Raw genomic sequence first — 51,555 nt, 5'->3', positions numbered from 1 at the left:
CTTCTATGCGCCAAATTTAGCAGGAAGCATTGCTGGAGAAAGCTTTAAAGGATGCACGGCATTAAATGAATTTACAGTCGGTCCGATTGCAAGCATAGGTGTCAGCTGTTTTTCAGGCTGTTCTTCTTTGACTTCGTTAATCCTTAATGATGTAATATCAATCGGAGCAAATTCTTTTTATAATTGCACCAGTATCAACAACATAAATCTTAGAGCTTTAACTATATGTGGCGATACTACAGCAAGCAACAATGTATTTTGGGGAATCAAATTAGGTTGTAATATCATTGTACCTGTCTCTTTACAAACTGCAAACGCAGGAGCACCAGATGGTGATTTGGTTTATGCTCAAAATTCTAGAAATGCAATTATAAATTACACATAAAAACAGACTATTCTAATTTGATGAAGAATAAATCTAATTTAGATTGTTATTCTAATTTCTGTAAAGACAAAAAATCAAAAATATTTTTCAAATGTATAAAATGATGGGTTTGAACTTACACAATCTGAAGTTCAAAAATAGGAAAAACATTTTATGAAGAACAATACGATTTGAAACTCGCTTAAAAAACAAAACCCTCCAAATTCAATTTGAATTTGGAGGGTTTATTATTTACTATTTAAAGTTCTTAATCCCGCTTTGTAGCCAATTAAAGTACTCCTCAATATTCGGATTATATGCAGACGGCTCAGTCAAATTCGTGTTGCTATGATCTACAATGACATAAAATGGCTGTGCGTTTGCTTTGTAAGTTTTAATCTGTAAATCGCTCCATTTGTTGCCGATGGTTTTAATCTTTTTTCCTGTTGTTTCAGAAACATATTGTTCGTTTTCTGGAAGTTCTTTTTTATCGTCTACATAAAGTGAAATCAAAACCACATCATTGTTCAGAACTCCAAGAACTTTAGGATCTGACCAAACCAGTTCTTCCATTTTTCGGCAGTTTACGCAGGCATACCCTGTAAAGTCTAACAAAACCGGTTTTCCGACTTTTTTAGCATATTCCATTCCTTTATCATAATCATGGAAAGTGATGATATTTTGCGGACCATGCTCTGCTCCTTCTGGCAACGAACCTGTTATTTTTAACTCGGAATTGCCCGAAACTCCCAATCCGTTTGGAGATTCGCTGTATTGCATTGGAGGCGGGAATCCGCTAATTAATTTCAAGGGCGCTCCCCAAAGTCCAGGAATGAGATAAATAGTGAAACTTAAAACGATTAATCCGAAACCTAATCGTCCAACAGAAATATGGTTTAAAGGAGAATCATGCGGAAGCGTAATTTTTCCAAACAAATAAAAAGCCAGCATCCCAAAAACGGCAATCCAAATCGCTAAGAAAACTTCTCTTTCCAGCCAATGCAATTGCAGAACCAAATCGGCATTTGATAAAAATTTAAAAGCCAAAGCCAGTTCCAGAAATCCTAAAACTACTTTTACCGTATTCAGCCAGCCACCCGATTTTGGCAATGCATTTAACCAGCCTGGAAAAGCTGCAAATAATGAAAACGGTAATGCGATTGCAATCGAAAATCCTAACATTCCAACAATTGGAGCGATGCCGCCTTTTGAAGCTGCTTCGACCAATAAAGTTCCTACGATTGGACCTGTGCAAGAAAATGAAACAATGGCCAAAGCCAAAGCCATAAAGAAAATCCCAATCAATCCTTCTCTATCGGCTTGCGAATCTACTTTGTTGGCTAATGAGCTTGGCAATACAATTTCGAAAGCACCCAAAAATGAACAGGCAAAAACCACCAATAAAATAAAAAATATCAAATTAAACCAAACGTTTGTCGAAAGTGCATTTAGCGAATCGGCACCAAAAACTCCCGTTACAATTGATCCCAACAAAACATAAATAATTACGATTGACATTCCGTAAATCATCGCATTTCTGATTCCCGCTGCTTTAGTTTTACTTTGTTTCGTAAAATAACTCACCGTCATCGGAATCATTGGGAAAACGCAAGGCGTCAATAAGGCTGCAAATCCCGATAAAAAAGCTAAAATAAAAATAGTCAGCAATCCTCTCGATTCCGTTTTCTTTGGTGAACTGGTAATTTCTTGTTTTGATTTTTTTTCTTCAGTCTGAGAAACCGTTTTTTCTTCTTCAATTACAGAATCTTTTTTTACGATTGAAGTTTCTTCGGCAGAAGCCAATTTCTTTTCACTCGGAATTTTAAAAGTTAATTCTTCTGTAGACGGCGGCAAACAGTTACTGTCGTCGCAAACCATAAAATCGACTTCGGCAGCAATATTCGAAATATCGTCTGAAATGAATTTAATTTTTTGAGTGAAAAGCGCTTTATCTTCAAAATATTTAATTTTCATATCGAAAATCTTATCGACTGTTTCATGTCCTTTATCCTCAGTTGTTTTTCCGATTAATTCGAATTTCTTCGGCTGATTTTTAAAGGTAAAAGCCGTTGGCGAAGGTCCACCTTCTTCAATATATTGTCCGTATAAATGCCAGCCTGATTGTATTTTCGCCTGTGCTTTTAAAAGGAATTCTTTATCTGAAATTTTTTCTACAGTTGTCGTCCATTTTACCGGATTGTACATTTGTCCGAACATGGAAACTGAGAGCAATAACAGGAATGTAATTATGGTATTTCTCATGGTTTTTTGATTAGATTTTGGAAAAAAAAGAGCTGTTGGCAAACAGCTCTTTTGGTCTTTCACAGAAAATGGCTTACTAATTCAGATTCTAAAATGAAATAATGAAAGACGAACTATTAAAATTTTAGATTGCAGATTTTAGATTTTAGATTTTGTCGTAGTATAACTTTGTCAAAGTTTTAAACTTTGACAAAGTTGAACTATCTACACCGTAAACTGAAACTGAACACTAAAAAAAACTACTTCAATGGATTCCCGTCTTTATCAAGAGAACCCGATTTAATGATAATCATTTTATCCAACTGAATATATTTTTTAATCGCATCGTTTACTTGTTGTAAAGTTGCTTTATCAATATCTTTTGGATACTGATCGATGTAGTTTGGCTCTAAACCTCTTTCGATAAAACTTAAAATTGTTCTCGCCATTCCGCTTGTGGTTGACATTCCTACTTTAAAACTTCCGATTAAGTTGGTTTTCTTGTTTTCCAATTCTTCGGTCGTGATTCCGTTTTTTACCCATTTATCAACCTGAACCATTGTCGCATCCAAACCTTTTTGAAATAAATTTGGGTTGAACGAAGCGTTTACAAACCAGTAACCTCCTGTTTCGATATTTCCGCCTAAACCAGAAGAAATATTATAGGTTAAACCGTCATTATCACGAACAGTCTGCATTAAACGTCCAGCAAAACCAGCCCCTAAAGTATAGTTTCCAATAAAAAACGGAATATAATCGGCATCGGCTCTTTTTAAACCTGTAAACTGCCCGATGAATAATTCTGCACTTGGCTTTTCAGGAATTGTAACCACTTCTGTTTTTGATGGAGATTTTGCAGCTTCTTCAAATTTTAATTTTTCAGTAACTCCCCCATTCCAATTTTTGAATGATTTTTTTAATGATGCATTTAAGTTTGCTCCATCGGTATCTCCCACAATTACCAAACGCATAGATGCCGTTCCGAAATATTTTTTGTGGAAAGCTTTCACTTCATCCAAAGTTGCATTTTTGATATTCGCAATATTGTCTTCTACGGTCAAACTGTAATTTGGATTTCCTTTTGGATAAATCGCCTGAGATAAAGCAATGCTTCCTCTTTCGCCTGGATCATTCAAATCCTGTTGTGTATTTCCAATAAATTGCTGTTTTAAATTTTCGAATTCTTTAGCATCAAACAACGGATTTCTTAATTCTTCTGCCAATAAAGCAATTACCTGATCTAAGTCTTTTTTCAAACATTTAAATCCGATATTAATTTTGAAAGTGGAAGCATTTACATTTAATGAAACTCCTAATTTTTGAAGTTTTTCAGAAAATTTAAACTTGTCATTCAAAGTTGTTCCTTTTGATAACATTGAAGCTGTTAAGGCTGGAATTACATCATTTTTAGTTTCACTGGCATAATTTCCTAACGAAATACTTGCAGCAACCGTAACAAAATCTTTTGCTGATGTTTTTACCGAAACCACATCAATTCCAGATACTTTTTCTCTTTTAAAAGCTGAAGCAGATTTTTCGATTAAAGTTTCTGCAGAAATTAATTCTTCTGTTGTGTTTTTTATTGAAGTTGGAACAGATGAAGCTTCTTCGTGACTATGTCCTTCTTCTGAATGTCTGTAATAAAACGGACCATTTTCTGGCATATAATTGCTAGCTTTTGCAGTATCATTATTTTGAGCACCAGCTTGTTTCGGAATAAAATATCCTGTTGTACTTTGGTCATCAACTAGATATTTTTGAGCCACACGCAAAACATCTGCTGGAGTTACTTTTTTCAATCTATCAACACCTGTAATATAATCTGTCCAGTCGCCAGAAGCAATTGCTTCGTTTAATGCTGATGCAATAACTCCAGAACCATCACGAGCTAAAATAGTTTGTGCACTAATTTTTGCTACAACTCTATTTACTTCATCCTGAGTCACACCTTCCTTCTGAATTTTAGCTACAACTTCACTGATTTTTGCATCAATATCTTCATGTTTTGAAGTCGTTGGAAAACCCACCCCAATTGTAAATAGTCCGACTTCTTTAAAGTTTGTTGCACTTGCGTAAGAATAAATTCCTAAACGGGTATCAACAAATGTTTTGTTTAAAATCGCTGACGGCCCAACACCAATAATCTGAGCCAAAATATTCAGGGCTGGAAGATCTTCGTGTAAAGCTCCCGGAATTTTATACGCTTTGTTTACAACGCCTAATTCTCCAGGTTTTTTAACTGTAATTTTGCGTGCGCCATATTGTTGAGGTTCTTGTGTGTAAGGCTGTGGCATTACATTTGGTGCTTTTGTAATTTTGCCGAAATACTTTTCGATCAATTCAAAAACATTCTCTTTTTTGAAATCTCCTATAATGGTTAAAGTTGCATTATCTGGCCAATAATACGTATTATAGAAATTTTTCAATACCTCAATTGGAGCGTTTTCAATATCCGATTTCCATCCAATTGTCGAATGATGATACGGATGTGCAATATAAGCCGCTGCCCAGATTTCTTTATCTAATAAACTATTCGGATTGTTTTCTCCGCGCTCAAATTCGTTGCGCACAACCGTCATTTCTGCTTCTTTATCTTCTTTCAATAATAAAGAATTACGCATTCTGTCGGCTTCGATTTGAAGTGCCAATTCAATTTTATCACTTGGCAGCGTTTCAAAATAATTCGTACGATCGTACCAAGTTGTAGCATTTAACTGTGCTCCTGTATTTTGAAGAACATCAGTAATTGTGTTTCCGTTTTTCTTATTGAAAGTTGGAGTTCCTTTAAACATTAAATGTTCTAAAAGGTGAGTCGATCCTGTATTTCCTAAAACTTCATGTTTAGAACCTACGCGATATACAATTTGTACAGTTGCAACTGGAGAAGCATTGTCCTGCAAAAGCAAAACATTCATTCCGTTTGGCTGGTATAAATATTCTTCGATTCCGCCTAATTCTTTTATTTTCTTGAAGTTAACCGATTTGTTCTGCGCTGAAATTAGGGCGCAGAAAGCTAATGAGCAATAGCCCAGAAAGATGTATTTTTTCATTTTTTTGTTGATATTATTTAAGCAGTATTCAGTTTTCAGTCGCAGTTTACAGTTTTCACTGAGACTGTAAACTGCGACTGAAAACTAACTTTATGATTTACTAAAAATTTCTTTCAATTTAGATTGCAATTCAGCTTCTCTAAGATTTTTAGCCACGATTTTTCCGTCAGGTCCAATTAAGTAGTTGGTTGGAACCATTTTTACTCCGTACAAAACGGCAGCTTCATTTTGCCATCCTTTTAAATCAGAAACATGCGTCCAAGTTAGACCGTCTTTTTCAATTGCTTTTTCCCAAAGTTTCTTTTTATCGTCCAATGAAACTCCCAAAACATCAAATCCTTTATCGTGATACGTTTTGTAGGCCACAACTACGTTTGGATTTTCTTTTCGGCATGGACCGCACCAGCTTGCCCAGAAATCTACCAAAACATATTTGCCTTTGTAGTCTGATAATTTTACTGCTTTTCCGTTAATATCGGTTTGAGAAAATTCGGGTGCAGGAGCACCAACAGCGGTTTTATCATTAAGATCAATAGCCGTTTTTAATTTTTTTCCGTAAAATGATTTTTGAATTTCTGGAGTTAAAATTCCGTAATATTCTTTTACTTTTTCTGGAGTTCCATAAGACACAATTCGGTCTTCAATTACTAATGCGCCTCCTAAATTGTCTTTGTTTTTTCTGATGAATTTATCTGTCAAATCATCCGCGAAAGTGCCAAGATCTTTCCATTTTTTATCCATCATTGTTTGCTGTTCTGGAGTCAATTTTACTTTTCCTCCTTGGGTTAGCGAATCAGATAATTTGTAAATAGGACCTGCAATTGCTTGTATTTTTTTGAATTCGTTATCGTAGTACGATTTGTAGAATCCGTTTTGTGTAGCTCCAGTTACTTTAGCCTTAAAAACCGAATCTTTTTTTGCTTCAATCGTAATATCTTCATTATCTAAAAGAAAATACGCTCCGTACTCTTGCCCTTTAATTTTAATGGTATGAAATAACGGTTCTACTGTTTTTCCTGTAAAAGTAAATGCACCTTCTTTTACCTCAGCAGAATCGATTATTTTTTTATCTCCTTTTTCGTCTGCATATTCCAGATAAACCATTCCTTTATCTAATCCTGCAATTTTTCCATTAATTTTAAATCCTTCTTTCTTTTCGCAAGAAGTAAATGCTGTCGCAATTGCTAATGCGAATAGGCTAGATTTTAATACTGTGCTTTTCATGTTATATTTTTTATTTGTTAGATTGCGATGTTTTTTTGGGTTTCAGTCGGAGTTGCAGTTTACCGTTTTCGCTGAAACTGAGACTGAATACTGCGACTGAAAATTTAAGATTTCAAGAGCTCTTTTAATTTCGCTTCCAATTCTGCACCTCTTAAATTGTCACCGATAATTACCCCTTTACTGTCTACTAAATAAGTTGCCGGAATTGCTTTTACATTAAATGCTTTACTTACTTTATCATCGTCTAAAAGATTATGCCATTGCATATTTTCTTGTCCAAGTGCTTTCTGCCAAGCTTTTTCGTCTTTATCAATTGAAACACTTAAAATTTCAAATCCTTTAGGTCCATATTCTGCGTAAGCTGTTTTTAAGTTCGGAATTTCTTTTCGGCATGGACCACACCATGAAGCCCAAAAATCGACCAAAATGTATTTTTTTCCAGCTACGATGTCTTTTGCGCTATATGGTTTTCCATCTTTATCTTTTAAACTGAAATTGGCAATGCTTGTTCCGATTAAAGATTTCGGATTCAAATCTTTATCTAAAACCTGTCCGTAGTAGCTTTTCTTTGCTGCTTCAGAAAACTGATCGTACAAAGGCTTTTGTTCTGGTGTGAAATAACTAAAGTTGGTCATCATAAAAAATGGTCCCCACCAGGTGTTTTTATTTTTTGAGATAACCTCTAATGTTGTTTTTTCTACTTTCGTAAAAAATGCTTTTTCATCAGCCTCAAATTTTTTCCAAACTGGAAGATTTTGAAGTGAGTCTACCGCTTTTGCGTTTTTATCACGTCTTGCAGCACCGATTAATTTACTTAATTCGTCTGAATCTTTGGTATGATAAGCTGCATAGTCCTTTTCAAGTTCCTCTCTAAACGCAGTTTCTTTTTTATAATAATCATGTGATTTAGAACCTGTAACCACTACATCTTTAAAAGAAATTCTCTCTCCTTCTTGATCTGAAACTTTACCAGCTGCTGTAATTTGTATTTTTGAATTTTCGACCATTACAGAAATATTTCCTTTGTTTTTACCAAAGACAACATAGAAAAAACGAGGTTCATTTAATTTTCCTGCAAAAGTAAATTTCCCGTCTTTTAAAGTTGTTTCAGCAACTGGCAGTTCAGAAGAATGTGTAGCGCCGGGAATCAATTTTACCTCAGTTCCGTCTGCTAAACCTGTTATTGTTCCTTCAATTGTATAAGAAGAAACTGGTGTTGAGGTTGCTTTTTTCTTTTGTGCCTGAATGTTGATGGAAACCATAAACAGGCACAGACAGAATGCTACTATTTTATTTTGAATTGCTTTCATTTTTGATTGATATTTTTAGAAAAAGCTTCCCTTTCGGGGAAATCTAATCAGGAAGCTTTTATATTATTATTTATCTACATTTTGCGTAATGGTTCCGTTTCCTGGATTTTGCGTTGCTCCTTGTGGGAAAGGCGATGTCCATAAATGAGAATCAGATTTTAATGTGTACGTAATTCCATTTACGACTTTAGTAAAACTAACTTTGTAAATTCCTTCTGCATTTAAACGGCGTGCATCTGCATAAGGAGTAAGCGTTTGCAGTAATTCATTATTTTTTGTTTTATAAATAGCGTTCAAAGCAGTTGCTTTATCTGTAGTTGCAATATCCTGATACGATGCTGGAAGAATACGAGTTTTACGAACCGCATTTAAAATAGCCAATGCTTCAGTAATTTTGTTATCACGTGCCAGACATTCCGCCTTAATTAAATAAACCTCAACCGTTGTAAGTCCACCAAAATTGTACATTCCTGATAATATCGAATAGTAATAAGTATCAGCTCCAACGGTTCTTACTTTCCAACGAGATTTTAAACGTACATCTCCAGTTTCAAAACGCACAGCTCTTTCTACTGGTATACTTGGTTCTCTCCCTAATGAACGGCTTGAACCGTGTCTAAAAATATAGTTTTCAACATTGTTATACCCCATTGGCGATACAGCAGTAGTGTATGAATTTGGCACATCTATAATGGCTTTATTTGCTTCGTAAAAAGCCACCCAGTCAAAGAGTTTATTATTTTCTGCTAATGCCAAATCAGCATATTTTAAAGCTTCCGTATAATTATTCATCTGCAGATAAACTCTTGAATAAAAAGCATAACCTGCCCCTAAATTAGGATGCAAAGCGGTTTGAGCAACCTTAGGCAAATAAGGTAATGCTTCTTTAATATCATTTAGAATAAAATCATACATTTCCTGAATGGTTACTTGTTTACTTGGCGCATTAATATTGGCACTCGTAATTAAAGGAACTGATAATTTTGTTGCCGCCGTAGAAGCTACATAAGTATCTGCATAAAAATTAGTTACATAAAAAAAGTTCATCGCACGCATTATTTTTGCTTGTGCCCAAACTGTTCTCTGTTCTTGCTCAGTCGCTTTAGTGGCCGAAAGTGCATTTTCAATAATTAAATTAAAAGCCGAAATTCCGCTATAAGTGGTATAATAGGTAGATTCGTCTGATACTTTCAATGCAATACGATCTGCATTTTCGTCCCACATATAATTGGCATTATACAACCTATTACTTGTAAGTGTAGCAGCTGTTACAAATTGATCATTTAGCAAATGTGTAGCTCCTAGGATATCTATTCTTGTATTGTATTCGTCACGCAAAAAAGCTTCATAATCTGCTAATGTTTCAGGCGATTTTGCTCCTTTTGGCACATCGCTCAAGTAATCATCGCAAGATGCCAAAGTCAATCCTAAAGCCAATAAGCACGCTACTTTTTTATATATATTTTTCATCGTCTAGTCTTTATAAATTAGAAATTAACATTTACACCCATAACAAAGCTTGGAGATATGAAACCGCCTAGCATGTATTTGGCATCTCTGCTTTTGGCAAAAGTGTATACGTTTTCTGCGTTCAAATTGAATCGTACTCCGTCTAGTTTTACTCTTTTAATAAGGTCTTTTGGCATTTGATACGCTAGCGAAATATTGCTTAATCTTAAATTTGATGCATCCAAAATATTAATATCTGCATAAGAATAAATCGTACGAGATTCTGAATTAAAATCTGCTTCATATTCGTAAACCGCTCTCGGAACATTCGTGAAAGCTTCATCACCTGGTTGCATCCAACGATTTGCAATATTGTTGTTTACCACTGTAATATCTGTTACATAACCTCCAAGTGCACCATTGTAATTGTTACTCAACATTGGTAAGAATGTGTTTCTTACTTTATGTCCTAACTCATAAATGAAAAGAGCCGAAAGTGAGAAGTTTTTATAATTTGCTGAGGTATGGAAAGAACCGCTGTGTGTCGGAACTGTCGAACCATAATCTTTGATCGCATCTATCTGACCTGGATTGTATTTTACTGCAGTTCCTGAAGCATCATAAACTTGCGGAATTCCTGTATTGCTTAAACCAGCCCATTGGTAACCATAAATGCTGTTAAAACTTGTTCCAACTCTAGGATAAGCCTGTGGATAATCTAACTGTAAATAGTAAACAGGAGCTTTTACATTTACATAATCTACAGTATTTTTATTATAGGCATACAAAACGGCCGCATCCCAAGAAAAAGAAGGCGTTTTTACAATCGTTCCTCTTAAAGTAGCTTCGACACCTCTGTTAGTCATTTCTCCATTATTAAGTGTGTAAGAAGAATATCCGAATCCTTCTGTTGGAATTCCTTGGCTAGTAGCTAACAAATCTTGCCCTTTTTTGTTGTATAAATCTAGCGTTCCGCTTAATCTACTTTTAAACAAAGAGAAATCAAAACCAATATTGGTTGTTGTTGTTTTTTCCCAAGACAATTCAGGATTTGGACGTTGCCCCACACTTCCATAAGTTCCTCCAACATTCGCATTAGCATAATAATAAGCTGTTAAATAAGGCGCAGAATCTTTGGCTATGTTTCCAGCAATACCATAAGAACCGCGAAGTTTAAGAGCATCAACCCACGCAACATCAAAAAATGATTCATTGTTAATATTCCAACCCGCACCTACAGACCAAATTGGCTTGTTTTGGTATTTACTGTCTGTTCCCCAAAGGTTAGAACGATCCCAACGAATACTTCCTGATAATGTATATCTTTTATCATACGTATAACCTCCAGTTGAGTAAACCGAAACGTAACGGTTTTGCAATTCTTTTTCTAATCCAAAGTCGTTTTGTGACATATAATTGCCAAAAACAGATCCATATACTTTTAATAAATCGGCTTGATTTATTGCTGTGAATGTTAAAGCTTGCGAATCGTAACCATAACGTGTGTTATCATTATATTCTTGTTTGGAATGACGGATTTCCATACCTGCAATCGCAGAGAAATCATGCTTTTCTGCAAAAGTCTGATTGAAATTTAATTGCTGACGGAAATTATAGGCATTAGAAAACTGATTGGTTTCTTTGACAATATCTCCATAAGGCAAGTTGTAAACCGCTTTGTTATTCACAATTGTCACCAAACCATTTACTTTGCTTCTCACATAATATGATTCTCTATCAAATAATTGGCTTGCGCGATCTGAAGCAAATTCATATTGGAACATCGCATTATAAGTAAACGCATGGCTGAATTTTACATTGAACTTAGCGAATGTTCTGTTTAAGAAATTTTTGCTTTCAGTTAAGTTTCTTCCCAACTCGTCCATTGGCGTAATATCCATGTTATAAAGACCATAAGTCTGCATAGAATTAAGCGTGAAATTATTGTAGCGAGAAGCAGCAGTCGAAACAAAATTGCTTCCATCAGCATTAACCAACTGATTATAAGGTTGCCATTTATAACCTGGATTAGCTGGTATTGTAATTGGATTAAGAGGATTATAATACTGAGTATCTCCTATTCCGTAGTTTAAATACGTTCCTAAATCTAAAGAAAGCCAGTTGTTAATTTGTGTTGAGTTTTTCAAATTAATTCCAACCGTTTGGTTTTCAGAATACATATCTTCTAACTGATTGTCTTTGTAAGTTATAGACGCATTAAAAGTATTGTTTTGGCTAGCTTTACCTAAACTAAGATTGTGTTGCATAAAATACTGATCGCGTTTGGCATATTTTGCTACATCATCGTAGTATTTATACCCCTGAGAACCCAGCTGATTCAAACGATTATTCATATCTGCTTGCGAAATATTTCCTGCATACCCATTTAAAATAGTCTGCATTCCTAAACTTTGAAAAACTGCATTATTCAATAAAGACTGCGCATAAGTAGCTGAATTAGCGGTTTTCAAGTTAGGATTTCCTTCTGCCCATCCTCTTTCTAAACCAATAATATCTGCAGAGCTAGTAAGATTGCCCGTATAATTTCGGTAAGGCGTTACAGTTAAATTACTTGAAAACGAAATATTTGTTTTTCCTTCTTTTGCTTTTTTTGTGGTAATTACGACAACTCCATTTGCAGCGCGAGCACCATAAATAGAAGAAGCTGCGGCATCTTTTAAAACTGTAATGGTTTCAATATCTTCTAAGTTCAAACTAGGAAGATTTTCTTCTATAGATGCGTAAGGAGTTAATCTTGTATTTTCGACAGGAAAACCGTCAATAACATATAACGGTGCCGTTACCCCTCTCATTGAAGTTGTTCCACGAATTCTTCCATCCTGATATCCAACAACACGTCCTTCTAAAATTTTATCTAAACTGCTTAAACGTTGTTCTTGAAACTCTTTTGCTTTTAAACTTGAGAAAGATCCCGTTGCCTTTTCTGCAGATATATCCTGATAACCAGTCTTCAAAACCAGTCCTTCAAGTTCAAAAATATCTTCTTTCAAAACAACGTTGATAACACTTCTTCCTTCAACTTTTATTTCTTGCCTAACATATCCTAAATAAGCAAAAGCCAAAGTCGTTTCACTGCTTACTGCAATAATCTGATATTCACCATTAAAATCGGTTTCTACACCTCTTCCTGAACCGTTATCAGAAATCGCCGCACCTACCAAGGGCATTCCTTTTTCATCTGTAACTTTACCTTTTACGATAAAATCTGCTACAGGTTTTTTCTCTTCCGTTTTTTCTGCAGAGACTTTTCTAGGCATCAGAATAATATGGTTTCCTGATACTTTAAAATCGGTACTCGTATTAGTAAAAATTTTATTTAAAATAACTTCTATTGAAGCTTCGTATGCATTTACGTCGATTACTCTGTTTAAATCTACAGATCTTACATTATAAACAAATCTGTAATCTGTAGTGTATTCAAGTCTTTCAATCACTTTTGCAACAGTCATATTGCTGGCATTAAAAGAAATCTTGTTTTTTTGAGAATAAGTGGTTCCGGCGTGCATTACTGTTAAGGCAGTTAGCAGAAATAATGTGGTCAATTTCATTTTCAAATCAAATTTCAAAAAAGGCTTATCAAACCTGATTCTGTTCAAGAGTTTTTTCATACTTTTAAATGTTTTTTTTAATGTTGGTTGGTTAATTAACTGACCGCATATACTCTACCGGGAAATGTTGGCGCATTTTCCGGTTTTTTTATAACGATCCTTTTCTTTTTGGATTTCTGTTACATAGGCTTGGTGATTTTAGATTTTAGATTTCTGATTGTTGATTTTAGATTTCTCAATCTTGTTTCTTCCCTCTTTATTCTATATTCTATATTCTTTCTTCTTTACTCTCCTTCTTCGTCTTTACTTAATCGTTATTTTGTCTCGGTCAATATTGTAATCAATCGCATAACTGTCGCTAAAATATTTCAAGACCACTTCAATGGGTTCATTATCAAAACGGGCGTTGAAAATTTCTTTTCCAAGTGTTTTATTTCTGTTAATGAAAGTCACATTGTATTGGCGTTCAAGTTTTTTGATAATAGCATCAAAAGAAGCATTTTTAAAAACCAGACTTCCTTTTACCCAATCGGTATAATAATCAGTATTAACCTGTTCTATTTTAATTTCGCTCTGTCCCTGTTGAGCCGAACCTTTAAAACCTGGTGTTAAATAAACCTGATTTTGGTTTGTTTTCTGATCTTTATAAAGCGAAACTTTACCCTCGACCAATACAACATCTGTACTGCTATTATTAGTATACGAATCGACATTGAACTTAGTTCCTAAAACCTCAACATTCACTTGTTGCGCGTTTACCGTAAACGGATGGCTTTTATCTTTACTAACTTCAAAATAAGCTTCGCCCGTTAAATACACTTCTCTATTTTGTTTTTTGACAAACTGAACTGGATATTTAAATGAAGTTCCAGAATTCAAATGCACTAAAGTTCCGTCTGATAGCTGTACCTCAAATTTTTTACCGTATGGAATTTTCAATGTATTGTAAACCAATTCTCCTTCAGCAAAAGCTTTATTATAAACCAATCTGTTTTTCTCTTGTTTTCCAATAATATTTCCGTCTTTGTCCGTAACATTTTTTTCTCCAGAAATATCAATAGTTTCAGATGAACCGTTACCCAATTGTAAAACAATCTCATCAACTCTCGGCACAATAACATTTTTTTTAACTTGTTCTGCACTAGAATTTTTATAGAAATAAAAACCTCCCAAAGCCACAATTAAAACCGCGGCATATTTATAATAAGATGAAAATCTTCGTTTATAAAAAACATTATTTTCCTTATTGATTCGTTCCGAAAGCTGTTTTCTAACTTCGGTCGAATCAAAAGTGTTCAAAGCAGTATCAATTGCATAATTGGTTTGCACAAAATCCTTAAATACAATTTGATTCTCTTCTTCTTTTAACCACTCGGTAAGCTGCTCAATCTCTTCTTGAGAAGCCTGATTTGTGATAAATTTAACAATTAGTCTCTCTGACTTTTTTACTGTCATTTTAGTCGTTTTTAATATTATTACGAAGCCAAAAAACAAAACCCTAACAATTTGATAAAGTTTTTTTCATTTTACTGATTTTTTTATTTTTTACAAGTGTTTTCTCTCAATAAAACTCGACTAATTTGATAGATATTACAAACTAAAAGATTTATATTTGCATTTTTCTTCCTTTTTTATTTGTAATAATTTTCAAATAGAAAGGCTAAAAAAAGGTCGATTTGAGCAAATTCAGTTTACTTTTTAACCTCAAAACCTATTAATTTATATATTTGTTTTTATGAAGATTGATGATTACAGCGATAATACCATTCTAATTGAGTCTCTACAAAATGGAGATGAAAGTGCATACACGTACCTTATCGACACCTATCATCATAAACTTTGTGTGTATGCTAACAGCTTGGTAAAGAATGTTTACAGTGCCGAAGATATCGTGCAAAATGTTTTTATAAAAGTTTGGGAACAACGCACAAGATTAAAAACAGATCATTCTCTAAAAAGTTTTCTTTACAAACTGGCTTACAATGAATTTATCGATTTGTATCGAAAAAATCAATCTTTATTTTCTCTAGAAAAATCGTATTATGATGCCTTAAACGGAATTGTTCAAGAAGAAGATTCTGAATCTTTTCAGAGAGTTTTGAATGCGGTAAACAAAGAGATCCAGAATTTACCGCCAAAATGCAAAGAGGTTTTTATTTTAAGTAAAAAAGAAGGTTTAACCAATATTGAAATAGCCGAACATTTGGATGTTTCTATCAAAACCGTTGAAGCGCAGATAACCAAAGCATTCTCGATTTTGCGCACTTCTTTGGAAGAAAAAGTAAAGAGTGTTTTGTTTCTTATGTTTTCTGCTAAAAAAAAATTCAAACTAAATAATTTAATCTGAATTTTCCTTTTATTGTTTCAAAGCATAAATGTATCCGCTTCCTTTTTCTCCATTTTCCAACTCATATTCGGTTTGAATTCGCGTATAGCCATCACCTTCAAATTCATCGAGATAATCCCAATTCGAAGTCAAATCTTCTGAAAATAAAACATACGCCTTTATTGTTTCGGCTTCTTCATTATTAACGGGAATAAAACCATTATACCCTAAAGAAGAGCCCCAACCCCCTTCTTCAAGTTTCCCTTTTATAATTGCTTTTTTCCATTCTCCCTTAATCGGATCCATAACCGAATGATTGGATTCTCCAGGAGCCAATGATCCGTAAATAATTAAAGCCGGAATTGTTTCTATGTTTTTCATCTATAATCTCTCAATATCTTTCGTCTTACTTCAATACTCTATATTCTATATTCTTGCTTCTATACAGCATCTTTCATCTCACTTCTTTCTTCAGCAAAATCTAAAACAGGTGTCTTCATATCATGATACAAAAGCACTTTCCAGTTTTCATCTTTTGCCTGCTGTTCCCATTTCTTACGAGATTCCATAGCACGTTTTCCGTCGAAATCCGTTTTGTAGGCAACAGGAAATTTTAAATATCTTTTTTGAGGCAAATCATCTGCTCCATAAAAAACAATTTCGTTATCGGCTTTAATCCAAAATACTTGTTGAAACTTGGTATGTCCTGCTGTAACTTCAAAGAAAATTTCGTCGGTAATTTGTCCGTTGTCTTCATTTAATAATTCAACGTTTGGCAATTCTTTCAGCTCATTTAATAGCTCAGGCACGTACGACGGATTTTGCAATTGTTCTAAAGCAAAATCTATTTCTCGTTCTTGAATGTAAATCTTCGCATCTGGGAAATTTTGAACAAATTGATTATTTTCAAAATAACCAATTCCTTCTATATGATCTTTATGCAGATGTGAAACCAGAATTTTAGTAATCTGTTGAGGTTCGATATCATTTTTTCTCAGCATTTCGTAAATAAATGAAACACCATTATTGACAAATCCTAAACCGAAATCTATTAAAATAACATCATGATCTGTAATAACAACAAAAGGCTGAATCGCCATTTTTAAACCAGAATCGATTGTATGCTCTGTTAAAAGCTGAAATTCTTTTTGAGAATTGACAATATAATTTCCTTCTTGTAATGCTATGATTTTCATGTTTATTTTGTTTCTAATTGTATAACAAAGCAAAGTTCTTAAGATTTTCTATATTTGTAAAACCTTATTTTTCGATATAATCAATCGATAAAACCGATTTAGAAATGGAACTTCGTCAGCTCAAATATTTTCTCAAAGCAAAAGAATTGCTGAATTTTACCGAAGCGGCTTCGGCACTTTATATTAGTCAGAGTACTTTATCGCAACAAATTAAACAATTGGAAGACGAGCTTCAAGTTCCGCTTTTTAACCGAATTGGAAAACGAATTACATTGACAGAAGCTGGAGAATTATTTTCGGTTTACGCGCAACAATCGGTCAACAAAGCTTCTGACGGACTTCAATTATTAAAAGATTTAAATAAACTCGAAACTGGAAAAATTGCCATTGGCGTTACCTACGCTTTGCGGCATGTCGTTACAAAAGCTTTGATTTTGTTTAGTTCCGAATGTCCTAAAATTCAATTCGAAATTATCTTTGGAACTTCGCAGGAACTCATTCAAAAACTAAATCATTTTCAGCTTGATGTTATTTTAACTTTTGAAGAAATTGCTTCTGAAGCACATTTTAAGTATCTAGAATTGTTTACTTCGCCAATGGCTCTGGTTACGTCTTCTGAAACTTCTTTAAAAAATAAAAAGACCATTTCTCTAGAAGAAATTAGTACGTTGCCCCTTGCCATGCCAGCTGGTGGTTTTAGCACCACTCAATTTATCAGCAAGGCCTTTGAAAAAAACAATTTACATCCGAATGTTACGATTGAAATAAATGATATTCCAACATTGCTTGAATTAATTAAAACGGGAAAATGGCACACGATCTTAACGAAAACTACAATTGAAGACGAAAAAGATTTGTACGCCATACCAATAAAAGGAGAAAATATGACCCGAACTGCAATGCTGATTTCTTTGAAAGAAGTATATGAGAAAAAAGCAGTTAAAGCTTTTTTGAAAATGCTCGTAGAAAATTTGAAATAGTTTTTAAATATCGGATTTTTAAAACAAGTCCCAGCGGGACGGCATATTTATAGAAACAATTATTCCCATTTCAAAAGAGCCCCAGCGGGGTGAAATATTAATTTTAGAATTATGTCGCTCCTCTGGAGCTTTTGCTAACCATGTATCAAATAATCTATAAATATTTCATTCCTCCGGAATTTTGTCTAAAAATTGTTTGTAGCACACTTTGTCAAAGTTGTCATTATTAAAAATTTATTTCAACTCTGCTTCAAAAGGCGAAGCAGGCAAATTTTCTTTATTGTATAAATTGGCTTCAACTGGATTATCTGCCCAAGCATAACGCACTTTTACAGGATTTAAAACGGCATCATTCCAAACTACGATTTTATCGCCTTCAATAACTGCCTTTGCCCAAACAAATTTTCCGTCGGTTCCTGCAATGGCAAATTCTTTTAACTCATTTCCATTTTTGCTTTGCAATCCTGTTCCAATATCTGAAAAACTTAAAATCAGTTTATTTCCATTTTGTTTCATCGATTGAAAAATCGGACCAGAAGCAGTTAAGTTTTTTTCTCCGTAAACCAATTTTCTTGCTTGTAGCGATAATCTTTTTCCAACATCATATTTGTTTAATGGGTGAATATCATTCCATTCGCCTAAATCTATTGTGATCGCCAAGCCTGTATTTGGAACTTTCAGCGTATTTAGTTGCTGCTGTCTTAAAGCTGCCCAATTACTTTCTGTTGGTTCTGTTTTGGGTTCCATAAAATTAGGCAGCTGTACCAATAAAAATGGCAATTTTTCCTGTTTCCATTGCGCACGCCAATTAGAAATTAAGGTTTGCATTAAAGGTCCATATTCCAATGGTTTTCTAGTATTGGCTTCGCCCTGATACCATAAAACCCCTTTTATTGGATAATCTTTTAGTGGTGCAATCATAGCATTGTAAAGTCCGACAGGTTTCCAACGCACAAAAGTTTGCCCTGGTAACGGTTCCATTTTTGAACCTAATTTGTATTTCCAAGTTCCTTTTAAATCAATAGTTTTATCTCCTACAATTAACTCGTAAGGTTTATAGATTACAAAACCTCCTTTTCCAGAATTGTTGATGATGCGAACCGTGATTTCATTTTTTCCTTCTTTTAAAACATCAGTATTAAAAGAATAAATTCTTGGCGGATATTGGTACGAAGTTGTTCCAACGAAATGTCCGTTTACAAAAACGGAGTCGGCATCAACAATTCGCCCTAAAATTAATTTTGCTTGATTTTCCTTTACTTTTTCCAGAACAAATTCCTTTTTAAACCAAACCGAACCATTTATTTTCCCGAGTTCACCATCGGCCCAATGACCTGGAACATTCATTTCCTTCCAATCTGAAGTTTCGATCGAATTTCTCCATTTATCTTTCAGTCCAAGATCGGTTTCATTGAGTAATTTATACCAATTTAAACTAACTTTTCGGTCGTTTTCATCGATTTGTTTTTCGAGTTTTCCGTCTTTGAATTTTAGATATTCCTGCTCATATTCGGGGAATTTTTTAATGCTTTCTTCGCTAATCCACGATTCTGCAGGAGAACCGCCCAAAGCACTGTTGATTAATCCAATTGGAATTTTATACTTCTCGTATATTTCTAAAGCGAAGAAATATCCAACTCCTGTAAACTGCAAAACATTTAGAGGATTTGCTTCAACCCAAGAACCAGATGAAAAATCGTTTCTTTCTTTCGCAAAATAATATTCATCGGGAACTAAAAATTGTCGAATATTCGGATTGGCAGATTTTGCAATTTCTTCTTTGTATTTGTCTTTCAGTCGATCCATTGGAAGTTCCATGTTGGATTGTCCCGAACATAACCACACATCTCCAAATAGAATGTTTTTTAATACAATTGTATTGGATGCTTTTAAAGTCATTTCATAAGGTCCGCCGGCTTTTTGAGACGGAAGCTGGATCGACCATTTTCCGTCTTGAGCTGTTGTGGTTTTGTATGCTTTATGATTAAAATCGAGTTCGATTTTCTCGTTTGGCGATGCCCAGCCCCAAATATTGAATTTTGTATCACGCTGTAAAATCATTCCGTCACTAATTAATCTCGGAAGTTTTATTTGAGCATTGATGCTAAAACTTATTAAAAATGCTACTATTATTTTTTTCATTATAATCTGTTTTATTTTTTTTAGCCACGACCCGAGCGATAGCGAATAGGCGAAGCAATTCACGAATTTTTTTATTAAAATCTTTGTATGTAGACTAATTCAATTACACAAATTAATTTGTGTAATTTGAAGATAATTAAAACACAAAGAAAAGAATTAGAAAAATTCGTGAATTCGTGGCAAAAAAAACCTATTCATAAGTATATAATTTTATTTTTTGGATTTCGTAATCTCCAACTGAAATTCTTAAATGCCTCCCTTGATGGGTTTGATCACCGTTGAAATGTCTGATGGTTTTCCATCTTTCATTTTCAAATCGGCCTTGATCGGTTTTTAGAATTCCTGCGTTTACATTTTCCTTTAATGGTTTAAAAGTAACTACAATTCCTGATCCAGAAATATAAAATTCATCTTTGGCGATTTCTATAATAATCGCACTTGACATTGGCCAAGTTTCTGCTTTTGCTCCATCAGACCAATTTAAAGTATAATCGTGTTTGAAAGTGAATTCGTAATCGCCCATTTTGATGATTTGCATATTGTTTTCTTTGTCTAATAAAACACCGTCAATTTTTCCTTGTCCTTTATTGGCTTCAATTGTCGGAGTTAACTGTTGCACTAAATCATATATTTTTCCTAATGGTTCTTTTTTGGCATCGGCAACAGATTCTATAGAAAATGGCGAAAAACCAATTGCTTCGTAATGCCCTATCGCGTATAAACCTTTGAAAGGTGCAGTTTCATCAAAACGGTGTTCTGGAATAAATAACGGATCGCCTTGACGTGTAAACAAATCGTTCCATTGTTTAAATGACGGATTATAAAAATCGGGCGCTAAAAAATCAATTGAATTTCCTGCGGCTTTCCAAACATCCATAATATGAGGCAACGGTCCTGCACTTGGATATTGTCCTGGCTTTTTTTCTGGAGCATTCAAAGCAGCATTTACAAACATCGGAATTGGATAAGCTTCTTTTCCAGCCTTAGCAACAATATTGGTGAACTTAGAAAAATACCAGGCCATGAAAATTTCGTCTGTATGTAATCCTTTTCCAAAAATTTCTTCCCAGTTTCCTTTTGTTTTGAATCCATTTTTCTTCCAGATTTCTAAAAATTCGGGAACTAATTTTTGTTTGTTTTTTTCTAAATATTGGATTAATTCCTCTGGAACTTGTTTCTGAAATGCAGCATTCGCTAAAGCGTGATAATCACGAGCGGTTGGCAGCATTCCGATTTCGTTTTCAACCTGAACCATAATTACAGTTTGGTCTTTTTGATCGAAATCTTTGATATGCGTCATCAATTTTTTGAAAGCATTCAAATCGGCCTGAAGATTATTTTCGCTAAAAGGTGTCAGGATTTCGTGGCTTTTGTTTTTATCGTCTTTAACTCTCGGGTATTTTTTCTGGTTGAGTTTTACCCATTCTGGCGCGTGACTCGACATGCTATTTTTCCATGAGCCGAACCATAGAAAAACGAGTTTTAAGTTTTCTTTTCGTGCACGAAGAATCAAATCATCTACTAACTGAAAATCGAACTTACCTTCTTGCGGTTCTATCAATTCCCAATAAATCGGAGTTAGAACAGTGTTGAGGTTCATATCTGTCAATTTAGACCAAATAGGTTCCATGCTTTCCATACTGGTTGCAGAAGAATTTCCTAATTCTCCACCTCGTATTAAGAATGGTTTTTGGTTGACAACTAGCTGTGTTTTATTTTCTGTCTTTTGAAGATGAGGTATGTTTTGACTAAACCCAAATTGTATCGTCAAGAATGCAATGAGAAACAATTTGCTTTTTGTAAAAATGCTTATTTGGTTTGTATTAAGATTGAAAGCCATTTTGATTTGTTTTTTGCTCTGATAAATCTTGAGCGATAAAAGTTAAGAAAATAAACAATCCATAGTGCAGACCCTTTTCCAGACTTGCACTATGGATATTATTACTAATTAAATATTTAAGGTTTTTGTAATTCTCCTGAGAAACCTAAACTCACATCTTTTCCGGCAAGACCATCTGCTGCACCTTTATAAGCGTGTTTACGAACGTAATTTGCATCCCAAAGATTCGGAGATTCATTTGGAAGCCAGTATTCATGTTCTTTAGAATTATCTGATACTCCCCAAATTGTAATTCCATATTGCTGAGCTGCAGGAATATATTTTTTATACATATCAATAACATACTGATACATTTCTGCCTGAGAAGCTTGCTGTGCAACTGTTGGTGTTGCGGTTCCCAATCTGATGTCTAATTCAGAAATTTTAATCAATTTTCCAGTAGCTGCCAGTTTTTGGAACATCTGAACAATTTTATCTTTATCAGTTGTTAAACCAATGTGCATCTGCGTTCCGATTCCATCAACTTGCGCACCTTGGCTTTCAATGTATTTTACATATTCGATTATTCCATCACATTTATCTAATCTAGATTCTAAATTGTAATCGTTTATAAAAAGTTTATCGCTTGTATTTCCGTATTGGCGTGCTAGTTTAAATGCTTTTACTGCGTAGTCTTTTCCTAGATATTTTACCCAAGAGAAATAATCTGTAGCGGTATCACCTTCGCTTCCATCTCTAAGTGTTCCATCTTCTTTCATTGGTTCATTGACAACATCCCAAGAGAAAACACTTGTTTTGTAGTGCGTCATCATTTTAGAAATCCAATCTGTCATGGCATCGCCAATAATTTTGGTTTTCTCAGCAGCTGTTTTTTCAATTGTTACTGGTGCTGTAGGTCCTCCGCCAGTTGCTGCACCATCGGTTACCAAAACATTATCGATGTAATAAGTTCCAGCAGCTCCTCCTAAATCGAAACCAAAACCTGTTTCACCTCCTTTTGCTGTAATTTTCCACTCGATTTGTTTCCAAGTTGTAGTAGTGGCCTGATCGCCTTGGTAACTTGCTACACCCGATGGAGTTGTTGAACATCTTACAGAACCTGCAGCTTCAGAACGAATCATATAAGAAATTGTATAGTTTTTTCCTGCTACTAATGCAGAAGTAAAAGTGGTCTGAATCTGAGTTTTCCACTGATTTCCTGCGTCAGATGTTGCATTAACAACTTTCATAGCTCCACTTCCTTCGTAAACATTTGACGTTCCTGTTGCTGCACTTAAAGCATCTGCTGCTCCATTGGCTTTGCTCCATCCTGTTATTCCAGAATTAAATGTTCCGTTAGAAACTAAATTAACTGGTCCTGTTGCCGCATCCAAATCAACAACTGCTAGCGTATTAGCATCAATCAGATACGTTACATTTGGAAGATATCCTAAATCTAAATTAAACTGAAAGGTGGTGCTTCCCGCTTTAAAATCGCCTGGTGCTAATTTAATTTTAACTTGTTGCCAAGAAGAAGTGGTTGCAAAAGCTTCTGTCCATGTTCCGCCTGTGCTAAACCAATCTTTGTATGGATATTGATTTGCCAATGAAGCATTAAATGAAATACGTCCTTTTCCTGTTACATCAGATTTGATATAAAATGAGATTTCGTAATTATGCCCGCCAACAATTGGTACATTCGGAGAGGTAAGCTGAAGACTATAAGCCGCCGAAGAACTTGCACTTGATGCTAATTGAATTGCCGCAGATGTACTTGTTAATCCCGCATTGGCAACTGTTGCAATGCCTTTTCCTGGGTTATTTCTAGCCCATCCTGTAAAAGTTCCGTTTTTAATAGGCGTTAGATCCAAGACATTTGTTCCGCTTGAACCTGGAATTACTGTAGGGGCAATAATACTGTTTAGGTAACTTGCGTTCTGGTTGGAATGCCAAATTAAAGTGTGCCCGAAAACTTTTAATCCTGCACTTTTTGTTGCAGCAATAAAAGCATCTACGTTGGCAAAATCAATTTCTCCTTTGGAGTTTACCATTGCCCCATGCTTCATTTCGTAACCTGGCGTTACTTCATCAAAATTTTCGTTTACGATTTTTCTATAATTAGCATCGCTCATGTACAAACTTATTCCGATTCCGTTTCCTAAAGGAAAATCTGAATAGTTTTTTAAGGGTTCGTAACGGCTTATTTTTTCTACTAAAGCTAACGGAAGTTCGGCTCCTGTTACTTCTCCGTGCTCTGGGTCTTTTCCCCACTCCATCAAATTATCATCGCATGATGACAAAATCATTAGTGATGAAGCAATTATTGGTATGATATATTTAGATTTCATTTTGTGGCTGTTGGGTTAGTTAAAATCATTGTATACTGGCGTATCTAATGGTACAATTCTCCAATTGTCTGTGTAGACTTTTACAGAAGTTGCTTTTGAAGGAAATTCTACTTCGCTTGCGCTTCCTGTTACATTAGATAGTTTTACATCAGAATTTTCGAAGTAAATTCCAAAGTTTTGATACGTTGCCGCTTCGCGAAAAGCTAGAACTGTTTCGAAAGTAAATGCTTCTTTAGACCAAGCGTAGAATTTGTTTAATGGAATTGTAACGGTAATCCACCCTGTTGTATTTACTCCAATTGATTTACCATCTTTAATCCAAGGAACATAGTTGTAACAAGCTCCTGTCCATTCTCCACCATTAAAATTATTGATCATACAAATTTTTAAGAAACCAGAATCTCTCCAAACATCTGGCACATAGATATCAAATTGAAATCCTACTTTATCCAATGGCGTACTTGCTGGAATGTATGGCGTTAATTGCGCTCTCCAATTGTCTACTCCATTTCCTGCTGTCCAAACTTCAGTACAACGGTTTTTTGCTGCATCAAAAGAAGCAATACGAGCTGGACGATGAGGTACGTATTTTCCTTGAGATGTATTTATGGTTCCTAAAGCTGCCGACTCTAAATCTGCTGGCTGGATCATGCTTGTTGAACTTCCCCAATATCCGTGTGAACCTTGTCCGTCAAAATTAAGCAGTAAACCTTTTTTGAAATTAAAATACGCTGGAGAGTAAACTCCTCCGTTTGATGTTTCGGCATAAATTGAACCTCCTAAATCTGAGATTCCGCTTGGCACCACAACTGTAAATGACTCTCCTTCTTCATCTGAAGTGATTCCTGTTGTTACTTCAACATTTCCAGGGAAAACTACTTTGCTCACTTCTGTCAAACCTGTTCCTGAAACAATAATTGTCTCTCCAGGATTTGGCATTGTATTCGACATACTTAAAATAGCCGGTTTTCCTGAACGGATTTGAAAAGGAAATGTCACTTCGTTTGAATCATTTACAAAACGAATTGTATTTCTTACCGATGGATCTGCATCTGTAATGGGTGTATCTGCAGAAATGCTTACCAACATTGAATTGTTGGAAACAAAAACCACATTGAAGTAGGTCGAATATCCGTTAATATAAACTTTTTTCAGTCCTTCAAATCCAGAACCTTCGATACGCAATAGCTGTCCTAAACGGGCAAAACTAACTTCTCTATCTGGTACGGTCGAATTTACATCTTCTAAAAACACTTTTGTAATGGTCATTGCGCGTCCTTCAGAATCGTTGTTGTCGCAAGAAGTAAATAGCATACCGAAAACCATCATGCTTAATAGTGCAATAGGTGCCCAATACTTTTTATTTAAAATATATTTCATATTTATGTCTTTTAGTTTTTTATTTCTGAAACTAGAATAAGTCTTTTATTTTCTCTTCTGTAAACTGATACGGAACAGGATTTTCTCTCAATAACGGATTCTGAACCAATTCAGATTCTGGATAAGGAAGTGTGAAAATTGTTGCATCGATTACGCCAATTGCTCTCGGACTTGTCGCCTTTGTAGCATCAACCGTAACGGTATTGGTTGCTGTGTCATACAAAATTGGAGTTATTGTTCCTCTATTTTGTGCAGTCACATAGTTGATTACTTCCTGCTGTTTGTAGTAAGCCCTGCGAACTAGATCGTACCAATATTGCCCTTCCATACATAATTCTACTCTTCTTTCGTGCGCAAGATCTGCATAAGTCAGTGTTGTTTTAGGATCTAAACCTGCACGTGTGCGAAGTCTGTTTACAACCGAAATAGCTGTTGCATCTGCAGTTGTAGCATTGTTTCCTAAAGCTGCTTCTGCGTAATTTAAATAAACCTCTGCCAGACGTAACATGTAAGTATTTAAAGCAGAATTCATACGCGTAATTTTAGAATTATCTTTGGTAGAACCTACAACTCCTTTTTTAACGGTTAAGAAATCAGCACTGTGATCTACTGTATAACCGCCATTTGCTTTATTGATTTCTGCATAATGATCACCATCTCCCATAAAAGTCGCTCTACGACGAAGATCTTTTGATTCATATTCTTGTAAAACATTATAAGAAGCTCTTGTCCAATATCCCCAAGCGGCATCGTCTCCAGTAATATCAGAACCTAATGCAAAATAGGCCTGCTGCGTATTGTTTACTCCATAATCTCCATTAGGAACCCATTGCAATGCAAACATAGATTCCGTATTGTTGTTATTGTCAATCATGAACAGATCTTCATAATTGGTCATTAGGCTGTAAGGCCCAGAACTCATTACTTTTTCTGCCGCTTTTTTGGCTAAATCAAGGTATTCTTGATTACGGGTTCCGCTGTTTGGGTTGTCGCTAACTCCTGAAAATGATAAGTAAACACGAGACAGCATTCCGTAGGCGCTGTATTTTGTTAAACGTCCAGCCTGCCCTGCAGTTTCCGGAAGGTATTTTGCAGCAAATTCTAAATCACGCATCGAGAATTCGTAAACATCTTTCATTGGATTTTTGTTTACGATTGGATTTTTTACCAATTCTCTCGGATCTGTAGAAATAATCACATCTCCCCATAATGAAGCCAAATACCAATAAGCTGTTCCTCTCATAAAACGAGCTTCAGCAATATATTTGTTTTTAATAGTCTCGCTCATTGCGCTTCCAGAAATTCCGATGATCACATTATTAGACTGCTGTATTACATTATACAAAGATGCCCAAGCCGAAACCAAAGGCCCTGTTAGTCCCGTTTCTGTTAAATCTGTAAACGGATAAACATAATCTGAGAAAGGCGCATACATGTTTGCGGCACGTCCGTCTCCTAATCCGTAATAGAATTTATCATTAAAATCAAACCATACTTTATTGTATAATGGCCCTGTTGCGGCCTGAAAATCAGATTCCGTTTTATAAAAGTTCTCTTTTGTAATTACATCATTCGGTTCAACGTCCAAAATATCGCTGCAACTCGTCCAAACAAATGGCAATGCAATCATTAAAGCCGTGTAAAATATTTTCTTTGTTTTCATTGTGCGTTTTTTAGAAATTAACAGTTAATCCAAGCGTAGTTACCATAGGTGAAGGATAACGTCCGTTATCGATACCATTTAAAAGTTGGTTTTGGTACATTGCACCTACTTCAGGATCGTATCCTTTATATTTGGTAAAGGTTAAAACATTCTGCATGTTTGAATATACTTTGATGTTTGAAATTCCGTATTTAGAATACAAATCTTTAGGAAGATTATAGCCAATCGAAATATTCTTAAGTCTTACATAAGACCCGTCTTCAACAAATCTGTTGCTTAAACGATAATTAGAAGCCGAAGCTGCTGATGACGCTGCAATTCTAGGCATGTAAGGATCTCCGCCCACAATCTGCACATTACGATAATCGTTTGGTCCGTTCGGATCGATTAGTTCTAATTGCGCGTATCCTAAAGCTGATTTCAATAAATTGGTATTCTCGCGTGGGTTTTCAAGCCATCTTCTTTGGTAATTTAAAACATCATTTCCGTAAGAACCTGTAAATAAAATGCTCACATCAAATCCTTTGAATGAAAAACTATTGTTGAAACCGAAAGTGAAATCTGGATTAGGATCTCCAATATAACCTGCATCTTTTTCGTTGATTACTCCATCTTTATTTACGTCTTCAAACATATAATCTCCAATCCAAACGCCATTTTCACCAATTACCATTCCTTCCGGCAATGCTGTTGGTTTTACTGTTCCTGTGGCATCTTTATAATAGAAATCTGTTGCTTTTTCAAAACGTCCAATTACTTTATAACCATAAAATTGTCCTAATGGCTGTCCAACCGCAGTACGAGTAACCACTGTTACGTCTGAACCTTGTTGTAAAGTCTGATCGTAAACTCCAGATTCTGAATTCAATTTCAATACTTTAAATCTGTTCATCGAGATATTGAAATTTGATTTCCAAAGAAAATCTTTTCTCTGCATGTTTATGGTGTTGATCGTAAACTCGAAACCTTTGTTTTCAAGAGATCCGATATTAGCAAAAGGCGGTGTTGTAGCTCCTTGACCCGTTGTTCCTACGTAAGCTGGAAGTGATAATCTTAGTAATAAATCATCTGTTTTTTTATAATAAACATCTGTTGAAATTTCAATTCTATTGTCTAGAAGTCCGATATCTAAACCAATATTAGTCTGGTTTGATTTTTCCCATTTAAGGTCTGGATTTGCAGTATTAGTTGCAATTTGCCCGCTTCCCCAATTGGTTGCCGAAGTGCCATAAACAGAAGTATAAGCATTATTGGGTACACTTGAATTACCTGTAACTCCCCATCCTGCACGTAATTTTAAATTGCTAATAGTCTGATTTTCTTTTAAAAATGATTCGTTTGAAACTTTCCACGCTAATGAAGCAGATGGAAACCAATCCCATTTATTGCCTTCAGCAAATTGCGAAGATCCGTCTCTTCTGATTGTTCCTGTTAAAATGTATCGATCATCAAATGTATACGTTGCTCTTGCAAAATAAGAACTAAGCGATTTTGTAGAACTTGCATTTGAATTTCTAGCCGTTGTTGGGTCTCCAGCGTTTAAATCTGTAGCTCCATTTGTTAAATAACCTGAACGGTAGCCATACAGATTTTCCCAGTTTTGCTCTTGAAATTCTTGAGCTACCAGTGCATTAACATTATGTTTTCCGAATGCTTTATTATAAGTCAAAGTATTAGTCCACATCCAGTTTTCGCTCGTAGATTTTGTTCTGGATCCTTCTCTAACTTCATTTGATAATGCTCCAAAAGTATAAGATGGATTAAAAGTATATCGGTTTCCAAAACCATAATCTATAGAATATTGGGTTCTCAATTTTAAATCTTTTGTAAAACCAATTTCGGCATACACATTTCCTCTAATTCCATAATCTTTTCCATGATTGTCTTTCAACATTGCAATTCCCAATGGATTTGTCTGAACAAATTCTGTTGTATCTGGCCCGTCAAAAGTACCGTCAGCATTTCTAGCGGCTACGTTTGGAGTTTGTTTTAGTGCCGTTAAAATAACCGAATCATCATTTACTGTAGTGACCTGATTGGTTTTGTAAGCATTTAAATTCACTCCAACTTTCATCCATTTCTTTACTTGCGAGTCTACAACTGCACGAATGGTCATACGATCAAAAGAAGAACCGATGATCGTTCCTTCCTGATCAAAATAAGACATTCCTAATGCATAAGTAGTAGTATCAGATCCGCCTGACGCAGATAAATTGTAGCTCTGAATTAAACCTGTTTGAAATAATTCATCTTGCCAGTTTGTTCCTTCTCCTAATAGATCAGGACGAATAAAATAAGGATCTCTTTGAACGATTCCTAAATCTGATCTCGTGTTTTTCAGCGTTCCATATTCTCTTAAATTAAGCACCTGCAATTCTTTAGGCATTTGCTGCCACCCTACATAACTGTCAAAATTTAAAGTCAAATCTCCTTTTCTACCTGTTTTAGTAGTCACCATTATTACCCCATTTGCTGCTCTAGAACCATAAATAGCAGTTGCAGAAGCATCTTTCAAAATATCTATAGAAGCAATATCATTAGGGTTAATTCCTGAAAGCGGATTTGTATTTAAAGAACCTGAATTACCATCTATAATAACACCATCAATTACATAAATCGGTTCATTAGAACCTGTAATAGAGCTTATACCACGAATACGTACCGAAGAACTTCCTCCAGGCGTACCGCTATTTTGCTGTATCTGCACCCCAGCCGCTCGGCCTTGCAGTACCTGATCGATAGTTGTAGAAACAGATTGTGTTACCGCAGAACTAGATATAGAAGAAATTGCTCCTGTTAAATCTGCTCTTTTTGCCGTTCCGTATCCAATAACAACAACTTCTTTTAAGTCGTTTAAATTCTCTTCTAGTACAGCATCAATTTTAGTTTTATTATTCACTGCAACTTCATACGGTTTGTATCCAATAAAGCTAAAGACCAAAATACTATTATTGGGAATAGCTTGAAGGGTGTAAGTCCCGTCAAAATTAGATACGGTACTTGTTTTGGCTCCTTTTACAATAATGTTGACACCTGGTATTGGTCCTACACCATCAGATACAGTACCTGTAACAGTAATTTGTGCATTTACTGCAGCAGAAAATACCAGCATCAGGATTAAGAACCCCCAATTCTTAAAGTATTTAGATCTGCTTTTAGTAATTAAAAAGTTAGTCATAAATAATTGGTTTAATGAGTTAATAGTATGGTTTAGTTAGTTTTCTTTTTAGATGACTTTTTTACTCGTTTTCATTTTAACATTTCAAACAAATAAATAGCTTATAGTCAAAACAAATATATGCAAAAAACAACAACACGCAATCGGTTGTGTTATTTTTTATTTCTAATTTCGAAAAAATAAAGCTAAAAAAAAGAATTATCTGTATTAATAATTAAAAAATATTAAGCAATCATCAAAACAAGCATTTAATATTACGAAAACGTTAGAGATAATAAATCATTTGATTCAAAATCTTAAAAAAAATATAAAATGTTAAAAAACGAGATTTTTTCAAAAAAAACTAAAACGTTGTAGTAACTGTCTAAAAATTCATCATAAATTAAATCTTTCGCTATGCCTTATAAAAGCTGGCTTAAGAAATCTTATAAACTAAAAACCAATACACTGCTATTAAAATATTACAATTCTTACAAAACTTAAAGAGAGACAATCGGTTGCTTTTATTTCATAAAAAAAACTCCCTTCCAAATAACTGAAAGAGAGTTTTAAAACTATAAAAAAGTAAATGAAAAAGGCTATAAATTCATCTTTTTCGCGTCTTCTACAAATTGCTTTAATCCGATATCGGTTAAAGGATGTTTTAGAAGACCTTTTATCGCAGAAAGCGGTCCAGTCATTACATCTGATCCAATTTTGGCACAATTGATAATATGCATGGTATGTCGCACAGAAGCCGACAAGATTTGAGTTTGATAATTATAGTTGTCGTATATTTCTCTGATTTCAGCAATCAAATGCATTCCATCAGTAGAAACATCATCTAATCTTCCTAAAAATGGCGAAACATAAGTAGCTCCTGCTTTAGCAGCAAGCAAAGCCTGACCCGCCGAAAATACTAAAGTAACATTGGTGCGAATTCCTTTCGAAGAAAAATATTTGCAGGCCTTTACACCATCGCCAATCATAGGGAGTTTCACTACAATCTGAGGATGTAAAGCTGCTAGCTCTTCTCCTTCTTTTACCATTCCTTCAAATTCAGTCGAGATTACCTCAGCCGAAACATCGCCGTCGACGATGTTACAAATATCAAGATAATGTTTCAGGATATTTTCTTTTCCTGTAATGCCTTCTTTTGCCATTAAAGACGGATTGGTGGTTACACCGTCTAAAACACCTAAAGCCTGCGCTTCTTCAATGTCTTGAAGATTGGCGGTGTCAATAAAAAATTTCATAAGTTTTTTGGTTTGATTAGTTGCTTTTAAAAACTGATTTATCATCTACTAAAACATACAGTTTGTCATTTCGACGAAGGAGAAATCTCCATAAGTAGCTCCGCACTGAGAATCAATCTTTGTCGAGTTTCTTGCGAAGATTTCTCCTTCGTCGAAATGACAAAATTGCTTATATTTCTTTGTGTAAGTAAGCTAATAACGCACTGCAGTGCATCTAAATTCTAGTGAAAAATGTGCATTTCGATTGATTTTGCTCTTCAAAAAACCTTCAATAAAAAATACTCACTATTTTATCAAACTGACCTTTTATTCGTTTCGATTTTCAAAAAATAGTAACTAAACCTTCAATCTATTTTTCTTAAATCTCAATGTAAAAAAGCCATAATCTTAATGCACATTTTCGAAGTTTCTATCTAAAAAACATTTTTAAATATTTTTAACGCTTTATAGCTATCATATTCAAAAATTTAAATTTTCTTAGATTTTTGTCTCACTAAGTTTTATAAGAAACCTAACAGGTTTTTAGAACCTGTTAGGTTTGCTGTAGAAGTTTACCAATTAAATGTATTGGTTAATGATATTTTCAAACAATTCTTGTTTACCGCTTTGAAGATTTAATTCTCCATTTTCGTGAGCGATAGTATAAAGATCTTTAAGGTTTAATTTTCCGTCAGCAAAATCTTTTCCTTTTCCAGAATCAAAAGAGCTGTATCTTTCTGTTCTTAATTTCTCGTAAGGAGAAGAAGTGATGATTCTATCTGCAGTCAATAAAGCTCTTGCAAAAGTATCAGCTCCGCCAATGTGCGCTAAGAAAACATCTTCTAAATCTGTAGAGTTTCTTCTAATTTTAGCATCGAAGTTAACTCCACCACCTTGCAATCCGCCAGCTTTTAAGAAAACTAACATTGCCTCAGTTGTTTCCTGAATGTTGTTTGGGAACTGGTCTGTATCCCATCCGTTTTGGTAATCACCTCTGTTCGCATCAATGCTTCCTAACATTCCCGCTTTTGCCGCAACTTCTAGTTCGTGTTGGAAAGTATGCTGTGCCAATGTAGCGTGGTTTACTTCGATATTGATTTTGAAATCTTTATCTAAACCATAATTTTTCAAGAATCCGATTGCTGTAGCCGAGTCAAAATCGTATTGGTGTTTAGATGGCTCCATTGGTTTTGGCTCAATGAAGAAAGTTCCTTTAAAACCTTGAGATCTTGCATAGTCTCTAGACATTGCTAAGAATTGTGCCATGTGGTCTAATTCTCTTCCCATATCTGTATTTAGTAAAGACATATAACCTTCTCTACCTCCCCAGAACACGTAGTTTTCTCCACCTAAAGCAATTGTTGCATCCAAAGCCAATTTTACTTGTCCACCAGCTCTTGCTACTACATTAAAATCAGGATTTGTAGCCGCTCCGTTCATGAATCTTGGATTAGAGAAACAGTTTGAAGTTCCCCAAAGCAATTTAATTCCAGAATCTGCTTTTTTCTGTTTTAAATAATCTGTAATAAAAGCCAAACGTTTTTCTGATTCTGCGAAAGTTGCTCCTTCAGCAATTAAATCGTAATCGTGGAAACAGAAATAATCAAATCCCATTTTGCTGATAAATTCGAAAGCAGCGTCTGCCTTATCTTTTGCAGCCTGATACGGATCTGACGAAGCATCCCAAGCAAATTGCTGTGTTCCTGGTCCGAATGGATCGCTACCTTGTCCACAGAAAGTATGCCAATAAGCGATGGCAAATTTAAAGTGCTCACGCATTGTTTTTCCAGCTACAACTTGGTCTGGATTGTAATATTTAAATGCCAACGGATTATCAGATTCTTTCCCTTCAAATTTAATTTGGCCAATACCTTTGTAGTATTCTTTATCTCCTAAAACTATCATTTGATTTTTTTATTTATTTGTTAATATTAATTCTAATTCTTGTTTCCATTTTTTATAAGCCGTTTCGTATTCCTCTTTATTTTTTAGAGGCAAAAAGGTCATTACGTGGTCGTTTGTTGTAATTCCCGAACCAAATTTTTCAAAGTCACCATCTGTCAAGCCTACTGCTCTCGCCGCTCCTACTGCTCCGGTTGTATTGTAAATTTCTATTTCATGTCCAATTAATGTTGCAACTGTATTAGAGAAAATTTCGGAACGGAATAAATTATCATTTCCCGCTCTAATCACATTAATTGTGGCATTATCATCTTTCAAGCATTCCATTCCATACACAAAAGAAAACGCAATTGCTTCCAAAGATGCTCTGAATAAATGCGCATTGGTATGAATATTAAAATTCAGGTTTAAAATATGAGATCCAATATTTTTATTATTGAACATTCTTTCAGCACCATTTCCAAACGGAATAACAACCAATCCTTGCGAACCTACATTTATCTGAGATGCTTTTTCATTCATTTCTTCATAGGATTCATTTCCGATATTGTTTCGCATCCATCTGTATTGGATTCCTGCTCCGTTTATATTCAGCAATTTTCCAACTCTCGGATTTGATTCAGCATAATTCACATGAACGAAGTTGTTTACACGAGTACTTTTTCCTGAATTTGTTTCTGTCACAGCATAGAAAACGCCTGATGTACCACCTGTTGCAGCAACTTCTCCCGGACGAAGCACATTTAATGACAAAGCATTATTTGGCTGATCTCCTGCTCTATACACAATCGGAATTCCAGCTGGAAGACCTGATTCAGCGGAAGCTTTTTCAGTAACAACACCTTGATTCGTAAAGTTTTCTACGATTTTTGGAGTTAATGATTGTTCGATTCCGTAGTAATCCAAAAGCCACTCGGCTACTTTATTTTCTTTATAATCCCAAAGCATTCCTTCAGACAAACCGTTTTTGGTTGTCGTTACTTCGCCTGTCAGTTTCAAAGCGATGTAATCTCCCGGAAGCATATATTTAGCAATTTTATTGTAAACTTCAGGTTCATTTTCTTTAACCCATTTCAGTTTTGAAGCCGTAAAATTTCCTGGCGAATTCAATAAATGCGACATGCATTTTTCTTCTCCAATTTCGGCGAAAGCGGTATTACCAATCTCAACCGCACGGCTGTCGCACCAAATAATTGAATTTCTAAGGGCATTTCCAGATTCATCCACAATCACCAATCCATGCATTTGGTACGAAATACCAATTCCCTGAATTTTCGATGCGTCGATATTAGCCTCTTTAATCGCTCTTTTAGTTGCTGTACAAATGTGCTGCCACCAAATTTCAGGATCCTGTTCTGCCCAGTCTGGGTGAATCGAAAGGATTTCCATTTCGTTTTGCGGTTCATTCAAAACGATTACTTTTTTGCCCGTTTCTGCTTCTACCAAGGCTGCCTTGACAGAAGAACTTCCAATATCATATCCGATATAATACATACTTACAATGATTCTCTTATTATTAATTTTGTCGGCACATAACACTGAGTATCTTCGTCATGCGTAATAAATGCCGCTGCTTTGGTTCCCATTTCTTTAAAATCAGTTGAAACAACCGAAATTCCTTTATATATAAATTTCTTCATCGGGGTTTCGTTGTATGACAAAAATCCAACGTCTTTCCCTGGTTCAAAATCATTTTCTTTGCATTGTTCCAAAAAGTGACCTAAAATCCTATCGCTTACGCTGATATAAGCAATCCCTTTTTCGATGCTGAATCTCTTTGGATCTGTAATTACCTCATATTCAAAACCAAAATCGGCACAGAATTTCTTAAAAAACTCCACCGTTTCCCACGGATGATTGGTAAAATCTGGATACACAAATTGTATCTTTTTGTACTTTTTAAACAAATCAACTGCCTCTCTCAATGATTCATAAAACGCCTTTCCAAAATCCTGAAAAACATAATTACTCGTTTTATCAGCTCTGATGTTCCAATCAATCAAAAGCAACTTATCTTTTGAAATCGCTGATAATGCTGGAGCAATAGCCGCGTGATCAAAATTCATCACCACATATTTGTAATACTTCCCAATTCCGTTATTAATAATGGTTTTAAAAACATCAATATTATAATGATGAAACTGCACATCAATAATCACATTATCAGGCAGATTATTCACAACCGAATGATATAAAACCTCTTTATAAGCCTTAAACGTATCTAAAACCAAAAGCACTTTTCTCGTTTCTCCTGCTACATAATAGCCTTTGTTTGGGACAGAATCAATTACTTTTTGGTCTTTCAGAATAGAATACGCCTTAAAAACCGTATCCCTAGAAAGCTGATAGGTCTTACAGATCACATTCACAGACGGAAGCAAATCTCCCTTTTGCAAAATGTTCTCCGCAATTGCATTCGTAATTCCGTCAACCAATTGCTGATACTTCGGAATATCACTTTCGTGATTCATTATAAACTCAAATTTTTCTTCTTCTTTTAGCATACCGTTCTGTTCCGTTCTGTTATGCTAAAGTAGCTAAAAAACTTTTATAAAAAATTATTTTTCACATGAAATATGTTATTTTTTTTAAGCTCTTTTTTGTTCTAATAATTTGGGCGTGTCCCGCCGAAAAAGGCGGGTCGGGCTATTCGTTGCAAGTCCTCGCACTTCCTTCGTCAGGCTGCGGGCTTTCCACTGCTATCCCTCACGTGAAAAGGCTTCAGAAAACATTTTCATAATAACGGCTGTCATTGCGAGGAACGAATCAACCTCACTACAATTTGATTCAGCAAATGTGATTGCGTCGTTCCTCGATGACAAAAAAAGCAAAAATCCAAACAACACAACCGATTGTAATTTTTATTAAATTTTTTTAGACAAAAATCTTAATCAATTAATCTTCTTATTCCGTAAGGATCAATCGTAATAATCGAACCATCTTCCAGATAATCTATTTTGGTTACTTTCATGCTACGCAAATGCGTTACACCTTTTGACAAACTCGAATCGTGATAAAACAAATACCACTCACCTTCTACCTCACAAATCGAATGATGCGATGTCCAACCCACAACAGGATTTAAAATTCTTCCCTGATAGGTAAATGGTCCATAAGGATTATCTCCAATAGCATAACAGATAAAATGGGTGTCTCCTGTTGAATATGAGAAATAATATTTTCCGTTGTATTTATGAACCCAAGAAGCTTCAAAAAAACGACGGGCATTATCACCTGCCAAAATCTCATTTCCGTTTTCATCCAAAATTTTAATCTCTTTTGGTTCTTCAGCAAATTCGAGCATATCGTCTCGCAACAAAGCGACTATTGGCCCGAGAGCTTTTTCACCCGACAAAGGTTCTTCGTTATTCTTATCGTATTGATTATTACGGTATTTTTGAAGCTGTCCTCCCCAGATTCCGCCAAAATAAATATAATGTTTTCCTCCGTCTTCAAAAACGGCCGGGTCAATACTATAACTTCCTTTAATCGCTTCTTTTTCGGGAACAAAAGGCCCAACTGGCGAATCTGAAATGGCAACGCCAATCTGAAAAATTCCGTTGGCACGCTTAGCAGGGAAATACAAATAGTACTTTCCGTTTTTATGCGCTGCGTCAGGTGCCCACATTTGTTTTTCGGCCCAGGCAACATCATCTACATGCAATGCAACGCCATTATCAACTACTTCTGACGAAATATCTTCCATCGAAAAAACATGATAATCTTCCATTCCAAAATGATCGCCATTATCATTAAACGGAATTCCGGCATCAATATCATGAGATGGGTAAATGTAAATTTTTCCGTTAAATACATGTGCCGAAGGATCGGCTGTGTACATATGGGATACTAAAGGCTTTGAAATCGCCAAGTCATTAATTTCTTCAAAATTAATGTGTTCAATGCTATCTTCAGGCATACTATATTTTGTTTAAATAATTAAGCTCTTCTTTCTTTTAATTCGGTTTCAATCTGTACTTCCATTTCTTTATTGATTTTATAGAAAAACAACAATCCTGCTCCAATTAAAAAAGGGATTGCAGGGAAAATACTCACTAGTAATTTGATTCCGTTTATGGCTGTTTGAGACTGTTCTGGTGCATTTGGAATATAGTGAAAATAACCTAAAAATAAAGTAGTTAAAGCACCTCCCACGCTCAGTCCTGTTTTTAATCCAACCATCATTGCAGAGAATATAATCGCAGTTGCACGGCGGTTATTTAACCATTCTGAATAATCGGCCACATCGGCAATCATTGCCCAAAGAATTGGGATCGTTATTCCATAGAAAAATCCGTGTAAAATCTGAGAGAAAAACATCAGACTAATTGATGTTGGAGGATAAAAATAGAATGCTATAATGAACAAAGTCGAAATGAATAAAAATACGCCGAAAACATTTCGTTTTCCATATTTGTCTGCGAGATTTTTGGACAAGGTAATACCAACAATCATAAAGATAATTCCACCTGCATTGAATAAACCAAATCCTGCTGAAACAGGATCATTCCCAAAATGATTCAATCCGATATTCGATAAAGTATCTAAAATAGGCTGAATAAAAATGGCTAACTGCTCCTTATCAACATAATTCTCAAAATAATATACATACGAACCGCCTTTCATCGCCAAAGTCACAAAAACCAAAGTCGTGAGCGAAAGCATAATTATCCAAGGTCTATTTTTGATTAAATCGCTTAAATCTTCTTTTACACTTGACTTTTGTTCTGGTTTCGGAATGATTCTTTCTTTGGTCGTTAAAAACGTAATTAGAAGCATAATCGTTCCTATAATAGCCAATGCAGTCATTACTTTTTCGATTCCAATTGCTTTATCACCGTTTCCAGCACTTTTGATAATGCCAAGCATGAAAACCTGAACGAAAAACTGAGCAAACATCACCGCAACAAAACGATACGACGACATACTGTTTCTTTCTTTCATATCGCCCGTAATTACACCGCTCAAAGCAGAATAAGGAAGATTGTTTCCAGCATAAAAAAGCAATAATAAAGTATAGGTTACAACAGCATAAATTACCTTCCCTTTATAGGAGAAATCAGGAGTTGAAAAGGCTAATAACGCCACTACTCCAAGCGGAATGGCCGTTATTAAAATCCAAGGTCTAAATTTTCCCCATTTGGTACTGGTTCTGTCTGCCAAAACCCCAATGATCGGATTAAAAATAAAAGCTGCAATTAATCCAACAATCAGCATAATGATCGAAGAATCTGTTGGTGATAATCCGTAAATGTCGGTGTAGAAATAGGCCAAATATGTCATCAAAGTTTGAAAAACGAGATTAGCAGCAAGATCTCCTAAGCTGTATCCAATTTTTTCTTTGATGGATAGTTTTTGTGAAATGTTAGTCATTAGTGGGTTTTGTGGTTAGTTAGTTCTTTTCCTGAAAGGTTTACAAGACCTTTTAGGTTTCCCTTAATTCAAATTGCTTTTCAAGCATACCTACAAGGTTTTAGAAACCTAGTAGGATAACGAATAATAATTTAAACAATCGGTTGTGTAAAATTAGACAAAAAAACATATTATGCAAATTTAGTTTACTTTATTTAAGTTATTTTTCATCTCACAACCGATTGTTAATCATTTTTTCAAAACTTATGCTTTTTTAGCATTTATTCTTTAGTTTCTTTCAACTTTAAAATACTATCATAAGCTGGTTTATGTTGCAAGTTTTTATCAAAAGGTAATGGATAATTGGTTCTTCCTTTAATTGGCCAATCGTTTAGCCAAGATTGCCCGTCATGAACGCCCCAAAACGTAACTCTGCTAATTTTATCTTTATGTTTTAAAAATAGTTTAAAAATCGATGCATAACGCTCTGCTAATTGTGTTTGAACTGAATCGGGTAATTTTTCTGGATATGGATTCATTTTAGGATTTCCTTCGAATTTCTGATTTACATCAGCGCCTTTCAAATCCCACGGATTTGGTAAAACGGTAATATCCAATTCTGTAAAAGCCACTTTGATTCCTAAAGCCGAATATTCCAAAATACTTTTCTCAATTTCTTCAATGGATGGACTTTGCAATCTCCAATGTCCTTGAATACCTACTCCATCCACTTTTCCGCCTTCAGCTTTTATTTTTTTGATTAATGCAATTGCTCCAGCTCTTTTTGCGGGTTCTTCGATATTATAATCGTTATAATATAACTCCGCTTTTGGGTCTGCTTTTTCTGCGAGTTTGAAAGCGTCAACTAAGTATTTTTCGCCAAGCGTATTCAAAAAAACGGATTTTCGTAAAGTTCCATCTTCGTTTAATGCTTCATTTACCACATCCCATGACTTGATTCTTCCCTTATATTTGGAAACTATTGTCGTGATATGCTCTTTCATAAAGGCCTTCATTTCGGTACTGTCGGCAATTTTTTCCATCCAAGGGGCCAATTGACTGTGCCAAATCAAGGTATGTCCATGAATAAACATTTTATTCTTTTGTCCATACGCCACAAATTTATCTGACAAAGTAAAATCATATTTATCTTTCTGTGGATGCGTGTACATGGATTTCATGATATTTTCTGCTGTAATCGCATTAAATTCTTTTTTAATCAAAGAATCTACTTTTTTGTCTTTTTGTTCAATTTGGTCAGCGCTTAAAGCTGTTCCAATATAGAAATCATCTTTGTAAGCATCTTTTAACGAAGCAGTTTCTTTTTGCGATGTACAGCTAACAGCCAGCAAAGTCGTGACGGCAACTAAACAAGGTTTAATAAATTTCATATCTTTTGGTTTAAATAGTTAATTGTTTTTTATTCATTTAGTTTTGTCATTAAGAGAAATGACAAACTTTGCGTATCATTCTTTCCTAAAACTTTCTGGCGGTCCCAAATACGACTCCAAAACTTTTCCTGCTTCCGTTTCTATTACAATTTTCTGAAGCACCAAAGCTGGATCAATGGCATAAAATTTCAAAACATGATTTCCTGATTTTTCGATTTCATGAGTTGAGGTTATTATCTTAATATTATTGGCCACCGATTCTGCCCAAGCTTTCTCTGAAGAATCTGCGTTGAGGTTCATGATTTGCGGTTTTTCATCATCAAAGCCAATTCCGTATTTTAATCCGTCGCCTATTTTAAAATTGATTGTCGGTGAAAAATACGCTTTTACTTTTATTTTTCCTTTACTGAAAAAATGAACATTATATTCTAATCTTGGTGATTGTTCTGAAATTCCAATTGGATGAATATTTGAAGGCTTTATTGTTATTCCAGAATTCGTTTTACCAAGATTTGGAATTATAGTCCATTTTACTGAATCAGAATTGATCGCTTTAGAATAATTTTTACTTTCTATTGAAATGTAACCGTCATTTTCAACAAAACCTAAAATATTATCTAGATTTTTATTTATTGATGTCTCCACTTTCGATGAATTATCCTTAGTAGAAATTCTCGCTTTAGCATTATGGGGAATTTCGATTGTTCTTGTTTTCGGAATCACATTTTTATCTGGCTGCTGCCAATTATCATAACCTATATGTGTTTGTGACATCATATGATTCCATTTGCCATTTGCCAATTGAGTGTGATAATAATTAGTAAGCTCCGCATCTTTTTCAAATAACTCCTTTACTTTTTCAGCATATTCATTTGCAATGGCTTTGCCTTGATCTGCATACAAATGATTTTTAGCTGTTGCAACATACATTTCATTTAAATTTGCACTTGCCAAAACAGGAAATAAAACGAGCTGATAAAAAGAATCCTTATATTCTGGTTTTAATTTTTCGTTTATCGAAATGGCTTTTTCAACCAATTTCTGATACTCCGCCACAATTCGGTCTGCTTCATTATAATTGATAACACTAAACGTTTTGGCATCTAATAATTCGGGTTTTCTTCTTGAATTATATTTGGTGTATAATTTCAAAATGGTCGCAATTTCTTCTGCAAATTGATTGTCAAAATTCTCTTTTGCCCAATTCACATAATAATGTAAATTTCCTGCATTAAACTTTTCAGGATTCCACGCCATATCTAAGAAAAACTCAATCGGAAACTCCATTGGTTTAATGTCTCCAACATTTACAATCCAGATTTTATCGACCCCATATTGGTACGCCAAATCCATCTGTTCCCAAGTTCGCTCGATTTGATTGGTGTTAATCCATTTGTAATTTCGTGGCCCGCCCACATAATCATAATGATAATAAATGCCATAACCGCCCTTTCTTGGTTTTGCGTCGAGTTCAGGAAGTTTTCGAATATTTCCCCAGTTATCATCGCACAATAAAAGGGTTACGTCGTCCGGAACGGTCATTCCTTTGTCATAATAATCCTGAACTTCTTTGTAAAGCGCCCACATTTGAGGTGTTGCTTCGGCAGGTTTTTTGGTTACTTCTGCAATAATATTTCTTTGAGTTTTTACAATATTTTCTAATAATTCAATCGCAGTTCCTTCCGTCATGGGTTCGTCACCGTCGCCACGCATTCCCACCGTAACAATAGTTTCTTTATTTCCCATTCGCCTGATTCCGTCTTTCCAAAATTTAATTAGGGCTTCTGAATTGGTATTAAAATCCCATTTCCCGTTAGATTTTCCCCATTCAGCATGCGCTCTTGTTAACGGCTCATGATGCGAAGTTCCCATTACAATTCCATATTCATCGGCCAAAACAGCATTCTGAGGATCTTCAACATAAAACATTCTTCCCCACATCGCCGGCCATAAATAGTTGCCTTTCATTCGCAGAATTAATTCAAAAACCTTATCGTAGAATTTCGAATTGAATCCGCCAAATTTCTCAAATGCCCAACCTGACAAAGCAGGAGCTTCATCGTTTATAAAAATTCCTCTGTATTTTACTTTTGGTTCTCCCTGAGAATGAGTTCCGGGTAAAACATGCAATTCCAATTGTTTTTTCACAGGAACATCTGCCCAATAATACCAAGGCGAAATACCAATTTGATTCGATAAATCGTAGATTCCGTAAATCGTTCCCCGTTTATCTGAACCTGCAATTACCAACGCTTTTTTAATTCCTTTAAACGGATTTTCAACAATTTGGGTTGTAAATTTTTCCCATTTTCCCTGAAGTTCTATGGTAGTAATTTTTCCTTGTTTAGCTAATTGATTAATGATTTTACTTTTTCCTAATGTCCCAATAATGACAACAAAATCTTCTGCTTCAGCAATCTTTTTAATTCTTTTCGGATGTAAATCTGAAACTTGAAAAATATCATTTTCTAAATGTGCTGCTACTTTTAAAACTCCCACATAATCTTTATCATCAACTAAAATCGAAGCTGTTTTTCCTTTACTTACTAAAGGAAAGTTTCTAGCAGAAGCCTGATTGACCACATATTTCTCTGGATTTATGGCATACGAATTTGTACTTAATCCGATTAGGAAAAGTAGTAAAACTAGATATGAAGTTTTAATTTTAAAAAACATAAAGTCACAAACTTTTTTATTTAATCTCGCAAAGTCGCTGAGTCGCTAAGATTTTTTACTTCTTTTAGAACTTAAAAACTTTGCGTCTTTGCGAGAAACTATCAACGTAAAAACTTAGAAACTTTGACTACAAACCCAATTTATAAGCAATTCCCATTTCCAGACCTCTCAACTCAGCCAAACCTTTTAATCTTCCTGTTAAAGAATAACCAGGATAAGTTTCTGTCGCTTCATCAACTCGATGAAGAAAACCATGATCAGGGCGTATTGGCAGACTTACTTTGGTTTTGTTCATTAACAACAATAATTTCTCAACGATGGCTTCCATTTTAACATCCCCATTTAAATGTTCCGATTCTCTAAAAATGGTTTCGCTTTCGCGGATGGTATTTCTCAGATGCAAAAAATGAATTCTATCTCCATGATCGTCTATAATTTTCTCTAGATTATTTTTTGGATCGGCACTTAATGATCCTGTGCAATAGCATAATCCGTTTGCTATTGACGGAACGGCACTGAAAATCGCTTTCAAGTCGGCTTCTGTTGAAACAATTCTTGGAAGTCCTAAAACCGAAAATGGCGGATCGTCGGGATGAATCGCTAATTTTTGTTCGTTTTTTTCCGCAATCGGCGTTACTTCTGATAAAAAATAAATCAGGTTTTCTCTTAATTTTTGATTATCAACTTCAGCATAATTCTCTAAAAGAGACAAAATCTGTTCTGCCGTAAAATGAATTTTACTTCCCGGTAATCCTAATAAGACATTTTTAAACAGCAATGCTTTTTCATCTTCAGACAGTAGATTTCCAAACAGCAATGCTTTTTCCTTTTCAATCTCTGAATAATCATTTTCTGAGTTTGGCCTTTTTAAAAGAAAAACATCAAAATAAGTAAATGCATCCTGATTGTAGAGTAAAGCTTTGCTTCCTTCTTCGTTGATAAAATTATGATTGGTTCTTACCCAATCCAAAATCGGCATGAAATTGTAGGTAATGATTTTGATTCCGCATTCGGCCAGATTCTGCAAGCTGATTTTATAATTTTCAATGTATTGCAGATAATTTCCAGAAGCTCGTTTGATTTCTTCATGAACAGGAAGACTTTCAACCACAGCCCATTCCAAACCAGCATTTCTAATCATCTGCTGTCTTTCGTGAATATCTTGAACAGACCAAATTTCTCCAACAGGAATTTGATGCAATGCGGTTACAATTCCAGTTGCGCCAGCTTGTTTAATGTCGATTAGTTTTACGTTGTCCTGAGGTCCGAACCAACGCATAGTTTGCTGCATTTTTATCATACTTCTTTTTTTATGCCACGAAGGCGCTAAGTCGCAAAGTTTTATTTTAAAATACTTTGAAGAGAAAAACTTTGTACCTTAGAGACTTTGTGGCATCTTCACAATTAAAACCCAATACTATTCCCTCCATCAACTGGCAGTACTGTACCAGTAGTATATTTTGATTCGCTTAAAGCGAAATAATAAACCGCATCTGCAATGTCTGATGGTTCTCCTAAATACCCCATTGGCGTTCTTCCTAACACTTTATTTTTTCTTTCAGGGTCATTATCAAGTGCTGCTGACGACATTTTGGTTTTAATAAATCCTGGAGCAATACAATTTACACGAATTCCTATAGGGGCCAATTCTGTTGACATTGCACGAGTCATTGACTCAATTGCACCTTTACTTGCCGAATATGCAATTACTTTTGGAATTCCGTACTGAGATGCCATCGAACTGATATTGATAATGCTTCCGCCTCCCTTTACTTTCATATTTTTTACCACTTCTCGACTAACAGCAAAAACGCTTAAAAGATTGGTATGGATAATCGAAAGAAAATCTTCGTCGGATACCTCTGGAATTTCTTTTTTCATATTGATTCCAGCGTTATTTACTAAAATATCAATTGCATTTTCTTTTGTAATACTTTCAATCATCGCAGGAATACCTTTCAAATCGTTTAAATCGAAAATTACTGGAATAGCATTTTTTCCAATTTCTCTACAGGCATCTTCTGTTTTATCTTTTGTTCTTCCAATGATGTAGGTTGTAATTCCGTTGTCACATAATTTCTTTGCTGTTGCAAATCCTAAACCCGAATTTCCTCCAGTTACAATTGCTGTTTTTTTACTCATAATTTTAAAAATATATTTTTGGTATTTGGTACGTGGATGACTCGGATTCGCTATCGCAAAAACGCTGATTTACATGGATTTTTTTCTTTTTCAATTGGAAAAATCCGTTTTTTTCCGTGTCTTCGTGATAGCGAATCTGTTTTATCCGCGTTATAATTATTCCTTTTATTTAACCATTCCCCGGCGCAAAAGGAAATTTTAATGATTTAAAATACTCCAAAGTCTGTGTTGGCCTTTCAACTCCATCAGGAAGTTCTTTTCCCGAAAACTGCTGAAAGTACAGCAAACATGCATCACGCCACCATTTTGCTTCTTTATACTGAATTTCCAACAACATTTCAACTTCATTAAAACGTTCGCTGTCCATATATTTTTCAGTTTTCTTCCAGACATTCTGCATTGCAGCAACCTGATTTACACCTTCCTGATATTTTAATGCCAGACCATTCCAAAGCGTCAGACCGTTTTTCAGTTTATAATCCCACGAAACATGATGAAACCACAAAAGATCTTTTTCTGGACAGGTTTCTAGATTATCAAAAAGATTTCCAACTTCTGGCGCATATTGCGAGACGGCATTTGTTCCTGATTTTGATCGATCAAAACCCACTCCATTTTTATCTGCCTTATGATAATATGTCGGATTCCATTCTGGTCTTGACAAATTCGAAACCCAAGGTCCTGGCCCATAATGATGTCCAGTATCCATAATATGATGCAAACCCAGCGGAGTCATATAATTAACAACCGCTTCACGCGATTCGATCATCATATTTTTTATTGGTTTAATGAAATTTTCGTCATTAGAAAAAGTACTTCTTAGCCATTCATCAGCAATGGTTTCAGAATCTAGATAAGGATTCCAAGCCAATCTTCCGAAACCATACCAATTCGCCTGTGCAAAAGGATGTCCTGTCCAGTTTAAATCGTTCCCTATATTGGCAACGCCAGCAATTCCTGTTAATTTATTTGGGTATAAAGTGCCGTCAACAACTTTAGCAACAGTTGAACCTTTTCCTTTTTGATAGGTATCGGACTCTAAAACTTCTTGAAATAATTTTGGCAGAAAAACCAAATGCGTGCTGAAGCCTAAATATTCCTGCGTGATTTGAAACTCCATCATTAAAGGAGTTTTCGGCATAGCTCCGAATAACGGATGAAAAGGTTCTCGTGGCTGAAAATCAATTGCTCCATTTTTGACCTGAACAATTACATTTTTTTTGAATTTTCCGTCATAAGGCTGAAATTCGGCGTAAGCCTGTTTAGCACGATCATTCGCATCATGTTCTGAATATACAAACGCCCGCCACATAATTATTCCCCCAAAAGGGGCAACGGCATCAGCCAGCATATTCGCACCATCAACATGGTCTCGTCCGTAATTTTGCGGCCCAGGCTGACCTTCTGAATTCGCTTTTACCAAAAATCCGCCAAAATCTGGAATTCGTTTATAGATTTCAGCCGACTTATTTTTCCACCAATTAATAACTTCAGGATCTTTTGGATCGGCAGTTTTTAGGTTTCCAATTTCGATTGGTGCTGAAAATCTTGCGGTTAAATAGACTTTTATTCCGTAAGGTCTAAAAACATTGGCTAAGGCTTCTACTTTTTGTAAATACTGCGGAGTTAGAATTAAAGCGTTTGCGTTTACATTGGTCAAAACCGTTCCGTTAATCCCAATTGAGGCATTCGCTCTAGCGTAATCAATATAGCGCTGATCGATAAAATCAGGAAGTTTCTGCCAGTTCCAAAGCGAAAATCCGGCGTAGCCTCTTTCAACTGTTCGGTCTAAATTATCCCAATGGTTTAGAATTCTGACATTAGTTTTAGGAGAATCGACGATATTTAAATTTTTAACCGATTTATCAGTTTGTAAAATTCTTAAGAAATTAAAAACTCCGTATAAAACTGCAACGTCATTTTTTCCTGTAATAATGATTTGCTTTTTGTTTTTAAAAGAAATGGATTTGATGATAAAACCTTCCTCATTTATTGTATCAAAATCAAATTTCAATTCATTTTTTAGTTCTTTATTCAAATTCGATTCTGAACCAACTATAAGATTATTTTCTCCTTTTATATCTGATTTGATTTCGGGAATATTTCCCAACATATCTGAAAATCCTGTTTTAATTTCTTTCTCAGCAATTTTAATAGTTTCGGAATTTCCTAAAACAACAATGCGTCTAAGATTGCTTTTGTATTCTGAAGCCATTACAGAATTGCTAACGGCATTATATTGAAGCCACAATTTATAATCCTTTTGTGCCAAAGCCGAAAAGGAAATCAAGAGAAACAGGAAAAGAAATCGTAGTAAAGCCATGGTTTTAATTTATTCTTTATAATTTCATTTTAACAACATCAATATTTCACAAGCAATTAAAAGTATTTGATAAAAATTTAATCTAAAAAATACATTATCTTAAATAAAACAAGTAATGCAATCGGTTGCGTAAAAATATAAGATTGTTGTTTAAGAAAAAAATTTTAAGTTGCTTTTTTTTCAAAAAAAAATATTTCCATAACAAATAAAAGCAGGATAATTATAAAAACTATCCTGCCTATAGTGTGATAAAATTCAAGAATTAAAACTCTTCGTTACTTCTTATTCTTTTTTAGTATTATCTTTTGTAGTAAGCAATAATACTGGCTTTTGCCAAAGTCTGGCTCCAAAGGTTAAACCCTACTACTGCTGGATTTGTGTTTTCATCTGTTCCCAATTTATCGGATTTTAATGCATAAACGGTGATGATATATTGATGATATCCGTGACCAACCGGCGGACAAGGCCCTCCAAATCCTTTAATCCCATAATCGGTAACACTTTGGATCGCTCCTTTTGGAACAAGATTTTTAGTTCCTGCATTGGTTACCAATTCATTTACATTTGCTGGAATATCCACTACAACCCAATGCCAGAATCCACTTCCCGTAGGCGCATCAGGATCATACATGGTTATAGCAAAACTTTTGGTTCCTTTTGGAGCATTTTTCCATGATAACTGTGGGGACTGGTTTTCGCCTGAACATCCAAATCCGTTGAATTCCTGAATTTTAGTAGTTTCTCCTCCTAAATCCGTACTAGTTAATGTAAACGTTTTTTGTGCAAAAATAGATGTCGAGAAAATTGCTGACATCGCCAAAATTAAACTTAGCTTTTTCATTTTATCTGTTTTAAAATTTTAAGCAAAGTTAGATTTGGAACAGCTTAATAAGTTTAGGCAAAGGCTCAAAAACTGTTGCTAAAAGCTCAAATCGTTTTATGATGTTTGGGTGTTACACCATATTTGATTTTATATGCCTGACTGAAGCTTGAAAGGTTTTCGTAGCCGGCTTCAAAAAAAACTTCAGAAGGGCTTTTTTCTTGACTTAGCAAATAATGGGCATGTTCTAATCTTTTATTTTGAAACCATTTTATAGGTGATTCTGAATAGTATTTTTCGAATTCTCTTTTAAAAGTAGAAACACTCATATTGCATAAAAATGCCAATTCTTTTAAAGTTAGTTTGCTTAAATGACTATTTTCGATAGTCCGAATGAATTTTTGTGCAGCATCATCGCTGTTTGTGATTAAGGAATAAAGAAAATCTGTTCCGTATTTATCTGTCAAATAAAGCATAATTTCTTCAAACTTCACTTCTAATAATTTTGACTGAACTGCTTTTGAAAGATTAGAAATATCGGCTAAACTTTCTACAAAACGTTTCAGAAAATCATCATAATCAAACGCATAAACTGATTTTAGTTCAATTGCTTCAGATCTTTCAGATTCCATTTTTCTAATGAAATTATGAAGCATTTCATTAGAAAAAAACAAAAGAACACTTTTATAAAGAGACGTTTCAGAAATTCTTTTTTCTGTCATTAAACAATTTCCAGATCTCATTACAATAAATTTCGAAGGCGTTATAGACAATGCTTCATTATTAAAAATGACTTCTTTTGTGCCTTCAATCAAAAAACTGATGATATTTTTATTTAAAATAATCTGCTGTTTCGAAACGTCTTTAGAACTGCTATAACCAACAACATGAACTTGTTGTGATTTTTCTAAATTCATCTCGTCTGGAAGTGTAATTGTTTTCATAAAAATTATGGCTTATCAAACTAATCATAAACCTTTATTATGTATAAAATGCTTTTGATTTTATTTTTGCGTCGATTCTCTTGCCAATACTTCCGTATTTAAGAATGTAATTTCTTTGGCATCATCATCATTTTTAGATGATTTCAAATTCTTTATAATAATATCAGCTGCTGCTTTTCCCATCTTTTCGGCAGGATGCGTAATAGTGGATAAATTCGGATCTATAATCTGCGAAATCGGGTCGTTGTTAAAACCAATTACTTTAAATTCTTCTGGTACTTTAATTCCACGTTTTTTAGCAGTTTGAACAGCACTTACTGCCAAAATATCCCCAGGTGCAAATAAACCATCTGGAATTGGTTTTAAATCGAATAAAGCATTACTGGCTTTTACTCCGTCTTCATAAGTAACAGAATTTAGATTAATAATCAATTCTTCTTCTACTTCAATATTATGATCTTTTAAGGCTTCTATGTACCCTCTTTTTCTTTCGTTGTACAAATTTCCCAATTCTGAGCCAGCCGTTAAATGCGCAATACGAATACATCCTTGCTCAATAAGATGTTTGGTAGCTTTGTAACCTGCTGTATAATTATCAATTACAACTCTAAAAGTATTATAATCTTTTGGAACCCTATCAACAAAAACCAATGGAATATTATTGTTAGAAAACTGATGAAAATGTGCTGTATTTCTAGTTTCCATTGCAAGCGAACAAATTACTCCACTCACACGATTGGAGTACAAAGATTTAGCCATATTAACTTCTTCTTCATACGAATCATGCGACTGCATAATGATTACAGTATAATCTGATTTTTGAGCTGTAATTTCTATACCGCTGATTAATGATGACAAAAAGGGCTGTGTAACGGTGGGAATTAAAACACCAATGGTTCTAGTTTTATTTCCACGCAAACCTGCTGCTAAAGTATTGGGAACAAATCCCATTTCTTCAGCGGTTTTTTTCACCTTTTTAATTGTCTTATCACTTATGGTGTGATGATCTTTTAAAGCTCGTGAAATAGTAGATGTTGCCAGATTAAGTCTCTCGGCAATATCGTAGATCGTTACATGTTTATTTTCTTCCATGAAATAAAAAATAAAGATGTAAATATAAACTATTTTCGTTCAAGATGTTCTATCGTAAAAATTGACATTAAATAAAAAAAACGGTACGAAAAGCAATAGCAAACTTATTCATTTTAATAAATAAGCCACAGAGTGACAGGATACTTATAAAATACGCTACCATAAATTACGCATTTCCTAAGCTAATATCTTCCAATATAATGTCTACTATATATTTTCTTTCACACAAACATTTGACAAAAAACTTTCAAATAGTATCTCTCTTTTAAAACTATTACTTTTTTACATCATTCTTTTTGTCTTTTAAAATTTTACCATCTTTGGTAAATTCTAGATCGATTTTGTTTGTCAAATCGACATCAAGGTCTTTGTGCCCATAGTCGATGTGCGTTATTTTTTCATTCGGATGATTCTTGGCTACATAAGCTTTAATATTATCTGGAATAAAATCAGTAGGAATTGGATTGTCTCCACCATCAACTTCACGGTACGAACCGTCTTTCCAAAATTCCACTTCTGTTCCATCTTTGAGTTTTACTTCATAACCTTTTTCTCCATGTTCAGGATCCTTCTGCACATTTTCTATTAAAGCATGACTAAAATGCTTCTTTAAAAATTCCTGAGCTGGTTTTGGCAATTCGGTTACTTCAATTTTCTTCTGTGCACTGGCCGAGATTGTTACGATTAACAATGCTATGGCCATAAATAGCCTCATTTTCATAATTCATTTATTTAAGTATAGCATTACTAATTTACTACTTCAAAAAATGCATTCAAATGATTTTAAGAAACTTTTAATTTTTTCAACTATTTCAACCATTTGATTTACAATCACTTTAAATCGCATTTCTGTCTAAAATATATGGCAACTTTGCCTAAAAAATTTATTTTAAATAATAAAAAAGTCTTTGCTAACAAAATCTTCGTCACTTAAATAAGACCAAAAAAGATTAGCTCTTTATGATTTGTATAATAAATAAAAAGAGAAAAAGGTACACCAAAATGCACATTTAATATCAAAAGCAGACAATCACTCTATTACAAGCATAAATCTTCTTCTTTCTTATTATTTTAACGAAAGAGCCATAATTCTCTTTCATTTATCGCATAAATCATATTTTTAAATACAACTCGTTTACATTGCCACTTTAATTTTATTTTTTTTTCATCTAAACATTTCAAAAAACCAAACCCTTTAAAAAGCAGAAAATCCCTGCCGAGGGATCGGGAGGGATTCTTAAAGGAAAGGCGGCGGCTCCCGATAAGCATGGGAGTCCCGCACAGTTTCCCTATTTTCCTAAAAACAAAAAAACCTATCCGATTTGGATAGGGTTTTTCAAAAGAAAGGCGACGACATACTCTCCCACAAAACTGCAGTACCATCTGCGCAGGCGGGCTTAACTTCTCTGTTCGGGATGGGAAGAGGTGAGCCCCGCCGCAATAACCACCTTAAGAAGTTA

Annotated in this window: 33 protein-coding genes and 1 rRNA gene; 3 read left to right on the top strand and 31 right to left on the bottom strand. The window is 34.7% G+C overall.

Translation table 11 applies throughout. The annotated features are described in order from the left end of the window. On the top strand, positions 1 to 385 hold a 385-nt coding region (locus tag NCC77_RS07955; RefSeq protein WP_250835099.1), incomplete at its 5' end, for a leucine-rich repeat protein. A 234-nt stretch (positions 386 to 619) separates the two neighbouring features. Here the strand turns inward: NCC77_RS07955 and NCC77_RS07950 are convergent. The 7 genes from NCC77_RS07950 to NCC77_RS07920 all read right to left on the bottom strand — a co-directional run bounded on the left by NCC77_RS07950 (position 620) and on the right by NCC77_RS07920 (position 14,662). Beyond that, positions 620 to 2,626, bottom strand: a complete 2,007-nt coding sequence (locus tag NCC77_RS07950; protein ID WP_250835098.1) for a protein-disulfide reductase DsbD family protein — start codon at positions 2,624 to 2,626, stop codon at positions 620 to 622. A 239-nt stretch (positions 2,627 to 2,865) separates the two neighbouring features. Further along, positions 2,866 to 5,655, bottom strand: coding sequence for a M16 family metallopeptidase (locus NCC77_RS07945; protein ID WP_250835097.1), 2,790 nt, complete (start codon positions 5,653 to 5,655; stop codon positions 2,866 to 2,868). A 90-nt stretch (positions 5,656 to 5,745) separates the two neighbouring features. Beyond that, positions 5,746 to 6,879, bottom strand: a complete 1,134-nt coding sequence (locus tag NCC77_RS07940) for a TlpA disulfide reductase family protein (RefSeq protein WP_250835096.1) — start codon at positions 6,877 to 6,879, stop codon at positions 5,746 to 5,748. A 104-nt stretch (positions 6,880 to 6,983) separates the two neighbouring features. After that, positions 6,984 to 8,189 (bottom strand): TlpA disulfide reductase family protein, encoded by a 1,206-nt coding sequence (locus tag NCC77_RS07935; RefSeq protein WP_250835095.1) that lies wholly within the window; start codon positions 8,187 to 8,189, stop codon positions 6,984 to 6,986. 66 nt (positions 8,190 to 8,255) lie between these two features. Beyond that, positions 8,256 to 9,659, bottom strand: a complete 1,404-nt coding sequence (locus NCC77_RS07930; protein ID WP_250835094.1) for a RagB/SusD family nutrient uptake outer membrane protein — start codon at positions 9,657 to 9,659, stop codon at positions 8,256 to 8,258. A 17-nt stretch (positions 9,660 to 9,676) separates the two neighbouring features. Further along, entirely contained in the window at positions 9,677 to 13,267 is a 3,591-nt protein-coding gene (locus NCC77_RS07925; RefSeq protein WP_250835093.1) for a SusC/RagA family TonB-linked outer membrane protein, read from the bottom strand. A 243-nt stretch (positions 13,268 to 13,510) separates the two neighbouring features. Next, positions 13,511 to 14,662, bottom strand: a complete 1,152-nt coding sequence (locus tag NCC77_RS07920; protein ID WP_250835092.1) for a FecR family protein — start codon at positions 14,660 to 14,662, stop codon at positions 13,511 to 13,513. Positions 14,663 to 14,942: 280 nt separating this feature from the next. Between NCC77_RS07920 and NCC77_RS07915 the strand changes: the two genes are divergently transcribed. Then, a complete protein-coding gene (locus NCC77_RS07915; RefSeq protein WP_250835091.1) occupies positions 14,943 to 15,554 on the top strand; it encodes an RNA polymerase sigma factor in 612 nt (203 codons plus the stop codon). Between the two features lie 9 nt (positions 15,555 to 15,563). On the opposite strand, the gene NCC77_RS07910 is transcribed toward NCC77_RS07915, so the two are convergent. Both NCC77_RS07910 and NCC77_RS07905 read right to left on the bottom strand, forming a co-directional pair. After that, complete coding sequence (locus NCC77_RS07910) at positions 15,564 to 15,914, bottom strand: gamma-glutamylcyclotransferase family protein (RefSeq protein WP_250835090.1); 351 nt, start codon at positions 15,912 to 15,914, stop codon at positions 15,564 to 15,566. Positions 15,915 to 15,973: 59 nt separating this feature from the next. Beyond that, positions 15,974 to 16,729, bottom strand: a complete 756-nt coding sequence (locus NCC77_RS07905; protein WP_250835089.1) for an MBL fold metallo-hydrolase — start codon at positions 16,727 to 16,729, stop codon at positions 15,974 to 15,976. 104 nt (positions 16,730 to 16,833) lie between these two features. On the opposite strand from NCC77_RS07905, the gene NCC77_RS07900 reads away from it, so the two are divergent. Continuing rightward, entirely contained in the window at positions 16,834 to 17,709 is an 876-nt protein-coding gene (locus NCC77_RS07900; protein WP_250835088.1) for a LysR substrate-binding domain-containing protein, read from the top strand. A gap of 234 nt (positions 17,710 to 17,943) precedes the next feature. On the opposite strand, the gene NCC77_RS07895 is transcribed toward NCC77_RS07900, so the two are convergent. The 22 genes from NCC77_RS07895 to rrf form a co-directional block, all read right to left on the bottom strand. Continuing rightward, positions 17,944 to 19,851 carry a sialate O-acetylesterase gene (locus tag NCC77_RS07895; RefSeq protein ID WP_250835087.1) on the bottom strand — a complete coding sequence of 636 codons (1,908 nt, stop codon included), beginning with the start codon at positions 19,849 to 19,851 and terminating at the stop codon, positions 17,944 to 17,946. 190 nt (positions 19,852 to 20,041) lie between these two features. Beyond that, complete coding sequence (locus NCC77_RS07890; RefSeq protein ID WP_250835086.1) at positions 20,042 to 21,691, bottom strand: GH35 family beta-galactosidase; 1,650 nt, start codon at positions 21,689 to 21,691, stop codon at positions 20,042 to 20,044. Between the two features lie 116 nt (positions 21,692 to 21,807). Next, positions 21,808 to 24,018 (bottom strand): endo-1,4-beta-xylanase, encoded by a 2,211-nt coding sequence (locus NCC77_RS07885; RefSeq protein ID WP_250835085.1) that lies wholly within the window; start codon positions 24,016 to 24,018, stop codon positions 21,808 to 21,810. 15 nt (positions 24,019 to 24,033) lie between these two features. Beyond that, positions 24,034 to 25,398: a glycan-binding surface protein gene (locus NCC77_RS07880; RefSeq protein ID WP_250835084.1), complete on the bottom strand. Its 1,365-nt coding sequence runs from the start codon at positions 25,396 to 25,398 to the stop codon at positions 24,034 to 24,036. Positions 25,399 to 25,429: 31 nt separating this feature from the next. Further along, on the bottom strand, positions 25,430 to 27,061 hold the full coding sequence (locus tag NCC77_RS07875) for a RagB/SusD family nutrient uptake outer membrane protein (protein ID WP_250835083.1): 1,632 nt from the start codon (positions 27,059 to 27,061) through the stop codon (positions 25,430 to 25,432). A gap of 10 nt (positions 27,062 to 27,071) precedes the next feature. Continuing rightward, positions 27,072 to 30,239 carry a SusC/RagA family TonB-linked outer membrane protein gene (locus NCC77_RS07870; protein WP_250835082.1) on the bottom strand — a complete coding sequence of 1,056 codons (3,168 nt, stop codon included), beginning with the start codon at positions 30,237 to 30,239 and terminating at the stop codon, positions 27,072 to 27,074. Positions 30,240 to 30,817: 578 nt separating this feature from the next. Then, positions 30,818 to 31,474 carry a fructose-6-phosphate aldolase gene (gene fsa / locus NCC77_RS07865; RefSeq protein ID WP_250835081.1) on the bottom strand — a complete coding sequence of 219 codons (657 nt, stop codon included), beginning with the start codon at positions 31,472 to 31,474 and terminating at the stop codon, positions 30,818 to 30,820. A 558-nt stretch (positions 31,475 to 32,032) separates the two neighbouring features. Further along, complete coding sequence (gene xylA, locus NCC77_RS07860; protein WP_250835080.1) at positions 32,033 to 33,358, bottom strand: xylose isomerase; 1,326 nt, start codon at positions 33,356 to 33,358, stop codon at positions 32,033 to 32,035. Positions 33,359 to 33,367: 9 nt separating this feature from the next. Further along, positions 33,368 to 34,849 carry a xylulokinase gene (locus NCC77_RS07855; RefSeq protein WP_250835079.1) on the bottom strand — a complete coding sequence of 494 codons (1,482 nt, stop codon included), beginning with the start codon at positions 34,847 to 34,849 and terminating at the stop codon, positions 33,368 to 33,370. 2 nt (positions 34,850 to 34,851) lie between these two features. After that, complete coding sequence (locus tag NCC77_RS07850) at positions 34,852 to 35,859, bottom strand: GntR family transcriptional regulator (protein WP_250835078.1); 1,008 nt, start codon at positions 35,857 to 35,859, stop codon at positions 34,852 to 34,854. 383 nt (positions 35,860 to 36,242) lie between these two features. Then, positions 36,243 to 37,274, bottom strand: a complete 1,032-nt coding sequence (locus NCC77_RS07845) for a glycoside hydrolase family 43 protein (RefSeq protein ID WP_250835077.1) — start codon at positions 37,272 to 37,274, stop codon at positions 36,243 to 36,245. Positions 37,275 to 37,294: 20 nt separating this feature from the next. Further along, complete coding sequence (locus tag NCC77_RS07840) at positions 37,295 to 38,728, bottom strand: MFS transporter (RefSeq protein ID WP_250835076.1); 1,434 nt, start codon at positions 38,726 to 38,728, stop codon at positions 37,295 to 37,297. A gap of 260 nt (positions 38,729 to 38,988) precedes the next feature. Then, a complete protein-coding gene (locus tag NCC77_RS07835; protein ID WP_250835075.1) occupies positions 38,989 to 40,098 on the bottom strand; it encodes an endo-1,4-beta-xylanase in 1,110 nt (369 codons plus the stop codon). A 75-nt stretch (positions 40,099 to 40,173) separates the two neighbouring features. After that, positions 40,174 to 42,774, bottom strand: coding sequence for a glycosyl hydrolase 115 family protein (locus tag NCC77_RS07830; protein ID WP_250835074.1), 2,601 nt, complete (start codon positions 42,772 to 42,774; stop codon positions 40,174 to 40,176). 127 nt (positions 42,775 to 42,901) lie between these two features. After that, positions 42,902 to 44,065 carry a mannonate dehydratase gene (uxuA, locus tag NCC77_RS07825; RefSeq protein ID WP_250836250.1) on the bottom strand — a complete coding sequence of 388 codons (1,164 nt, stop codon included), beginning with the start codon at positions 44,063 to 44,065 and terminating at the stop codon, positions 42,902 to 42,904. 113 nt (positions 44,066 to 44,178) lie between these two features. After that, positions 44,179 to 44,916 (bottom strand): SDR family NAD(P)-dependent oxidoreductase, encoded by a 738-nt coding sequence (locus NCC77_RS07820; protein WP_250835073.1) that lies wholly within the window; start codon positions 44,914 to 44,916, stop codon positions 44,179 to 44,181. 169 nt (positions 44,917 to 45,085) lie between these two features. Continuing rightward, entirely contained in the window at positions 45,086 to 47,239 is a 2,154-nt protein-coding gene (locus tag NCC77_RS07815; protein ID WP_250835072.1) for an alpha-glucuronidase family glycosyl hydrolase, read from the bottom strand. Between the two features lie 298 nt (positions 47,240 to 47,537). Next, the gene (locus tag NCC77_RS07810; RefSeq protein WP_250835071.1) at positions 47,538 to 48,080 is read right to left on the bottom strand and encodes a YbhB/YbcL family Raf kinase inhibitor-like protein; all 543 of its coding nucleotides are present in this window, start codon (positions 48,078 to 48,080) and stop codon (positions 47,538 to 47,540) included. Between the two features lie 86 nt (positions 48,081 to 48,166). Then, positions 48,167 to 49,003 (bottom strand): helix-turn-helix domain-containing protein, encoded by an 837-nt coding sequence (locus NCC77_RS07805; RefSeq protein WP_250835070.1) that lies wholly within the window; start codon positions 49,001 to 49,003, stop codon positions 48,167 to 48,169. Between the two features lie 60 nt (positions 49,004 to 49,063). Next, on the bottom strand, positions 49,064 to 50,095 hold the full coding sequence (locus NCC77_RS07800) for a LacI family DNA-binding transcriptional regulator (protein ID WP_250835069.1): 1,032 nt from the start codon (positions 50,093 to 50,095) through the stop codon (positions 49,064 to 49,066). Between the two features lie 274 nt (positions 50,096 to 50,369). Then, positions 50,370 to 50,816 (bottom strand): PepSY-like domain-containing protein, encoded by a 447-nt coding sequence (locus NCC77_RS07795; protein WP_250835068.1) that lies wholly within the window; start codon positions 50,814 to 50,816, stop codon positions 50,370 to 50,372. A gap of 621 nt (positions 50,817 to 51,437) precedes the next feature. Beyond that, positions 51,438 to 51,547: ribosomal RNA gene (rrf, locus tag NCC77_RS07790) — 5S ribosomal RNA — on the bottom strand. Positions 51,548 to 51,555: the final 8 nt, after the last annotated feature.

Origin of the sequence: Flavobacterium tyrosinilyticum, from assembly GCF_023656565.1 — a bacterium.
GTDB classification, from domain to species: Bacteria; Bacteroidota; Bacteroidia; order Flavobacteriales; family Flavobacteriaceae; genus Flavobacterium; species Flavobacterium tyrosinilyticum.
Note: the sequence above shows the minus strand (reverse complement) of the source record. Positions and strands in the feature narration are given on the sequence as shown.

Bases quoted from the DNA above. Each gene is read 5' to 3' on its own strand.
- NCC77_RS07880 (WP_250835084.1), bottom strand. From the start codon at position 25,398: ATGAAATATATTTTAAATAAAAAGTATTGGGCACCTATTGCACTATTA.
- NCC77_RS07800 (WP_250835069.1), bottom strand. From the start codon at position 50,095: ATGGAAGAAAATAAACATGTAACGATCTACGATATTGCCGAGAGACTT.
- NCC77_RS07855 (WP_250835079.1), bottom strand. From the start codon at position 34,849: ATGTATTATATCGGATATGATATTGGAAGTTCTTCTGTCAAGGCAGCC.
- NCC77_RS07920 (WP_250835092.1), bottom strand. From the start codon at position 14,662: ATGACAGTAAAAAAGTCAGAGAGACTAATTGTTAAATTTATCACAAAT.
- NCC77_RS07925 (WP_250835093.1), bottom strand. From the start codon at position 13,267: ATGAAAAAACTCTTGAACAGAATCAGGTTTGATAAGCCTTTTTTGAAA.
- NCC77_RS07835 (WP_250835075.1), bottom strand. From the start codon at position 40,098: ATGAAATTTATTAAACCTTGTTTAGTTGCCGTCACGACTTTGCTGGCT.
- uxuA (WP_250836250.1), bottom strand. From the start codon at position 44,065: ATGCAGCAAACTATGCGTTGGTTCGGACCTCAGGACAACGTAAAACTA.
- NCC77_RS07870 (WP_250835082.1), bottom strand. From the start codon at position 30,239: ATGACTAACTTTTTAATTACTAAAAGCAGATCTAAATACTTTAAGAAT.
- NCC77_RS07815 (WP_250835072.1), bottom strand. From the start codon at position 47,239: ATGGCTTTACTACGATTTCTTTTCCTGTTTCTCTTGATTTCCTTTTCG.
- NCC77_RS07900 (WP_250835088.1), top strand. From the start codon at position 16,834: ATGGAACTTCGTCAGCTCAAATATTTTCTCAAAGCAAAAGAATTGCTG.
- NCC77_RS07915 (WP_250835091.1), top strand. From the start codon at position 14,943: ATGAAGATTGATGATTACAGCGATAATACCATTCTAATTGAGTCTCTA.
- NCC77_RS07945 (WP_250835097.1), bottom strand. From the start codon at position 5,655: ATGAAAAAATACATCTTTCTGGGCTATTGCTCATTAGCTTTCTGCGCC.
- NCC77_RS07805 (WP_250835070.1), bottom strand. From the start codon at position 49,003: ATGAAAACAATTACACTTCCAGACGAGATGAATTTAGAAAAATCACAA.
- NCC77_RS07830 (WP_250835074.1), bottom strand. From the start codon at position 42,774: ATGTTTTTTAAAATTAAAACTTCATATCTAGTTTTACTACTTTTCCTA.
- NCC77_RS07840 (WP_250835076.1), bottom strand. From the start codon at position 38,728: ATGACTAACATTTCACAAAAACTATCCATCAAAGAAAAAATTGGATAC.
- NCC77_RS07890 (WP_250835086.1), bottom strand. From the start codon at position 21,691: ATGGCTTTCAATCTTAATACAAACCAAATAAGCATTTTTACAAAAAGC.
- NCC77_RS07850 (WP_250835078.1), bottom strand. From the start codon at position 35,859: ATGCTAAAAGAAGAAGAAAAATTTGAGTTTATAATGAATCACGAAAGT.
- NCC77_RS07845 (WP_250835077.1), bottom strand. From the start codon at position 37,274: ATGCCTGAAGATAGCATTGAACACATTAATTTTGAAGAAATTAATGAC.
- NCC77_RS07905 (WP_250835089.1), bottom strand. From the start codon at position 16,729: ATGAAAATCATAGCATTACAAGAAGGAAATTATATTGTCAATTCTCAA.
- fsa (WP_250835081.1), bottom strand. From the start codon at position 31,474: ATGAAATTTTTTATTGACACCGCCAATCTTCAAGACATTGAAGAAGCG.
- NCC77_RS07950 (WP_250835098.1), bottom strand. From the start codon at position 2,626: ATGAGAAATACCATAATTACATTCCTGTTATTGCTCTCAGTTTCCATG.
- xylA (WP_250835080.1), bottom strand. From the start codon at position 33,358: ATGATAGTTTTAGGAGATAAAGAATACTACAAAGGTATTGGCCAAATT.
- NCC77_RS07885 (WP_250835085.1), bottom strand. From the start codon at position 24,018: ATGAAATCTAAATATATCATACCAATAATTGCTTCATCACTAATGATT.
- NCC77_RS07930 (WP_250835094.1), bottom strand. From the start codon at position 9,659: ATGAAAAATATATATAAAAAAGTAGCGTGCTTATTGGCTTTAGGATTG.
- NCC77_RS07935 (WP_250835095.1), bottom strand. From the start codon at position 8,189: ATGAAAGCAATTCAAAATAAAATAGTAGCATTCTGTCTGTGCCTGTTT.
- NCC77_RS07895 (WP_250835087.1), bottom strand. From the start codon at position 19,851: ATGAAAAAAATAATAGTAGCATTTTTAATAAGTTTTAGCATCAATGCT.
- NCC77_RS07875 (WP_250835083.1), bottom strand. From the start codon at position 27,061: ATGAAAACAAAGAAAATATTTTACACGGCTTTAATGATTGCATTGCCA.
- NCC77_RS07940 (WP_250835096.1), bottom strand. From the start codon at position 6,879: ATGAAAAGCACAGTATTAAAATCTAGCCTATTCGCATTAGCAATTGCG.
- NCC77_RS07820 (WP_250835073.1), bottom strand. From the start codon at position 44,916: ATGAGTAAAAAAACAGCAATTGTAACTGGAGGAAATTCGGGTTTAGGA.
- NCC77_RS07910 (WP_250835090.1), bottom strand. From the start codon at position 15,914: ATGAAAAACATAGAAACAATTCCGGCTTTAATTATTTACGGATCATTG.
- NCC77_RS07810 (WP_250835071.1), bottom strand. From the start codon at position 48,080: ATGAAAAAGCTAAGTTTAATTTTGGCGATGTCAGCAATTTTCTCGACA.
- NCC77_RS07795 (WP_250835068.1), bottom strand. From the start codon at position 50,816: ATGAAAATGAGGCTATTTATGGCCATAGCATTGTTAATCGTAACAATC.